Annotated in this window: 48 protein-coding genes and 1 other RNA gene (1 of these 49 only partly in view); 23 read left to right on the top strand and 26 right to left on the bottom strand. The window is 60.2% G+C overall.

What is annotated here, in order from left to right; genetic code table 11:
• The 3 genes from yidC to rpmH form a co-directional block, all read right to left on the bottom strand.
• Positions 1–831, bottom strand: the start of a protein-coding gene (yidC, locus tag IE091_RS10855; RefSeq protein WP_189463645.1) for a membrane protein insertase YidC. The gene continues 852 nt to the left of window position 1, outside the view; only the first 831 of its 1,683 coding nucleotides appear in the window; its start codon is at positions 829–831; its stop codon lies beyond the left edge, outside the window.
• 115 nt (positions 832–946) lie between these two features.
• Positions 947–1,348 carry a ribonuclease P protein component gene (gene rnpA, locus IE091_RS10850; RefSeq protein ID WP_157779951.1) on the bottom strand — a complete coding sequence of 134 codons (402 nt, stop codon included), beginning with the start codon at positions 1,346–1,348 and terminating at the stop codon, positions 947–949.
• Positions 1,349–1,361: 13 nt separating this feature from the next.
• Positions 1,362–1,496, bottom strand: coding sequence for a 50S ribosomal protein L34 (rpmH, locus tag IE091_RS10845; RefSeq protein WP_009723348.1), 135 nt, complete (start codon positions 1,494–1,496; stop codon positions 1,362–1,364).
• 533 nt (positions 1,497–2,029) lie between these two features.
• Between rpmH and dnaA the strand changes: the two genes are divergently transcribed.
• From dnaA to gyrB, 4 genes are all read left to right on the top strand, one after another.
• A complete protein-coding gene (gene dnaA / locus IE091_RS10840; RefSeq protein WP_039179107.1) occupies positions 2,030–3,499 on the top strand; it encodes a chromosomal replication initiator protein DnaA in 1,470 nt (489 codons plus the stop codon).
• 55 nt (positions 3,500–3,554) lie between these two features.
• Positions 3,555–4,658, top strand: coding sequence for a DNA polymerase III subunit beta (gene dnaN / locus IE091_RS10835; protein ID WP_016915609.1), 1,104 nt, complete (start codon positions 3,555–3,557; stop codon positions 4,656–4,658).
• Positions 4,659–4,760: 102 nt separating this feature from the next.
• On the top strand, positions 4,761–5,864 hold the full coding sequence (recF, locus tag IE091_RS10830; RefSeq protein WP_189463644.1) for a DNA replication/repair protein RecF: 1,104 nt from the start codon (positions 4,761–4,763) through the stop codon (positions 5,862–5,864).
• Between the two features lie 39 nt (positions 5,865–5,903).
• The gene (gyrB, locus tag IE091_RS10825) at positions 5,904–8,324 is read left to right on the top strand and encodes a DNA topoisomerase (ATP-hydrolyzing) subunit B (protein WP_039179113.1); all 2,421 of its coding nucleotides are present in this window, start codon (positions 5,904–5,906) and stop codon (positions 8,322–8,324) included.
• Positions 8,325–8,481: 157 nt separating this feature from the next.
• Here the strand turns inward: gyrB and gmhB are convergent, their stop codons facing one another.
• The 4 genes from gmhB to glyQ form a co-directional block, all read right to left on the bottom strand.
• Positions 8,482–9,075, bottom strand: a complete 594-nt coding sequence (gene gmhB, locus IE091_RS10820; RefSeq protein ID WP_039179117.1) for a D-glycero-beta-D-manno-heptose 1,7-bisphosphate 7-phosphatase — start codon at positions 9,073–9,075, stop codon at positions 8,482–8,484.
• A 7-nt stretch (positions 9,076–9,082) separates the two neighbouring features.
• Complete coding sequence (locus IE091_RS10815) at positions 9,083–9,880, bottom strand: BUD32 family EKC/KEOPS complex subunit (RefSeq protein WP_039179119.1); 798 nt, start codon at positions 9,878–9,880, stop codon at positions 9,083–9,085.
• A 179-nt stretch (positions 9,881–10,059) separates the two neighbouring features.
• A complete protein-coding gene (gene glyS / locus IE091_RS10810) occupies positions 10,060–12,126 on the bottom strand; it encodes a glycine--tRNA ligase subunit beta (protein ID WP_189463643.1) in 2,067 nt (688 codons plus the stop codon).
• Positions 12,126–13,085, bottom strand: a complete 960-nt coding sequence (gene glyQ / locus IE091_RS10805) for a glycine--tRNA ligase subunit alpha (RefSeq protein WP_026001915.1) — start codon at positions 13,083–13,085, stop codon at positions 12,126–12,128. The genes glyS and glyQ overlap by 1 nt, the downstream gene beginning before the upstream one ends.
• A 109-nt stretch (positions 13,086–13,194) precedes the next feature.
• Between glyQ and rfaD the strand changes: the two genes are divergently transcribed.
• Both rfaD and waaF read left to right on the top strand, forming a co-directional pair.
• Complete coding sequence (gene rfaD, locus IE091_RS10800; protein ID WP_016915616.1) at positions 13,195–14,151, top strand: ADP-glyceromanno-heptose 6-epimerase; 957 nt, start codon at positions 13,195–13,197, stop codon at positions 14,149–14,151.
• The gene (gene waaF / locus IE091_RS10795) at positions 14,144–15,163 is read left to right on the top strand and encodes a lipopolysaccharide heptosyltransferase II (RefSeq protein WP_039179124.1); all 1,020 of its coding nucleotides are present in this window, start codon (positions 14,144–14,146) and stop codon (positions 15,161–15,163) included. The genes rfaD and waaF overlap by 8 nt, the downstream gene beginning before the upstream one ends.
• Positions 15,164–15,182: 19 nt before the next feature.
• On the opposite strand, the gene IE091_RS10790 is transcribed toward waaF, so the two are convergent.
• Positions 15,183–16,835: a sulfatase-like hydrolase/transferase gene (locus tag IE091_RS10790; protein WP_189463642.1), complete on the bottom strand. Its 1,653-nt coding sequence runs from the start codon at positions 16,833–16,835 to the stop codon at positions 15,183–15,185.
• Positions 16,836–17,002: 167 nt separating this feature from the next.
• Here IE091_RS10790 and IE091_RS10785 point away from each other — a divergent pair, with 167 nt between their 5' ends.
• On the top strand, positions 17,003–17,764 hold the full coding sequence (locus tag IE091_RS10785; protein WP_039179131.1) for a glycosyltransferase family 2 protein: 762 nt from the start codon (positions 17,003–17,005) through the stop codon (positions 17,762–17,764).
• On the opposite strand, the gene IE091_RS10780 is transcribed toward IE091_RS10785, so the two are convergent.
• Positions 17,726–18,787, bottom strand: coding sequence for a glycosyltransferase family 9 protein (locus IE091_RS10780; protein ID WP_189463641.1), 1,062 nt, complete (start codon positions 18,785–18,787; stop codon positions 17,726–17,728). The genes IE091_RS10785 and IE091_RS10780 overlap by 39 nt on opposite strands.
• Positions 18,788–18,871: 84 nt before the next feature.
• Between IE091_RS10780 and IE091_RS10775 the strand changes: the two genes are divergently transcribed.
• Positions 18,872–19,945 carry a glycosyltransferase family 4 protein gene (locus tag IE091_RS10775; protein WP_189463640.1) on the top strand — a complete coding sequence of 358 codons (1,074 nt, stop codon included), beginning with the start codon at positions 18,872–18,874 and terminating at the stop codon, positions 19,943–19,945.
• Here IE091_RS10775 and IE091_RS10770 read toward each other — a convergent pair.
• On the bottom strand, positions 19,930–20,676 hold the full coding sequence (locus tag IE091_RS10770; RefSeq protein WP_039179139.1) for a 3-deoxy-D-manno-octulosonic acid kinase: 747 nt from the start codon (positions 20,674–20,676) through the stop codon (positions 19,930–19,932). The two genes, IE091_RS10775 and IE091_RS10770, sit on opposite strands and share 16 nt — an antisense overlap.
• Here IE091_RS10770 and IE091_RS10765 point away from each other — a divergent pair.
• Genes IE091_RS10765 through waaA form a run of 3 tightly spaced genes read left to right on the top strand, consistent with a single transcriptional unit; the run spans position 20,675 to position 24,490 of the window.
• Entirely contained in the window at positions 20,675–21,772 is a 1,098-nt protein-coding gene (locus IE091_RS10765; protein WP_039179142.1) for a glycosyltransferase family 9 protein, read from the top strand. The genes IE091_RS10770 and IE091_RS10765 overlap by 2 nt on opposite strands.
• Positions 21,762–23,192 (top strand): bifunctional D-glycero-beta-D-manno-heptose-7-phosphate kinase/D-glycero-beta-D-manno-heptose 1-phosphate adenylyltransferase HldE, encoded by a 1,431-nt coding sequence (hldE, locus tag IE091_RS10760; protein ID WP_039179146.1) that lies wholly within the window; start codon positions 21,762–21,764, stop codon positions 23,190–23,192. The genes IE091_RS10765 and hldE overlap by 11 nt, the downstream gene beginning before the upstream one ends.
• Positions 23,192–24,490, top strand: a complete 1,299-nt coding sequence (waaA, locus tag IE091_RS10755; protein ID WP_189463639.1) for a lipid IV(A) 3-deoxy-D-manno-octulosonic acid transferase — start codon at positions 23,192–23,194, stop codon at positions 24,488–24,490. The genes hldE and waaA overlap by 1 nt, the downstream gene beginning before the upstream one ends.
• Before the next feature lie 34 nt (positions 24,491–24,524).
• On the opposite strand, the gene pelG is transcribed toward waaA, so the two are convergent.
• From pelG to rpiA, 9 genes are all read right to left on the bottom strand, one after another.
• The gene (gene pelG, locus IE091_RS10750; protein WP_189463638.1) at positions 24,525–25,907 is read right to left on the bottom strand and encodes an exopolysaccharide Pel transporter PelG; all 1,383 of its coding nucleotides are present in this window, start codon (positions 25,905–25,907) and stop codon (positions 24,525–24,527) included.
• Between the two features lie 17 nt (positions 25,908–25,924).
• Positions 25,925–27,502 carry a GT4 family glycosyltransferase PelF gene (gene pelF, locus IE091_RS10745; RefSeq protein WP_189463637.1) on the bottom strand — a complete coding sequence of 526 codons (1,578 nt, stop codon included), beginning with the start codon at positions 27,500–27,502 and terminating at the stop codon, positions 25,925–25,927.
• Positions 27,499–28,554, bottom strand: a complete 1,056-nt coding sequence (locus tag IE091_RS10740; protein WP_189463636.1) for a HEAT repeat domain-containing protein — start codon at positions 28,552–28,554, stop codon at positions 27,499–27,501. The genes pelF and IE091_RS10740 overlap by 4 nt, the downstream gene beginning before the upstream one ends.
• Positions 28,541–29,902, bottom strand: a complete 1,362-nt coding sequence (locus IE091_RS10735) for a PelD GGDEF domain-containing protein (protein WP_189463635.1) — start codon at positions 29,900–29,902, stop codon at positions 28,541–28,543. The genes IE091_RS10740 and IE091_RS10735 overlap by 14 nt, the downstream gene beginning before the upstream one ends.
• A gap of 11 nt (positions 29,903–29,913) precedes the next feature.
• The gene (locus IE091_RS10730) at positions 29,914–30,444 is read right to left on the bottom strand and encodes a hypothetical protein (RefSeq protein ID WP_189463634.1); all 531 of its coding nucleotides are present in this window, start codon (positions 30,442–30,444) and stop codon (positions 29,914–29,916) included.
• An 82-nt stretch (positions 30,445–30,526) separates the two neighbouring features.
• Positions 30,527–34,216, bottom strand: a complete 3,690-nt coding sequence (locus IE091_RS10725) for a tetratricopeptide repeat protein (protein WP_189463633.1) — start codon at positions 34,214–34,216, stop codon at positions 30,527–30,529.
• Complete coding sequence (locus IE091_RS10720; RefSeq protein ID WP_229800816.1) at positions 34,203–37,013, bottom strand: bifunctional glycoside hydrolase/polysaccharide deacetylase family protein; 2,811 nt, start codon at positions 37,011–37,013, stop codon at positions 34,203–34,205. Before IE091_RS10720 ends, IE091_RS10725 begins: the two co-directional genes overlap by 14 nt.
• 39 nt (positions 37,014–37,052) lie before the next feature.
• On the bottom strand, positions 37,053–38,024 hold the full coding sequence (locus IE091_RS10715) for an NAD-dependent epimerase/dehydratase family protein (RefSeq protein ID WP_189463632.1): 972 nt from the start codon (positions 38,022–38,024) through the stop codon (positions 37,053–37,055).
• Positions 38,025–38,247: 223 nt separating this feature from the next.
• Positions 38,248–38,922 carry a ribose-5-phosphate isomerase RpiA gene (gene rpiA, locus IE091_RS10710; protein ID WP_189463631.1) on the bottom strand — a complete coding sequence of 225 codons (675 nt, stop codon included), beginning with the start codon at positions 38,920–38,922 and terminating at the stop codon, positions 38,248–38,250.
• 157 nt (positions 38,923–39,079) lie between these two features.
• Between rpiA and ilvA the strand changes: the two genes are divergently transcribed.
• On the top strand, positions 39,080–40,594 hold the full coding sequence (gene ilvA, locus IE091_RS10705; protein WP_039179180.1) for a threonine ammonia-lyase, biosynthetic: 1,515 nt from the start codon (positions 39,080–39,082) through the stop codon (positions 40,592–40,594).
• A 399-nt stretch (positions 40,595–40,993) separates the two neighbouring features.
• Here ilvA and IE091_RS10700 read toward each other — a convergent pair whose 3' ends face one another.
• From IE091_RS10700 to IE091_RS10690, 3 genes are all read right to left on the bottom strand, one after another.
• The gene (locus IE091_RS10700; protein ID WP_189463630.1) at positions 40,994–41,614 is read right to left on the bottom strand and encodes a 5-formyltetrahydrofolate cyclo-ligase; all 621 of its coding nucleotides are present in this window, start codon (positions 41,612–41,614) and stop codon (positions 40,994–40,996) included.
• Between the two features lie 20 nt (positions 41,615–41,634).
• A non-coding RNA gene (gene ssrS / locus IE091_RS10695) (6S RNA) lies at positions 41,635–41,816 on the bottom strand.
• Positions 41,817–41,875: 59 nt separating this feature from the next.
• The gene (locus tag IE091_RS10690) at positions 41,876–42,184 is read right to left on the bottom strand and encodes a cell division protein ZapA (protein WP_039179187.1); all 309 of its coding nucleotides are present in this window, start codon (positions 42,182–42,184) and stop codon (positions 41,876–41,878) included.
• Positions 42,185–42,352: 168 nt separating this feature from the next.
• On the opposite strand from IE091_RS10690, the gene IE091_RS10685 reads away from it, so the two are divergent.
• The 4 genes from IE091_RS10685 (at position 42,353) to IE091_RS10670 (ending at position 46,948) form a co-directional block, all read left to right on the top strand.
• Complete coding sequence (locus IE091_RS10685; RefSeq protein ID WP_081193777.1) at positions 42,353–42,931, top strand: UPF0149 family protein; 579 nt, start codon at positions 42,353–42,355, stop codon at positions 42,929–42,931.
• Between the two features lie 36 nt (positions 42,932–42,967).
• The gene (gene pepP / locus IE091_RS10680) at positions 42,968–44,305 is read left to right on the top strand and encodes a Xaa-Pro aminopeptidase (RefSeq protein WP_189463629.1); all 1,338 of its coding nucleotides are present in this window, start codon (positions 42,968–42,970) and stop codon (positions 44,303–44,305) included.
• Positions 44,306–44,399: 94 nt separating this feature from the next.
• Positions 44,400–45,644 (top strand): 2-octaprenyl-6-methoxyphenyl hydroxylase, encoded by a 1,245-nt coding sequence (ubiH, locus tag IE091_RS10675; protein WP_189463628.1) that lies wholly within the window; start codon positions 44,400–44,402, stop codon positions 45,642–45,644.
• A 50-nt stretch (positions 45,645–45,694) separates the two neighbouring features.
• Positions 45,695–46,948 (top strand): UbiH/UbiF/VisC/COQ6 family ubiquinone biosynthesis hydroxylase, encoded by a 1,254-nt coding sequence (locus tag IE091_RS10670; RefSeq protein ID WP_144983922.1) that lies wholly within the window; start codon positions 45,695–45,697, stop codon positions 46,946–46,948.
• Here the strand turns inward: IE091_RS10670 and IE091_RS10665 are convergent.
• From IE091_RS10665 to gpmI, 3 genes are all read right to left on the bottom strand, one after another.
• Positions 46,945–48,240, bottom strand: a complete 1,296-nt coding sequence (locus IE091_RS10665; RefSeq protein WP_039179205.1) for a S41 family peptidase — start codon at positions 48,238–48,240, stop codon at positions 46,945–46,947. The two genes, IE091_RS10670 and IE091_RS10665, sit on opposite strands and share 4 nt — an antisense overlap.
• Before the next feature lie 100 nt (positions 48,241–48,340).
• Positions 48,341–49,477 (bottom strand): murein hydrolase activator EnvC family protein, encoded by a 1,137-nt coding sequence (locus IE091_RS10660; RefSeq protein WP_189463627.1) that lies wholly within the window; start codon positions 49,475–49,477, stop codon positions 48,341–48,343.
• Positions 49,477–51,039, bottom strand: coding sequence for a 2,3-bisphosphoglycerate-independent phosphoglycerate mutase (gene gpmI, locus IE091_RS10655; RefSeq protein ID WP_189463626.1), 1,563 nt, complete (start codon positions 51,037–51,039; stop codon positions 49,477–49,479). The genes IE091_RS10660 and gpmI overlap by 1 nt, the downstream gene beginning before the upstream one ends.
• 252 nt (positions 51,040–51,291) lie before the next feature.
• Here gpmI and IE091_RS10650 point away from each other — a divergent pair, with 252 nt between their 5' ends.
• The 7 genes from IE091_RS10650 (at position 51,292) to ruvX (ending at position 56,006) form a co-directional block, all read left to right on the top strand.
• A complete protein-coding gene (locus IE091_RS10650; RefSeq protein WP_189463625.1) occupies positions 51,292–51,714 on the top strand; it encodes a rhodanese-like domain-containing protein in 423 nt (140 codons plus the stop codon).
• A 61-nt stretch (positions 51,715–51,775) separates the two neighbouring features.
• Positions 51,776–52,285 carry a protein-export chaperone SecB gene (secB, locus tag IE091_RS10645; RefSeq protein ID WP_016915640.1) on the top strand — a complete coding sequence of 170 codons (510 nt, stop codon included), beginning with the start codon at positions 51,776–51,778 and terminating at the stop codon, positions 52,283–52,285.
• A 3-nt stretch (positions 52,286–52,288) separates the two neighbouring features.
• Positions 52,289–53,056 (top strand): 16S rRNA (uracil(1498)-N(3))-methyltransferase, encoded by a 768-nt coding sequence (locus IE091_RS10640; RefSeq protein WP_189463624.1) that lies wholly within the window; start codon positions 52,289–52,291, stop codon positions 53,054–53,056.
• Positions 53,057–53,194: 138 nt separating this feature from the next.
• A complete protein-coding gene (locus tag IE091_RS10635) occupies positions 53,195–53,899 on the top strand; it encodes a CvfB family protein (RefSeq protein WP_039179221.1) in 705 nt (234 codons plus the stop codon).
• Positions 53,900–53,968: 69 nt separating this feature from the next.
• Positions 53,969–54,934, top strand: coding sequence for a glutathione synthase (gshB, locus tag IE091_RS10630; RefSeq protein ID WP_189463623.1), 966 nt, complete (start codon positions 53,969–53,971; stop codon positions 54,932–54,934).
• 40 nt (positions 54,935–54,974) lie between these two features.
• Positions 54,975–55,532 carry a YqgE/AlgH family protein gene (locus IE091_RS10625; protein WP_039179223.1) on the top strand — a complete coding sequence of 186 codons (558 nt, stop codon included), beginning with the start codon at positions 54,975–54,977 and terminating at the stop codon, positions 55,530–55,532.
• Between the two features lie 18 nt (positions 55,533–55,550).
• Positions 55,551–56,006 (top strand): Holliday junction resolvase RuvX, encoded by a 456-nt coding sequence (gene ruvX / locus IE091_RS10620; protein ID WP_016915645.1) that lies wholly within the window; start codon positions 55,551–55,553, stop codon positions 56,004–56,006.
• A 27-nt stretch (positions 56,007–56,033) separates the two neighbouring features.
• On the opposite strand, the gene IE091_RS10615 is transcribed toward ruvX, so the two are convergent.
• Positions 56,034–57,059: an aspartate carbamoyltransferase gene (locus IE091_RS10615; protein WP_016915646.1), complete on the bottom strand. Its 1,026-nt coding sequence runs from the start codon at positions 57,057–57,059 to the stop codon at positions 56,034–56,036.
• Positions 57,060–57,306 lie beyond the last annotated feature (247 nt).

The raw sequence follows: 57,306 nt of genomic DNA, 5'->3' as shown, positions 1-57,306 counted from the left end.
CCAGGCAGAGACGAAATAGTGCTGAATGATGGCTACCCAGCCACCTTGGGCCTCACGGTTCTCGAACCGACCGCGCTGGATATCATCGAAATCGACTTTTTCGTAGCGGGTATCGGGTGACGAGTAGGCTGCGCCCAGATAAGAGCTCATGCCCATGGCGACGCCACTGGAGGGGTCCGGGCTGTTATCGCGAGCCAGTTGGCCAATGAAACGGGCACTGACAGGTTCATCAGTGTTGTTGGCCAGGTAATAGCTGACATTGACCGCATAGCTGCCGCGCTCGAAGGTCAGGCGCTTGATCACGTCAACGCCGTTGACTTCTGCCGTCAGGTCGACGGTGAGCTCTTGCTCGTCGTTACCCAGACGGTATTCGGTGTTTTCAGGCGTAAACGTGATGCGACTTGCCTGGCCATCCAGCTGCAGGCCAGAGCGTGCTACGTAGCTGCGCGTGGCGTTATCCGACAGCAACACGTAGTTGCGTTCAGAGTCCAGCGTCAGCTTGTGCTGTGGCAGAGCGGCATACACGATATCCCCACCAAAGGGGTCGATGCGTACGTCCAGCACATCGGTAGTGACGGCGATGAAGTCACGACTGGCGGTCGAACTTGGCGAGTCGCTCATGCCTTCATCGATGGCGGCCTGAGGTGCGGAAGTACTGGGAACGGAAAGATCGTCGCTGCCGCCTTCACTCGCAGGTGCCCCATTGCTTGTCTGGGTCATTTCGGGAGTGGAGTCGTAGCTGGTCTGCCCGTAATCCTGATTCCACTGTACAACCAGTAGGTAGGCAAGCACTGCCAGTGGAATCAGTAATAAAAGTCGTTTTACGTCCATGAGGGTTCTGCCCGATGGGTGGTGAACATGCTAATGGCGCAGTGTCATTTGCTCGGCCCATGACACACGAAAGCCTGCCAAGCGGCAGGCCGAGGTCGAGCGGCGAGGTGTGTCGTCAAGTGTCACGTGTCAGGCCATGTGATGGCGGAGATGTCGATACCGCCGGAGCCTCGCGCTGGAGTCGTTTCCACATGCCATGCAATTGGCGAGTCAGCGTCTCGTTGTCGATCTCCTGAACGCCTCGCTTGGCCATGATCACGATATCCACAGCGGGCAAGCGATCCTGACGAAGGCGAACGGATTCTCTAACCAGGCGCTTGAAGCGGTTACGTTCCACAGCAAGCTTCACATTTTTCTTGCTGACTATCAGGCCAATGCGGGGGTGCCCCAGAGTATTCAAGCGCGCTAGCGCCATCATGCCCTTGCCATGGACTTTCAAGTCGGCTTGTTCGAACACGTGACTGAAATCCCCAGCGTTCAGCAATCGCAAGCACCGGGGAAAGCCTTGAGGCGACACACGCAATCCGAGATCAGGCGCTCAGACGCTTGCGGCCTTTGGCACGGCGGCGTGCGATGACGGCACGGCCGTTCTTGGTTGCCATACGAGCACGGAAGCCATGCGCGCGCTTGCGCTTGAGAACGCTGGGTTGAAAAGTGCGTTTCATAACTCGTTATTCCCACGTGGTTTAGGACGGAAATTGAATTCCAGATGACCCGGTCCAGTGAGGAACCAGCCGGGGAGTTTCAATTCAAGACCGGAAATTGTAGAGACTTCCTGGCCTCGGTGCAATTTTTCCTTGCATGAAAAGCGTGAAAAGGGCAATGGCGGCCCACGATGCCCTGTCAGTCTGACGAACGTCGATGACACTACTATTACTAATGGGTTTACTTAAACCTGTTGTTATTAATAGTGGGGATACTAATTGTGGATAACTCATTTATCCCTATTTTTATCAAAACCTTAAAATGATAAAAAATCTGTGGGTAACTGACTGTGAAGCAGCGTAAAAGCTGTGATTTATGTGTGATTAACGCAGCACAACTCAGCAATTTGCGGTTTTTTACCCATGCCGTCCGCTGTTTTTCCTAAGCTCTCATGGTCATTTGTCCACAGGCGGAAAAGAGCCCCGAGTGCGTGTGGATAACCGTTTCGTTGGGCGCTACAATGGTCGGCCGTTTTCAACCGATGGTGAGATGAGTGTCACTCGCGCTTTGGCAACAGTGCCTGGACTACCTGCAGGACGAACTGAATTCGCAACAGTTCAATACCTGGATACGTCCACTGCAGGCAGAAGAAGGAGAGTCCAACGAGCTTCGCTTGTTGGCGCCGAACCGCTTTGTGCGCGATTGGGTGAGCGATAAATACGCGAAGCGAATCAGTGAACTGATGCGCGAGCTTGCTCCTTCCAAACCTCCCAAGGTCAGCTTGACCGTGGGTAGTCGTCGCACCTCGGCACCTGCGCCACAGCCTAGAGAGCTGGGTAATCCCGTCTCCGCATCGCCTGCTCAGGCGCCTGCTCCCGCCGTCCATACTCCGCCCCGCGGTGAAGTGGGCGATGAGCGTGAAATCGAGCAGTTGCGCGAAGAGTCGGGCGCCGGCCGACGCGGCAACGAGCGCCAGGTACAGGTAGAAGGTAGCCTGAAGCACAGCAGCGGCCTGAATCCCAACTTCACCTTTGATACCTTCGTGGAAGGTAAATCGAACCAGTTGGCGCGTGCGGCCTCTCGGCAGGTATCCGAAAATCCGGGTGGGGCCTATAACCCGCTGTTCCTCTACGGCGGGGTAGGCCTGGGTAAAACCCACTTGATGCATGCCGTGGGCAATGCCCTGGCAGGTAGGCGGGAAAACGCCCGAGTGGTGTATCTGCACTCCGAGCGCTTCGTGGCGGATATGGTGAAGGCGCTTCAGCTCAACGCCATCAATGACTTCAAGCGTTTTTATCGCAGTGTCGACGCCTTGTTGATCGATGATATTCAATTCTTTGCTGGCAAGGAGCGCTCCCAGGAGGAGTTTTTCCATACCTTCAACGCCCTGTTGGAAGGTGGCCAGCAGATGATCCTGACCTCGGATCGCTACCCCAAAGAGATCAGTGGCGTCGAAGAACGTTTGAAGTCGCGGTTCGGTTGGGGCTTGACGGTAGCCATCGAGCCGCCTGAGCTGGAGACGCGGGTCGCGATCCTGATGAAGAAAGCCGACCAGGCCAAGGTCGAGTTACCGCATGATGCAGCCTTCTTCATCGCTCAGAAAATACGTTCCAACGTGCGGGAGCTGGAAGGTGCGCTCAAAAAGGTCATTGCCGACTCCCACTTCATGGGTAAGCCGATCACCCAGGACTTCATCCGTGAGTCGTTGAAAGACCTGTTGGCCCTTCAAGACAAGCAGGTGGGGGTGGATAATATTCAGCGCACGGTGGCTGAGTATTACAAGATCAAGGTGGCGGACCTGCTCTCCAAGCGACGCTCTCGTTCGGTGGCGCGCCCTCGGCAGGTGGCCATGGCGCTGGCCAAGGAGTTGACCAATCACAGCCTGCCGGAAATTGGTGATGCCTTTGGTGGGCGAGACCATACGACGGTATTGCACGCTTGTCGTAAAGTGAAGGCGTTGCAGGAAGAGAGCGCAGATATTCGCGAGGACTACAAGAACCTCCTGCGCCTGCTGACCAGTTAACCCATTATGTCGGCCTGCTGCGGTGGGCCTTTCAGGATAGAAAACCGGAGTTTCGATGAAATTTACCATTTCCCGAGAGGCGCTGCTTCGCCCGCTGACTCTGGTGGCGGGGGTCGTAGAACGGCGCCAAACGCTGCCTGTGCTGTCGAACGTCTTGATCCAGGTCGAAGGTGATCAGGTAGCGCTGACCGGTACCGACCTGGAAGTCGAATTGGTGGGGCGCACGGTGGCCAGCCAGGTGGACCAGCCAGGCGCAGCAACGGTACCTGCGCGCAAGCTGATGGATATCTGCAAGTCATTGCCGGATCAGTCGGATATTCAACTGGCTGTTGAGGACGGGCGCGCTGTATTACGTAGTGGTCGTTCGCGCTTTACACTTTCTACACTTCCGGTTGCCGAGTTTCCCAACATCGAAGATGCGGATGGTAGCCAGGAGCTGAGCGTACCGCGCGGTACGTTGAAGCACTTGATCGAGTCGACATCCTTCGCCATGGCCCAGCAGGACGTGCGCTACTACCTGAATGGCATGCTGCTGGAGATTCAGAGCAACCTGCTGCGCACGGTGGCCACCGATGGGCATCGGCTGGCCATGTGCTCACGTCCGGTAGAAGTGGCCGTCAGCCAGGCGCAGAAACTGATCGTGCCGCGCAAGGGTATTCTGGAGCTGTCTCGCTTGCTTGACGACAGTGACGAGCCCGTAAGCCTGACGCTGGGTGCGACCCATGTGCGTGCTCACACGGGCGACTTTACGTTCACGTCCAAGCTGATTGACGGCAAATTCCCGGACTACGAGCGTGTCGTGCCGCGCAATGGCGACAAGGTGCTGATTGCCGAGCGCGCGGAGTTGCGTCAGGTGCTGTCGCGGACCGCCATCCTCTCCAACGAGAAGTACCGTGGCGTACGTCTCTATCTGGAAGAGGGCAACCTCAAGGTCATGGCCAACAACCCGGAACAGGAAGAAGCCGAGGAGAACGTCGCTGTCGAATACAATGGCAGTGCCATGGAAGTCGGCTTCAACGTTGGCTATCTGGTAGACGTGCTTTCCGTGTTGGATGAAGACCGCGTTCAAATGACGTTGGCCGACCCCAACAGCAGTGCGCTGTTGGAAGAGCCAGGTGGCGGTGATGCGCTGTACGTCGTCATGCCCATGCGTCTATAAACGGCAGCAGGACGTTATCTATGACGGCGCTTCTGGCTTCAGAAGCGCCGTTTTCACGTGTGCTGGACGGCAATCAATGGTCTTGAAGAGTGACATCGACGCATGAGCATCAAGGAGCTTACTTTCCACGGCCTGCGTAACCTGGCCCCCACCACCTTGCAGCCATCGCCGCGCATCAATGTGCTGCACGGCGATAATGGCAGTGGCAAGACCAGCGTTCTGGAAGGTATTTATGTGCTGGGTATGGGGCGCTCCTTTCGAACCCGTCAGCTCAAGCATGCCATACAGACGGAAGCCCCATATATGACCCTGTATGGTCGTTTGGCGGGTGACCCTGAGGTTACCCTGGGGGTCAGGCGGTTACGCACTCAGCGCGAGCTGGAGCTGCGTTTGAGGGGGGAGAAGGGGGTGCGCTTGGCCGAGCTCGTGGAGGCGATGCCCCTGCAGCTCATCAATCCCGATGCCTTCAGGTTGCTGGAGGGCTCTCCTGCCGGGCGTAGAGAGTTTCTCGACTGGGGTGTGTTTCACGTGAAACATCATTTCCTGGATGCCTGGCGAAGAACGCGCCGAGCAGTGAAACATCGGAATGCCCTTCTCAGGCGTGGTAGAATGGTGGCCAGTGAGCTGGTTGTTTGGGAGCAAGAGCTTGCACAGTGGGGCGAAGAGATGGATCGGCTTCGCCTTGAGTGGTTTAGCCAGTTCTTGCCCATGTTCGAAGAAACGCTGCATAAATTGCTGCCGCTACCTGGCCTGACGCTGCGCTATGCCCGAGGGTGGGATAAGCAGCGCTCTCTGGCAGAAGTGCTGAGGGATAGCCGAGAGACGGATCAGCAGATGGGGTTTACCCAGCAGGGCCCTCAGAGAGCAGATTTACGTATTCGATTGAACAAGCAGCCAGCCGTCGAGGTGCTTTCCAGAGGCCAGCAGAAATTGGTCGTCAGTGCGCTGAAGCTGGCTCAGGGGCGGCTTCTGGAAAGTACCACGCAGCGGCACTGTATCTATCTGATTGATGATTTACCTGCGGAGCTGGATGACAGGCACCGCCATCAATTTTGCCATTTACTGGAAGAAATGCAGTGTCAGGCTTTTATTACCAGCGTTGAAGCCACGGCTCTAAGGAATAGTTGGCAAGCCAGTACGGACATAAAAATGTTTCACGTGAAACATTCCCCGGCTGGATGGAGTCAATTGGAGACGGATGGCTAAACGACACGGAACGAGACAGACTTCACGACGGAGTGGTCAATGAGCGAGCAGGCTTACGATTCATCAAGCATCAAGGTGCTCAAAGGACTGGACGCAGTACGCAAGCGTCCGGGCATGTACATCGGTGATACCGACGATGGCACCGGGCTGCACCACATGGTTTTCGAGCTGGTGGATAACTCCATCGATGAAGCTCTGGCAGGCCACTGCAGTGAAATTCGCGTCGTCATCCACCCGGATGAATCGATTACCGTGAGTGATAACGGCCGCGGTATTCCGACTGAACTGCATGAAGGCGAAGGCGTTTCGGCAGCTGAGGTCATCATGACCGTGCTGCACGCAGGCGGCAAGTTCGATGACAACTCCTACAAGGTGTCTGGCGGGCTGCACGGGGTAGGTGTCTCGGTGGTTAACGCGCTTTCAGAAGAGCTGCGTCTCACCATCTGGCGGCAAGGCGAAGTATTCGAGCAGATCTATCACCACGGCGTACCGCAGGCTCCCCTTGGGGTCGTGGGCAAAACTGAAAAAAGCGGTACACGTGTACATTTTCGTCCGTCTCCTGCCACGTTCGCCAATATCGAGTTTCACTACGATATTCTGGCCAAGCGGCTACGTGAACTCTCCTTCCTGAACTCCGGCGTTGCAATTCGCCTGATGGATGAGCGTAGTGGCAAGGAGGAGCTTTTCCATTACGAGGGCGGCTTGAAAGCCTTTGTTGATCACCTCAACAAGAACAAGACCGTTCTCAACCCGGTTTTCCACTTCAATGCGGAGCGTGAAGACGGAGTGGAAGTCGAAGTGGCCATGCAGTGGAGCGATGCGTTTACAGAAAACATCTTCTGCTACACCAACAACATTCCCCAGCGGGATGGTGGTACTCACTTGGCAGGGTTTCGGGCAGCGCTCACGCGGACATTGAACCATTACATCGAAGCCGAAAATCTGCTCAAGAAATCGAAGGTCAATACCTCCGGTGATGATGCTCGTGAAGGTTTGACGGCCATCATTTCGGTGAAGGTACCGGATCCCAAGTTCTCCTCGCAGACCAAGGACAAGCTGGTTTCTTCCGAAGTGAAAACGGCGGTAGAGCAGGAGATGGGGCGTCTGTTCGCAGAATACCTGATCGAAAAGCCCAATGAAGCCAAGTCGATCGTCAACAAGATGATCGACGCGGCGCGAGCCCGTGAAGCCGCCCGTAAAGCGCGTGACATGACGCGTCGTAAGGGGGCTCTGGACATTGCTGGCTTGCCCGGCAAGCTGGCTGATTGTCAGGAGAAAGACCCCAGCCAGTCAGAACTTTACCTGGTGGAGGGTGACTCGGCTGGCGGCAGTGCCAAGCAGGGTCGTGACCGTCGTACCCAGGCCATCCTGCCATTGAAGGGCAAGATTCTAAACGTCGAGAAGGCACGCTTCGACAAGATGCTCTCTTCCGCCGAGGTAGGCACGCTGATCACGGCATTGGGATGTGGTATCGGCCGCGAAGAGTTCAACCCCGACAAGCTGCGCTATCACTCGGTCATCATCATGACGGATGCCGATGTGGATGGTTCGCATATCCGTACGCTGCTGCTGACGTTCTTCTTCCGCCAGATGCCCGAGCTGATCGAGCGGGGCCATATCTTTATCGCGCAGCCACCGTTGTACAAGATCAAGCGTGGCAAGCAGGAGCTCTACCTGAAAGACGAGCAGGCCATGGTGGACTACCTGACCACGACGGCACTGGATGGTGCAGGGCTCCATGTGAATGCCGATGCACCGGGCATCGCAGGCTCGCAGCTCGAGGCCCTGGTGAATCAGTACCGCAATGTCATGAAGCGGATTGATCGCCTGGCACGTGTTTACCCCATTGAGGTATTGAAGCAGGCAGTACATGCCACTGCACTGCAAGGGGAAGCCAGCCTCAAAGATCGCGGTACCATGCAGAACTGGATTGCCGAGCTTCAGAAAGCCATGGATGACAAAGTGGCGTATGAGGGCGGCCCGCGTTATCAGTTCCATCTTCAGGAAGACACCGAGCGTGGTCTGCACCTTCCCGCAGTGTCACTGATTGCTCATGGCGTGACGACCGATTATGTGTGGGGTCTGGATTTCTTCGAGAGTGCCGACTACCGTGCGATTGCAGGGCTTGGGCAAACACTTAACGGCCTGTTGGAAGAGGGCGCCTACATTGCCCGTGGCGAGCGTCAGAAGCCGGTCAGCCACTTCTCTGATGTGTTGGCCTGGTTGATGCAGGAAGGCCAACGTGGCTTGTCAGTACAACGCTATAAAGGGCTAGGGGAGATGAACCCTGACCAGCTCTGGGAAACCACCATGGACCCCGATAGTCGCCGCATGCTGCGCGTGACCATTGAAGATGCCGTTGCTGCTGACATGATGTTCAACACGCTGATGGGCGACGAAGTGGAGCCTCGCCGAGACTTTATCGAAACCAACGCTCTGGTGGCCAACCTCGACGTATAAGGCTGACCTTCACCAGCTATTGGCCATTGATGAAAAATGTTTCACGTGAAACATTGAATCAAAAAGCCGCAGTGGGCATATGCGCCACTGCGGCTTTTTTATGGGAATTTATGTGAAGAACTGTCCCGCGTGATCAGGCTTGGCGCTTTACAACCGTTTAGCGATTTCGCTCGCGCGAATCTAGTGTTCCGGCTAACAACTGTTCAACGAATTCGGCAAGGTCACTGACGACCAGAGTGTTCTCCAAGCCCACACCTTTGGCTAGCGTTCTCGCACCTTTGCCTGTCTTTACCAGCACGCTTTGGCAACCTGCCGCCTCTCCGGCCTGCAGATCTCGCAGGCTGTCACCTACCATCCAGCTGCCCTCCAGGTGATCCAGGCCAAGTGCCTGCTGTATTTGCGTCAGTAGGCCGGGCAACGGTTTTCGGCAGGGGCAGTCATCTTGCGGGCCATGGGGGCAATATGCGATGTGCGCAATATGGCCACCTTCGGCTTCTACCAGGCTGCTCATGCGATGATGCATGGCTGCCAGGGTGGCTTCATCGTAATAGCCCCGTGCAATACCTGATTGGTTGGTGGCCACGGCTACCGTAAAACCAGCCTGTGAAAGCCGCGCGATGGCCGTGATGGAAGCAGGGTAGGGCACCCACTCCGCCAGGGACTTGATGTAGTCATCCGAGTCATGATTGATGACGCCATCTCGGTCAAGTATCACGAGCCGTTCTGGCATCAGAGAAGTCGTCGAGGGCATGAAAGTCCTATTTGCTGCGTAGGTGCTGATTCAGTAGCGCCAAGGCGTGCAGGGTATGGGCAATCTTTTTGCCATCGCTGCCAAAGCGCTGGAAAGGAATTTTCTGGAGGCGTTGCAGGCGCGGCAAGGTCGCCAGAAAGCGTTCGCGTACATCGTCGCGGGTGGCCTGCAGGCCGTCCATCAGGGCTGCGGTCAGGCGTTCACGATGAAGAGGTCGTTTGCTCAGCTTGCCATAGAGAGAAAAGATGAAACAGTGCCAATCGCGCACCATGCAGTCGGTGAGTTCATGTACCTGGCCTGGGTCCGTTTCGAAATCGATGAAAACGACTCCATCTTTGTTGACCAGGATGTTGCGTGCAAAGGCCTCGCTAAGATAGCAGCTGCGTTCATGAACATCATTGAGCGCTGAAATCCCAAGGTTTAACAGTTGGTCGATTTCATCTGGTGTTTGCGCCTGGGTCAATTTCTCCAGCAGCGTGGCTGCGGGTTCCTCCGCGCTGCCTGCATCGGCCAGCAATAGGGCGTCAGGGGTTTCTGCCAGAATGGTCGGTACGGCGATACCCGCGGCAGACAATGCTTTGATACGACTGGCTTCCAGCGCCACGCTCTCTTGGCCGCCCAGATTGGGCACCGGCTTGAGCGCTTCGATGTTCAGCCACCGCGCCATCAAGGTCAGTGGCAGGTAAGCCAGCCGTGAGTTACGTTTGGCGGCTTTTTTCAGCCAGACCTTGCGTCCTGCCATCTGGTAAGACGCCATGTTGGACTGCTGCTGAGGCAAGGTGTCGAAAAGAAACATATCGTACATGGCCAACTCCCTTGGCGACGTGAGTGCATAGCCGCCAGGTATGTCAGACGCAGCGGCAATTGAAATGTTTCATTAATTTTACCTTGATGTTTCACGTGAAACAAAAGCTTCGTCAAGCACGAAGAAATAAAAAGCCCGGCCACCTGGGCCGGGCTGCAAGCGTTTCTGACGTGAGGCGCTTACTGGGGTAGCTGAGAAATATCCGCGACTTCCAGGAAAAGTGCCTGCAGGCTGGCGAGCAGAGCAAGGCGGTTGCGACGCACGGCCTCGTCATCGGCCATGACCATGACCTGATCGAAGAACGTATCGACCGGCTCACGCAGCGTTGCCAAGGTGTCCAGAGCTTGCTGGTACTCACCGGCGGCAAATAGCGGAGCTACCTGCTGCTGGCAGTGGATGACGGCCTCCGCCAGTGTCTGCTCGGCGCTCTCTTGAAGCAGAGAGGTATCGACTTGCGTGCTGCCATCGTGCGCCTGCTTGCTCAGGATATTGGAGACACGCTTGTTGGCAGCCGCCAGAGCGGTGGCTTCCTCACGCTGGGCAAAGGCTTTGACGGCACGTAACCGACGCGCAAAATCCAGCGGCTTGCTGACGGGACGAGCACGCACGGCCAGGTACATCTCGGCGGTAATGCCTTCGTCCTGCCCCCAAGCGCGGAAGCGGTCGAGCATGTAGGTCAGCACTTCCTCTACCAGTCCTTCGGCTTTGGGCAGTTGCTGGTGCTGGTCAACGGCGACCTGCAGCAGTTCACGCAAGTCGAGGTTCAGCTCGCCTTTTACCAGGATATTCAGCACACCAATGGACGCGCGGCGCAGGGCAAAGGGGTCCTTGGCGCCCGTGGGGCGCTGGCCGATGCCGAAGATGCCCACCAGCGTATCAAGGCGGTCTGCCAGGGCCAGTGCTTGGCCAGTCAGACTGGCGGGGATGGCGTCGCTGGCAAAGCGCGGAAGGTACTGTTCTTCCAGTGCCTGGGCTACTTCGGCAGGCTCGCCATCCTGCTCGGCGTAGTAGCGGCCCATGATGCCTTGCAGCTCGGGGAACTCGAGTACCATCTCAGTGACCAGGTCGCATTTGGCCAGTGCCACGGCACGCTGAGCGTGGGCAACATCACCCTGGATGCGCTCGGCGATGAAGGTAGCAATGGCCGTGCTGCGGCGTGCCTTGTCTGCCAGCGTGCCGAGCTGCTGCTGAAACACGACGCTTTCCAGCTGAGGAATGCGCGATGCCAGCGTTTTTTTGCGGTCGGTATCGTAGAAGAACGCAGCATCCGCGAGGCGAGGTCGGATGACCTTCTCATTGCCGGCAATGACCTGGTCAGGGTCCTGGCTTTCGATGTTGGAAATGGTAATGAACAGCGGCTTGAGCTTGCCGTGGTCATCCAGCAAGTGGAAGTATTTCTGGTTGGCCTTCATGGAGGAGATCAGGCACTCGGCGGGCACGTCCAAAAAGCGCTCATCGAAGCTGCCGGTCAATGCCACGGGCCACTCGACCAAACCGCTGACCTCGACCAGCAGGTCTTCATCGATGACCGCATTGGCTTCCTGAACTTCTGCCTCGGCCAGCACCTGCTCACGAATACGCTCGCGGCGCTGCTGACGGTCGGCCAGCACGTAGGCGTTTTCCAGTACTGCCAGATAATCGTCGGCGTGTTCGAGCTGGATCGCATCCGGGGCGTGGAAGCGATGACCGTAGGTGGTGCGGCTGGCCTGCAGGCCTAGTGCTTCTGCGGCAATCTCTTCCTTGCCATAAAGGGCGACCAGCCAGTGTACCGGGCGGGAGAACTCCACACGAGACGCGCCCCAGCGCATGTTCTTGGGCACCGGCAGCGACTGAAGCGTCTTGCGAATCATGTCTGGCAGTAGTGCTTGGACACTCTCGCCTTGCTGCTGCTCCTGGAAGCCCAGCCAGGTGCCTTTGTCGGTTTCCAGATGAATCAGCTCATCCACGCTGACGCCACAGGAGCGCGCAAAGCCTTCGGCGGCCTTGGTGGGCACGCCATCCTTGAATGCGGCGGCCAGCGCGGGACCACGGCGCTCCACTTCACGATCCGGCTGCTTGTCGGCCAATCCCGATACCTGGACGGCCAAACGACGCGGTGTTGCATAGGCAGTGACGGACTGAAACGGAACCTCTGCTTCCTGCAGACCTTTTTCAATACCCGCAGCAAACGCATCAGAGAGCGCGTCCAGGGCGGTAGGCGGCAGCTCCTCGGCACCCAGTTCCAGTAAAAGCGTATCAACGGCCATCATGCGTCTCCTTGGTCGGCTAGCAGTTCGCGGCGCAGGGCCTCGGGCGCCATGGGGAACCCTGCTGCTTTGCGTGATTCGAAGTAGGCGGTCGCCACGTCACGGGCCATGGTGCGCACACGCAGGATGAAGCGTTGACGTTCGGTGACCGAGATGGCGTGGCGCGCATCCAGCAGGTTGAAAGTGTGCGACGCCTTGAGCACTTGCTCGTAGGCGGGTAGCGGCAGGCTGGCGGCCAGCAGTTTGCTGCACTCTTTTTCCTGATGGTCGAAGGCAGCAAAGAGCTGGTCGACGTCGGCGTGCTCGAAGTTGTAGGCTGACTGCTCCCGCTCGTTTTGCAGGTAAACATCGCCGTAGCTGACCTTGCTGCCGTCCGGCGCAATGGCCCAGACCAGATCGTAAACGCTATCGACGTTTTGCAGGTACATGGCGATACGCTCGAGGCCGTAGGTCAGCTCGCCGGTGACGGGGTAGCACTCGATGCCGCCCGCCTGCTGGAAGTAGGTGAACTGGGTGACTTCCATGCCGTTTAGCCATACTTCCCAGCCCAGGCCCCAGGCCCCGAGCGTGGGGGATTCCCAGTTGTCTTCCACGAAGCGAACGTCGTGAACCAGCGGGTCGAGGCCCAGGCGCTTCAGTGATCCCAGGTACAGGTCCTGCAGATTGCTGGGGGAGGGCTTCATTACCACCTGAAACTGGTAGTAGTGCTGCAGGCGATTGGGATTTTCGCCGTAGCGGCCGTCGGTGGGGCGGCGGGAAGGCTGCACATAGGCAGCGTTCCAGGTTTCGGGGCCAATCGCCCGCAGGAAGGTGGCGGGGTGGAAGGTGCCCGCGCCGACTTCCATATCGAGGGGCTGGAGAATCACACAGCCCTGTTCTGCCCAGTACTGTTGCAGAGCAAGGATCAAGCCTTGAAAGGTCGACACATCGGGTGTCGATTGGTTTGTCGAGACACTCATCGCGGAAAGCACCGTTGGCCATGAATTCATAAGCCGTCAAGTATACAATTACAGGCAGATGGGTTATAGGCACGTTAGCAAAACAGCCGCTTTTGATAAGGAGAACGAGATGATCGTGGTAACAGGCGGCGCCGGGTTTATCGGCGCCAATATTGTCAAAGCGCTAAATGCTCGTGGCCGTGACGATGTGATGGTGGTCGACGACCTGCGCGATGGCACCAAATTCGTCAACCTGGCGGACTGCACGCTCGCCGACTACCTGGACAAGGATGATTTCATTGCCCGGGTGAAAGCCGCGCTGCGCGGTGAAACGGTGGACCTGCCGACCATCGATGCGATTTTCCATGAGGGTGCCTGCTCGGATACCACGGAGTGGGACGGCCACTACATGATGGAGAACAACTTCGAGTACTCCAAGGTGCTGCTCAACTACTGCGAGAAGCTGGGCATTCCGTTTCTGTACGCCTCGTCAGCGGCCACCTACGGCGGCAGCGACGTGTTCAAGGAAGCCCCTGAGCACGAGAAACCGCTCAACGTCTATGGCTACTCCAAACTGCTGTTCGATCAGCACGTGCGTTCGCGCTGGAACGAGCTGACTACCCAAGTGGTAGGTTTCCGTTATTTCAACGTCTACGGCCCTCGAGAGCAGCACAAGGGCAAGATGGCGAGCGTGGCGTACCACAACCATCTCCAGATCCGTAACGGCGAAACGCTGAAACTGTTCGGTGCCTACGGCGGCTATGAGGCGGGCATGCAGAGTCGCGATTTTGTCTACGTCGGCGATGTGGTCGACGTGAACCTCTGGTTCCTGGACAACCCCAGCGCGTCGGGCATCTTCAACCTGGGTACGGGCCGTGCCGAACCTTTCAAGGCGATTGGTGAAGCGGTGATCGATTTCTATGGTCAGGGCGAAATCGACTATATCCCGTTCCCCCAGGAGCTGAAGGGGCGCTACCAGAGCTATACCCGTGCGGACATCGGCCACCTGCGTGCAGCGGGATGTGATGTCGAGTTCAAGACGGTGGCTCAGGGGGTCAAGGCCTATCTGGAGTGGCTGAATGGCTGACTCTGCCAAGCGTCTGCTGGTGGTCGGCCCTTCCTGGGTCGGCGATATGGTCATGGCGCAAAGCCTGTTCATGACCTTGAAGGCGCGCACCCCAGGGGCCACGCTGGGCGTGGTGGCCCCGGCCTGGTCGCAGCCGATTCTCGAGCGCATGCCCGAAGTCGATGAGGTGTTGCCACTGGAGGTCGGCCATGGTGAATTTGGCCTGGCGAGTCGGCGGGAGCTGGCCGCTCGGTTGCGGGGCCGCTTCGACCGCGCCATTGTGCTGCCGCGCTCCTGGAAGGCGGCGCTGGTGCCTTTCATGGCACGGATCCCTGAGCGGGTAGGGTTCCTGGGGGAGCACCGCTACGGGCTGCTGAAAGAGCGCCGCAAGCTGGATAAACAGGTGCTGGATCAGACCGTCAAGCGCTTTGTCTCTCTGGGGCTTCCTGCCTCTGAAGCGCAAACTGGCCAGTTTGCCATTCCCAAGCCCAGGCTCACCATTGACCGTGACAATCTGGTGAATCTGCGGTTGAGCCACGCGCTCTCTTCCCGCCCCGCAATCGGCATGATGCCAGGCGCTGAGTATGGGCCGGCCAAGCAATGGCCATTGGCCTATTTTCATCAGTTGGCGGCAAAACTGGTCAAAGACGGCTTTGAGGTGCGCGTGCTGGGGGGAGCAAAAGACCGTGAGGCGGGGCAGGCGATCGTGAAGGGGCTGTCGCATGCACACAACCTGTGCGGGAAAACCCAGCTGGCCGACGCCGTCGATCTGTTGGCCGACTGCCGTCAGGTGGTCACCAATGACTCTGGCCTGATGCACGTGGCGGCAGCGGTTGGAGTGCGTATTCAGGCGCTATATGGTTCGTCGTCTCCTGCCTATACGCCGCCTCTCACCGAACAGGCGTCCATTCACTACCTGGGGCTCTCCTGCTCGCCATGCTTCGCGCGAGTGTGCCCGCTGGGGCATACCAACTGTCTCAACGATTTGCCCGTCGAGCGCGTCTATCAGTCGATCTGCGCCGACCTGCCGTGAGGGGCTGACGAAGGCGCTGTCAGTGCAGGATCTCGACTTCCTCGGCTTGATCGGCCGGGGTCTCCATGACTTGCGCCGAGGAGCTCTCCTCAGGCTCTCTGCGCTGGGGGGCGAGGCCTTCCCATAGGCGATGCTGAAGCGCTGTTTCTTCGCGCAGACGGGCATTGAGCGTATTCAGCCCGTGGTTTTCCGCCAAGGTAGGACGGCGGCCCAGCAGGGAGGTGCCAAGGCCTGCTCGGCCTTCGTGTAGCGGTAATCCCATGGCGTCCAGTATGGTGGGAAACACATCCAGCATGGTGGCTTCGCGGCGTATCCGCTGGGGAGTCACCCTGTCGCCCAGCATGATCATGGTATTGTCGCGATCCAGCACCGTCAGTTGGTCCCATACCGACACGCGCATGGTCAGGTGGTCGCTGAGCACCACCACCAGCGTATTCTCCAGCAGGTTTTCTGCTTCCAGCCGTTCGATCAGATCGCGGGCCAGCCAGGCCGAACACTCCACTGAGTAAAGAATGTCCTGGCCATCGAAGGCCCCTTGACGGTCAATGCAACGCTGGGCGGGAAAGCCGCTGGGGGCATGGCCCGCGATGCTCAGGTTGACCACTGCCCAGGGGCCATCGTCTTCACGGTTCAAGCGGCGTATTTCGTCGACGGTGAAGTCGTAGAGGGTATCGTCATAGAGGCCCCAGCTATTGAGATACTCGGGGTTCTCCATGTCCGTGATGAAATCCTCCTTGCCCTTGACCGTGTCGAACTGATGCCCTCGGTAAAAGAGACCTTTCCCCGCAAACTGCGTGCTGGCGCCACCCAGATAGCTGAGCCGATAACCTTGACCTGCCAGAATGTCACCCAGGCAGTCTACGCCAGGCACGACCTGGGAAAGGGGTTCGAACTGGCTGTCATGCAACAGGCCAGCAGGCATCAGGGGAACGCCGCACTGGCTGGCGATCATCCCGGCCATGGTCCAGCCGGTGTTGTCCATTTGCTGCACACCTTCGAAGACGATGCCACGCTCACCCAGCACATCCAGGTCATCGTAGGCGTTGCCGAATATGTCGTGACGATAGGTACGCTCGAGGCTTTCCAGGTAGAGGAGCAGCAAGTTAGGTGCATTGGGCTGGTCTTCCAGCGGTGGCTGAACGTAGCGCCGATCCAGCCAGGCCCCGTCATCGGTCACGATGGCGGCACTGCGTTGCCCCAGCCCATACAGCAGCGGGTTCCCGGCTAACAAGGCAATGGCAAAAAAGCGTTCGGTCAGACGCCAACGCTGGTCGTGGCGTGCGATAGAGATGACGGAGATCAGCATGGCGAGCACGACCAGCGTATACACCACTGCCATGACCATTTTGCCGCCACCGCCATGGTCGGCCATGCCCGCTTGCAGATGGAAAAATACCGCGCCCAGGTCCACACTGCCAAAGCTGTCGACCAGGTAGACGTAAATGCCAAACAGGCTCAGCGGTAGCAGCGACCATGGCCAGACGGGGCGGTAGCGGGCATTCAAGGGAGCACCCCAGCGCAGCTTGAGGCCTACCAGCATCCACACGGTGGCGGTGATGAAAAGCGTCCACCAGGGCAAGCGCGTCAAGACAGTAACGGCATAGCCCAGGCTCGCGCCAATCACGACCAGCGGTAGCCAGGGAGTCAGGGGGGGTGACTTGGAAGCGAGCATGCCATGTCCCTTTTCGTCGCTTGCTGAATGAGCCTGTTAGCTTACCAAATCTCGACGTTCATGGTCGTGGTAGCATGCAACGAAACTGGTCATGAAGCATGAGCGAATGGATCGCTCATCTCGTTGTTATAGATTCGTTGATATAAATTCGCTGGGATAGGTGAACTGTGACTATTGCTGCTGTGTTGATCGTCAAAAACGAAGCCCACCATTTGCGTGAATGCCTGGAAACGCTCACTTGGGCCGATGAAATCGTCGTGCTGGATGCGGGCAGCCAGGATGCTACCTGCGAGATTGCCCGCGCGTTCACGGATAAGGTCCATGTGAATGCCGACTGGCAGGGGTTTGGCATTCAGCGCCAGCGAGCAGAAGCCCTGGTAAGCAGTGACTGGATTTTGATGGTCGACGCCGATGAGCGCGTGACCCCTGAATTGCGTGACAGCATTCAGGCCGCCGTTCAGCAGCCGCCTGCTGCCTATAGCGTGAGTCGGCTCTCCTGGTGTTTTGGCCGTTTCATTCGCCACTCGGGCTGGTACCCAGACCGAGTGCTGCGTCTCTACCCGAAAGGTCAGGCAGGGTATAACGCCGCGTTGGTGCACGAGAAGCTGGTCGTCGACGCAGGCCTTGCCGAAAAGCCGTTATCCGGCGACCTGCTTCACTACACCTACCGCGATCTGCGCCACTATCTGGAGAAATCCGCCCACTATGCCCAGGCCTGGGCAGAGCAGCGGGCTGCGCAGGGCAAAACGGCCACGCTATGGCAAGGCATTCGCCATGGTCTGGCCTGCTTTCTCAAGATGTACGTGCTCAAAGCCGGGTTCAAGGATGGCAAGCAGGGGCTGCTGCTGGCTCTGCTCTCTGCGCATTCCACGTTCGCCAAGTACGCTGATCTATGGGTGCGTACCCAAACCGCCGAGAAGCAGCGCTGAGATCTGGTGGGCTGCCGCGTCGAGATCGATGGCAGTCATGTCCTGTGTGTCAGCGCCTGAAGGCGGGCTAAACGCCAGACGCTTTTCCGCCCGGTTGCAAGTTTGCCAGCGCAGCGGCGTGGCTGAGCGCTTGGCCGGATAAAAGCCCGCCGTGGCGATGTCCAGGCAGCCTGCAATATGCAGCGGGCCGGTCGAGCCAGCAATCAGCATCTCCGCTCCGCCAAGCTGCAGGGCAAAGTCATCGACACCTGCGGTGTCGGGGAAGTGGTCTGCTTCAACACCCTGTTTGGCTAGCTGCTCCCTCAACTCTTGTGCCTGAGGCTGCTCACTAGGGCCAGCGCTGATCAGCCAGCGTAGTGGCAAGTGCTGGCACTGCTGGTGAACGTGAGTGATCAACTCGGCGTACTGCGTCACCGATAGATTCACCGCCGAGCCGCCACTGCCAGGATGAACTACCACCACGCGCTCTGACGTATCGTTTATCAACGCTTGGCGTTGTGCATGACGCTGTGCGTCATCCAGCGGCCAGAAGGGTGGTGAAGGCAGGGTAGAGAGTTTCAGCGAAAGGCGTGCCAGCAGCTCACAGGCCAGATCGACGTTGTACTGGTACTCCGGCTTTGCTGACTGCGAGCGGCGTTGGCGTACCCGCACGTTATAGAACACCTGCGCCCACTTGGTCGCGGGGGCAACACGCAGTGCAATGCCTGCTCTCATGCCAAGCCAACCAATGCGTGGCGTCGAGAACAGCGTTAGCAGGGCATCGAATTTCGATTGTTTCACGTGAAACAATAGCGCTTGCTGCGCCGCTTTATCGGCCTGGCTACCGGGGTCGATAATGACCTCATCGACCCATGGGCACGCGTTGGCTAACGGGGCCGTATAAGCGGGCACCAGCACCGTAACGTGGGGCGCAGGCGATGCCTGTTTCAAGCAGGCCAGGGCGGGCCAGGCCAGCATGAAATCTCCAATCTTGTCGTTGCGGACCACTAAAATGCGAGGTTGCGCAGTCTGGGGATGATTCATGAAGGCTCCTGGGGTGATAATGGTCAACCGTGTCAACGTCATGGCAGAGAGGTATCAGTGGCTCACCATATTATGCAGGTCTGTATGTCGAAAGGGTGGGGCGGACTGGAGATGTACCCGTCGCGCATTATGCCTGAATTGCAGCGCCTGGGGGTGGTGAACCATGGCCTTGCCATCGCCGGGTCGCGTGTCGCCAGCAGTATGGAGGGCGCAGGAGCAAGCGTGTTCACGGTGCCGAGTACCGCTCGAGCACTCCTTTCGCTACCTGCGTTGCTGGGTTATATAGACCGGCATCGTATCGATATCGTGCACTGCCATAAGTCGAGTGACCTGCGTGTTGCGGCACTGCTCAGTCTCTTTCGTCCTCGCTTGAAGCTGTTTTTTACCGAGCATATGGGAGTGACGCGCCCCAAGAAAGGTGTGTATCACCGTTTGGCCTATTCGCGGGTAACAAAAGTCTTTTCGATCAGTCAGGCGACCTATCGACGCAACAAGCAGGCATTGCCCGTCTCGGAGGCGCGCCTTCACTGCCTTGGGCTGGGCGTGAACGTGGATGCCTACCAAGGGGCGGTGCACGCCAAATCAGCGCTCGGCCTTCCTGAGGGCGGGTGTTTGATTGCACTGCCAGGACGGCTGACGCCCGGCAAAGGGCATGAGGTGTGGCTGGAGGCATTGGCATCGTTGGATCGCCAAGCGTTGTGGTATGGCTTGATCATTGGCGGTGTCACTGCCGATGAAGGGGCTGACGAATCATTTGTAGCGGCGATCAAGCAAAAGGTCGCAGCGCTTGGTTTGCAAGAGCGCGTCCACTTTCTCGGATTTCGCCAGGACTTACCCGCGCTGCTCCAGGCCATCGATATCGCGTGTATCCCTTCGCGTAATGAAGCCTTTGGGCTGACCGTCATCGAGGCCATGGCTGCCCAATGTGCTGTCGTGGGGGCCAATAGCGGTGCTATCCCCGAATTGATAGACCAGCAAAGAGGTCGCCTGGCCGACCCGCTATCGGCTGAAGAGTGGTCCATTGCCCTGAAAGAACTGATCGATGCGCCGGAGACCAGACGGGTGCTGGGTGAAGAGGCGCGTCGATGGGTGGTCGCGCATATGGCGCTCGACGTGCACGCGAAAAAACTGCTGCGCGAATATCAACTGCCCGAGTGAGAGCCCGCCAGATAGCCCGCCACGATGTGAGTGTGCGGGCGTGCACTGGCAAACTTCACCACAGACCGTTCCAGCCGCTGCAAGTTGCCCGCTTGCCATTTGCCCGGCGGGCGCAGTCGGCAGCGGTCGAGATCGATGAGCCAGGGCTTGCCTGCCTCATCCACCAGAATATTGCGGGCGTTGAGATCCACATGATCAAGCCCTGCCTGGTGAAACCGCTTGATCATGGCGCCTACGCGCATCAACAGCGCCTCGTCTGCCTCTTCGGCGCTCAGTAAGGAGGCGAGCGCTCGGGCGCCCGGGATGCGTACGGTCAGCAGAGCCGCCTCATAGGTCAAACCGAACCGAGTGACGCAGCAGGCCACTGGGCGAGGCACGGGAAGCCCTTGCTCATACAGCGAGGCGGTCAAGCGCACTTCACGAAACGCTCGTGTGCGCTCTGCCCCCAGCCAGACATAGCGCTGCTTGTTGACCTTGGCGATGAGCCCGCCGCGCTGGTAAGGGCGCAGCACCCACTGCTCATGGTCGCATGCTTGCAGGAACAGGCTGCTGCCACGGCCGGGTGCTTCGCCGACTACCAGGCCTCGCGATTGCCAGTAATCTGCCTCGAACAGCGCCGTGCTCAGTGGGTGAGTCGGGGAGGACAGTTGGTGTGATGCGCAGGCGTCACTTAAACTGTCTGCATCATGTAAAATCAGCCCATTTTTCTGCTGGAGTGCCGCTAAGCGCATGAAGCCCTCTCTGCCTGCTCAACCAAACCATATTGCCATTTTGCGCCTCTCCGCGTTGGGAGACGTGTGCAATCTCGTGCCCACGGTGCGAGCGTTGCAGCGCCAGTGGCCGCATGCGCGCATTACCTGGATTATCGGCAAGGGGGAGCACAGTTTACTGGCCGGGCTTTCCGGGGTCGAGTTCGTCGTGTACGACAAAGCGACCGGGCTTGCCGGCATGCGGGCCATCTGGCGTGAGCTGGCCGATACCCGCTTCGACGTGCTGCTGCATATGCAGCAGGCCATTCGTGCCAGTGTGCTCTCGCTCGGTCTCAAAGCCAGCGTCCGGGTAGGGTATGACAAGGCCCGTGCCAAGGACGCCCAGCACTGGTTCACCCAGCACCAGCTAGCCCCCCACGAGAACGCCCATGTGCTGGAGTCGTTCATGGATTTTGCGCGTCTGCTGGGCGTCGAAGACGAGCGTCTGGAGTGGAATCTCGCGGTGCCTGCCGTTGCCTACGAGGAAGCCCGGGCAATCAGTGGCGACACGCCTTATTTGGTGATCAACCCCTGTAGCAATGCGCGCTTGCGCAATTTTCGCAACTGGTCCGTGGAAGGGTATGCCAGCGTGATTGAACACGCCTGGGTACAGCATGGTCTCAAGAGCGTGCTCACGGGGGGCGGTAGCCCCCTGGAGCGTGAAATGGGCGACCATATCGAGGCGCTCTGCCAGCCGGGGAGCGTCATCAATGCCATCGGCGGCACCTCGCTGAAGGGCGTGCTGGCGCTGATCGATAACGCTCGCGCGGTGATTGCCCCGGATACGGGTCCTGCGCATATGGGCAATGCCATGGGTACGCCGACGCTTGGCCTCTATGCCACCACCAACCCCCAGCGGGCTGCGCCCTATCTGTGGCGCGATTTTGCCGTCAATGCGTATCCCGATGCGGTACGCACCTATCTGCATAAATCGGTGGACGAAGTGAGCTGGGGGCAGCGGGTGCGGCATGCCGATGCCATGGACCTGATCAAGGCGGACGACGTCATTGCCAAGTTAGACGCGCTGCTGGCGCATAGCGCAGCGCACACCACAACAGGACTCTCGGATGAAAGTTGATCTAACCGCCCTGGAACATGCCCGCGTACTGGTGGTCGGGGATGTCATGCTCGACCGCTACTGGCATGGCGGCACCTCGCGTATCTCACCGGAAGCGCCGGTGCCCGTGGTACGCGTGGAAGATGCCGATGACCGCCCCGGCGGCGCGGCCAATGTGGCGCTCAACGTGGCGTCATTGGGTGGGCACGCCGCGCTGGCGGGCCTGGTGGGAGAGGATGACAATGCCGAGCTGCTCACGAAGCGCCTGGCGGCAGCCAATGTAAGCACTTACTTCCAGCGCAGCCCTGATGTCCCAACGATTACCAAGCTGCGTGTGATGAGCCGTAACCAGCAGCTGCTGCGCCTGGATTTCGAGCAGCGCCTCGATAGCGTGGACACCAGCGCCCTGCTGGCACAAGTGGAACAGGCGCTGCCCGAATGCGACGTGGTGATCCTGTCGGATTACGGCAAGGGCACGTTGAATCAGGTCGAGCGGCTGATCGAGATGGCTCGCCAGCACGGCAAGCGGGTACTGATCGACCCCAAGGGTCAGGATTTCACCAAGTACCGGGGAGCCAGCCTGATCACTCCTAACCTGGCCGAGTTCGAGGCCGTGGCGGGCCCCTGCGCCACCGACGCTATCCTGGCCGAGCGTGGCGAAGCGCTGCGTGCCGAGCTGGCACTGGAAGCGCTGCTGATTACCCGCAGCGAGAAGGGCATGACGCTGATCCGTGAAGGCCACGCACCGCTGCACCTGCCCACCCGTGCCCAGGAAGTGTTCGATGTCACGGGGGCTGGCGATACCGTGATTGGCCTGATGGGCCTGGCCCTGGCCGCTAACCATGCGCTGCCGGAAGCCATGATGCTGGCCAACTTGGGCGCGGGCCTGGTGGTGGCCAAGCCGGGTACCGCCACGCTCTCCATTGCCGAGCTTTACACCGCGCTGCATGGCGACAAGCTGGCCGAGTTCGGCGTGATCGAGCCAGCGCCTCTGGTCGATGCCGTTCGCGCTGCGCAGCTGCGCGGTGAGCGGGTGGTGATGACCAATGGCTGCTTCGATATTCTCCACGCAGGCCATGTGGCCTACCTGGAACAGGCCAAGCGCCTGGGTGACCGGCTGGTCGTGGCGGTGAACGATGATGCGTCCATTGGCCGGTTGAAAGGGCCGAAGCGCCCCATCAACCCGTTGAACCGACGGATGCAGGTGCTGGCGGGGCTCGGCGCGGTGGATTGGGTGGTGCCGTTCAGTGACGACACGCCTGCCGCCCTGATCGAGCAAGTACTGCCGGATATTCTGGTCAAAGGCGGCGACTACCGCCCCGAAGACATTGCTGGCGGCAGCGCCGTGATTGCCAACGGTGGCGAAGTCAAGGTGCTGGGCTTCGAGGATGGTGTTTCCACCACGGCAATGATCAGCTCGATTCTGGATCGCGAAAGTTGATGACTGCCCCCCGCTGGCCACGGCTGGCCTATTCGGCTGTGCTGTATGGGCTGGCGCCCTTGATTGGCTGGCGCATCTGGCGTGAGCAAGTCCCCACTTGCTCACGACTCCAGCGGCTGGGACTGCGTCTTGAACCTCTGCCGCCCGCGCCGCGCCTTTGGCTGCACTGCGCTTCCGTGGGGGAAGTGCGCGCCGCACGCCCGCTGATCGAAGGGCTGCTGGCGCGCTTTCCTCACCACAGCCTGCTGCTGACCACCATGACGGCTACCGGCGCCAGACAGGCACAGGCGTTGATAGCAGAACAGGAGACTGCCGACCAGACGCGCCTTGCCCACCGTTTTTTGCCGTTGGATTTTCCCGGCGCGGCCAGGCGTTTTGTGGCTCGCGTACAGCCGGACCTTGCCATCCTGTTTGAAACCGAGCTGTGGCCGAACCTGCTTCACGCCTGCCATCGGCAGGCGGTGCCCGTTGCCGTAGTGAACGGCCGACTATCGCCCCGCGCGTTTGGCCGCTACCAGCGTTTGCGCCCGCTGATGCAGGGGGCCTTGGCCAACGTGACGTGGCTGGCTGCCAAGTCGCCAGAGGACGCCGAGCGTTTTCACGCGCTGGGCTGTGCGGCTGAATCCACCACCGTGGTGGGGTCACTGAAGTTCGAACAAGCCTTTCCTGAAAGGCTATTGGAAGAGAGTGAGTACTTACTTAATGTGTGGGGTCAGCGTCCCGTGTGGGTCGCGGGCTCTACCCGAGACGGGGAAGAAGCGCTGCTGCTGGCTGCCCATCGCCAATTGCTTTCGCGCTTCCCCGCGGCGCTGTTAGTGCTGGTGCCCAGGCATCCACAGCGGTTTGATGAAGTGGCGGCCCAGTGTGAGCGTGAAGGGTTCAAGGTCAGTCGTCGAAGCCAGCAACAGCCCGTCACGCCCGCCACCCAGGTCTACCTGGGGGATACGCTGGGCGAGCTGGCGACGCTGTATGCTGCGGGCAGCGTCGCCTATGTGGGGGGGAGTCTGGTGCCACTGGGCGGGCACAACGTGTTGGAACCTGCTGCGCTGGGTAAGCCCGTGCTGTGTGGTCCGTCGCTGGAGAACTTCAGCGATGTTGCCGAGCCGCTCTTGGCGGCCAAGGCACTGACGGTGGTCGCTTCCCACGATGCGCTCGCCAGTGCGCTGGTAGATGCCTTTGCCCACCCGGCCCGTGCCCAACAGGCGGGCCAAGCGGGCAAGGCGGTCATTCAAGCCCAGCGCGGGGCGCTCGCACGTACCTTGACGGGCATCGAGCAGCTGATCCCGAGGCCTTCCTGATAGTGGGCACTCACTCTCTTTATGCTCTGGCTGCTTACCGATGGGGCTGAAGCATGAAGGTCTGGAAGGTGAGTTGCTCAAACTCATGATCGAGTACCGCGAGCCCCACCAGCGACGTAAACAGCAGCGACAGCGCATAGCCATAGCCGTAAAACACTGGGCCCAGCATCTGGCTGAGCAGAGTGAGTAGCACGTTGGCGATGAAGAACAGCAGGCACAGCCAAAGCGCAGGCTTCAGGCGGTCGAGATAAAACAGCACGTTCAAGATGGCCATCAGCAGCACTTGTATGGCGACCGCCACGATGTCGATGTTGAATAGCGGCAGGTACCAGTGGGAGAAGCCGAGCCAGGTAAACAGGGTTGGCCCACTGAGTAGCAGGGCCATGACCGTCATGCCCTGCACCTTGAAGATGTCGTAAATGCCATGCCGAACACTGGCCACCATCTCGCCGCGCAGATCTTCAATGTGCAGCAGCGTATCGCCTTGGCGTATGGCGTCGTAGTAGGTCTGGCAGCGCTCTGCAAAATCCGTTTCCATACGCATGATGAACACGGCCATGCCCGGTACGATGGAGAGGTAAGCCAGAAAAATGGGCAAGTCGTAAATGGGTGAGGCGCGCAGCGGGCCAATAATGGTTTCCGAGGTGCCAGGATGAAACCAGAAGACGAGCTTATCTGCCCAGATACCGAGCTGATAAAACAAGCCAATCGCCATCAGCGCCCGATGACACTGTCCAGCCCGGTGCAGGTCAAAGGCCCATAGCCGATCGCTGGGATAGTGGCGAATCACCATCGCCAGCAGCGTAAAGAGCAGCAGGCTCTGACCCAGCACAAAGCCTCCTAATAGCCCGACCAACCCGTAACTGCTCAGCAGCATGCCGCCCACAAAGGTGGCGCCGTAGCCAAACGCAAAGGCCCACAAGACCTGGCGATACGCTTTTACGCCGGCAACGAACACCGTGACGCACCAGATCATGCTCAGCACGATGAAGCTGATCAGCATTTCAAGCTGATAGAGCCATGGCGTGCCTTGAAAGGTGAACCATAGAAGGCTTGCCCCGACGCTGGCCGCAACGAGCACCACCAGCGTGAGCAGGCCAAACAGATTGGGCAGAATCGCGCTGTCGCGTTTTTCAAACAGTCGGTCGGCCACAAAGCGGGTAAACAGCAGCTGCACCAGTGACGTCAGCAGCAGTGAGCTGGCCACGAGCCAAGTGACCGAGACCAAAAACTCCGTCACATGGGCACTGCCGCCAGGGCTTGCCGCCGTCGACAATACCCCTAGTGCCATCACTGCCAGTATCGACAGCACCCAAGGGCCAGAGCTGATCAAGCCTGCGTAGCCATACGCACGCAGCAGGCTGACGTAACTGTCCTGGCGCAGTAACCGCCGAAGTTCGAAACCAATGCCCGCCATGACCCCTCCTCCAATAGCTATTGGCGCCTGCCCAGCGCGGTGAACAAGCGAGCCGCTGCCGACATCGGAATGGCGGTGGGCGTCATGACCTCGTCATACAGCTGCTGATAGCGCGTCATCATCAAGGCGTCTGTGTAGTCGGCCTCTACGCGGGCTATGCCCGCCGCGCGAGCGTCCAGCCATCTAGCGGGCTGCGTCAGCAGTTGCTCCATGGCATGGGCAGTGGCCATGGGATTGGCGATGGGCACGATCTGCCCCGCCGCCTGTTGGCGTGTCGCGTCGCCGGTCACCAGCTCGCGGCAGGCACCGACATCGCTGCACACCACCGGTATGCCCGCCGCCATGGCTTCCAATACCACCAGCGGCTGGGCTTCGCTGATGGAGGTCAGCACCACCAAGCGCACCTGGGCCAGTATCTCCTCGGTACGTTGGAAGCCGAGAAACCGCACCTGCTTCTCTACCCCTAGTTGCTGGACCAAATCGCGGCACTCCTGGGCATAGGCAGGATCTTCACTGTCGGGCCCGACAATCCAGCCTTGGGTATCAGGGACTTGGCTGATGAGCTGGCGCATCGCGCGAATGAAGGTCTTGATATCCTTGATAGGCGTCACGCGCCCCAGTAGCGCCACAATCGGTTGCTGATTGTTGGCGGTCGCGCTGCGTAGCGGGGCGAAGCGCTCTATTTGAATACCGTTGGGAATAATTCGCGTGCGCGCCTTCTCGGCACCGTCCTGTATCTGCCGTAGGCGGTTGCCTTCGTGTAGCGTGGTAATGTGCGAGGCGCTGGCATAGCTCATGCGGCCAAGGCCCTGGAAAAAGCGAATCCACATCTGGCGAAGGTAGCCCGTATCGATCTGAAAACCGTGTGAAAGCGCGTCGGTGGAGGTTTTGATCCACTTCGCTTCCAGTAGATCGATTTGTCGCTCCTTGGTGTAAATGCCATGTTCGGTAATCGCGAAGGGGAGGTGATGAATATGGTGCGCCAGTGCACCGAGAAACCCCGCGTAACCGGTGGATATGGCATGTAGGCAGCGCCCTTTAGGCAGCCCTTGCGCAATGCTGGCCAGCAAAAACAGTGGCGCATGGATATTGCGCACTGACCAGAAGTAGTCGATGAAGGAGGGCTCGGTGACGTGGGTGAGGTAGTGGTCAACGATTTGCTGCCAAGCCGCCTGGCTATGCAGAAAATCCTCCCGGCTCAAGCCGCCCCGCTGGCCAATCATTTGCGCTACATCACACAGGGCGCGTAGCGGGTCCTGCTGCTCGGGGTTGCGCAGGTTGTCGTGCAGTTCACGCACGGTGTTGAACGTACTGGCTTTGCCTTGACGCGCTTTGATGACCGATAACGAAGGCAGGTCGTCCATCAAATAGTGGCACTCCAGATGCACGACGTTTGCGGGCCGCTCAAACAAAATGCCTTGGTAGTGATCAGGGCGACCACCCAAGAAGACCAAGGCAAAGCGCAGGTGGGGCAGCCCTCGAATCAGCTGATCCACCCAGGCACTGACGCCGCCCCGCACCATGGGGTACGTGCCCTCGAGCAGTAAAATGACATCTGCCGGTATATCGCGTTTACCCAACGTGGGCCATGTCATCGCCAATACTCCATCAAGGGGTGCAGCACAGGGTGTTGGGCGGCGCCAGGGCTCAGCCGGGCAAGCTGCGCCTGCATGTCGTGATAACGCCGTGTCTGGAAGGCCAGCTCAGCGCGGTAAGAGGCCAGGTCATCCTCCTCCATGCCTAGCAATGCGCACTGCGTAAACGCGGCTTCTGCGCTGTCGAACGCTTTCAGTGCCAAGCACAAGCGACCGCGTAACAGCTGGCGATGGGCGGAGTTGGCAAGCCGAATGGCGCTGTCGATCTCACTCAGTGCCTGGGTCAAATAGAAATGTGCCGTGCTGCCCTGGGCGAGATGCAGGTAGTCGTACTCCCAGTTCAGCATGGCGAGCGCTTCGGCATGATGGCCATGTGGGTCACCGTGCTGGTCACGGGTGGCTGTCAGCTGCTGAATACGCTCGTCTAAATCACGCTCGATGCCGCTCAGCATGGAGTAGGCCAGCAAGCGCACATCATCGGTCGGGTCTGCCAGCCCTAAACGCAGTAGGCCAATGGCCTGCCTTGGCGGCAAATGGCGGCAGGCCAAAATCGCTTCTTGTCGAGCTACCGGGCTATCAGTGAAGTTAAGGATGCTGGTGAGCCCCTCGCGCATGGCCATCGAATCCGCGCTGGGGGGCGTCAGGGGCCGATAGGGTAGCGGCGGCAAGTCCAGCGTTTGCCAAGCGCGGTCACGTTCCGGTGCCGCGAAGTAGAGCGCTGGCAATACGGCCAGCAGTAGCCCTACCAAGGCAATGCCTGGCAACAGGAACAGCAGCAAGAACAGCAGCAAAAGGCTGCCCAATACGGGCTGCTGATAGTGGAGCGGTAGCGCCCGCCGAAGGCCTTCGGCCAGCAAGATGCTTCCTGCCGCGTGTCCGGCCAGGAGCGTCAGCGAGGGTGCCCCAAGGCTGGCGCTCCCTCTATCCACGACCCAGCTATCCACCACCCAGCGGTTGGCTACCCACCCCTCCATGCCCAAGCCCGCTACCAGCCAGCACAGGCTTATCAACACGCGCCAACTGGCATGGGGGGGCGCATCAGGACGGCGCATGGGACACCTCTGGGAGATTGCGAAGCGAGAGGAGTTTTTTGGCCGATAGCCGCCCATCAATCACTTGGTAGCCGAGGCGAATGGCCTGACAGGCTTCGCCAAGGCCAGGCTCCGAGGCAAAGAGTTCCTGCAGCCGCTCTGCGTAGATGGCAAAGGCGCGTGGCTGGGTCAAGGGGAGGAGTACATGAAGGCGCGGGGGTAGGTTTGCCTGATGCACCACCCAACTACGGTCCAGGCCGCGCTGTTGGCGTACCACGCTGTCGATGATTCTTTGAATCTGCAAGTCGTTCAGCGGCTGTGCAAAAGCGATGGTCACAAGCAGCGAGGTGAGCTGATGCTCTCGTGCATGGCGTACCCACTGAGCGACCACGGCATGCTGGTCGCCACTGTTTCCTTGGCCAGGGTGCTGAGTATGGTGAAGCATATCTCCAAGCTGTGCCCCAAGCACCGCCAGCAGGTGTAGATGCCCGCGATGAAAATCGATGAAGGGCATCGAGGTCACTGCCACCACCGCGTGAATATGCTCTTCGACATCGATCAGCGGAACCACGGCGAGCAGGGGGGCGTTATCCACATTGAACCCTTGGGTCATGGCGCTTTTCAGGCAGATCATGCGGCGTTGTTCCAGGCAGGCCGCCAGCATCGAGTCATGCCAATCCAGGGACTTTTCGCCCCCAAACCAGATCGCTGCGTGAGGTAACAGCCGCCGCTGTTGATTCACCGGCAGCAGGACGGTTTGCTGGATGCGTGTGTGCAGCGCCAAGAAGTTCAGCAGCTCGCCACCATGCTGCGCCAAGGGATCCTGATGCGAGGAGAGCGACAGGAATTTCTCTTCCAGTGCCCGTAGCGCATCTCGCAAGGTAAACGGATTGGCGGCCAGACGTTCGGCTAGCTGATCGTGGGAGACCCGCAGCAGCTGATAGTGGCGCACGAACTCCTCCAGGCGAGTCGATTGGGCACGGTGCAGAATGGCCATTTGCTGCAATCGCCGCCGCCATACGTCCGCCATTTCACCCGCCACCATGCCTACCAGAATGAGCGCAACGGCAATGGGTAGCCGCTGAGCACGCTCTGCCAGTACATCCCCGTGGTACCAGAACCCTTCCAATCCCATGATGGCAACGCTGAGCAACGCACTGCCAAAGCCCATGGCAAAGCCATAGCGCATCCCCACCAGTAGGGGGGCAATGGCCAGCAGCCAGGTCAATCCGCTACCCAGCAGCAGCGGGTCGTTTGGGTTAATGATCCAGCCAATCACGGGCAGCGCCAGGGTGATGACGAGGGCTTCCAGATAGCGCAGCCAGCGAGGTGCAAGCGCGGGTTGCAGTTCGTCGATGTGCGTGGCCATGGCAGACCTCTCTATTGCAAAGGCAGCGTATCGACGAGATCCGCCATGAGTTTTTGCGCGACGCCGCTGGTACTGCTGAATCCCCAGCCAGTGCGCGCCCCGCTGGCGCTCCACACGATCTCGCCGCTATTCACATCCACCACTCGCAGGCTGATGCCAATCGCCGGTTCGCCATCCAGCCCCGACTTGTATTGCCACTCATCCACCGAGCCGGTCACGCCGTAGCGCACGCCTTGCTGCTGGGCCCAGGCAAGGGCCGCCTGGTAGTCCTGGTCGCTGGGTAGGCTGAGCAAATCCAGGGCGCTTGATCGCGGCGCTTGGCGGAGCGATTGAATGCCACGTTGCTGTAGCAGTGTGACCAGACTGGCTTCCGCCTTATGCCCGGCGAGCGGTGTTTCAGAGTGATTGGCGAGGGGCAGCAGGGCCCAGCTGGCTTGTCGGCTGATGGGGTCGCTGCGATGCACGTCAGTGACAGCGCAGCCGCTCAACAGCAGGCCAAGCAGCGCCAGCCAGATCAGGGGGCGTGATAGATAGATTTGCATGGCAGTATCTCCGAGGGCGCTTGAGCGGCGCCGCAAGCAGTGGGGGAGCAACGGCATGGCCGTTGAGTGACCTGTGGCATGGCTAGTGTCCCAGGAAGTAGTGATAGGTCAGCGATACACCCAGGTTGGTATCGCCTTCGCTACCAGCCCCTTGATCCGCTTCCAACTGCAGGCTGAGCGCATCGTTGCCAAACACGCGGCTGCCTATGGCCAAGCGAGCGTTCAGCCCAATATCGTTATCGGGCAGCCGATAGCCTGCTTCCAGCCCGACTTCCAGCATGGGAGAAGCCAGCTGTGGCGAAGTGGCGTACGGGTCGCCGCGCCGCAGTGTGATGCCCACACCCATAAAGCTGCTGCTATCGGTGAGTAAATCGGGGGCTTGGGTGTCCGCGGTGAGCCGCCGCTGAATATCGTCAGGCAAAGGGTCGTCGATACGGTAGTCGGCGTGATTGGCGAGCAGGCTGATCTCCAACTGCCGCGTTGCCCCTTTGATCAGCGCATGGCGCCAGGCGGCATCTACCCGGTAGCCACTCCCGAGGCTTGCACGGGTTTCTCGGCTGCGCAGGTCGATATGGCTGGCGTTGAGGGTCAGGGTGTCGCGGGCAGTGGGCGTCCACTCCAGCTGGGCTCCCAGGCGATCTTCGATGGCCAGTAACCTCAGGCGCTCATTGATCTCCGAGGTCTGACTGATCTCCCCATACAGCGTACCGGCAAGGCGCGACGTGGCCTGCCAGCGCTGCGCCGCGCTGCCATGAGTGCGGTTGACCCGGTCTGTTTGCAGCTGGCCTACGTGGAGCGTGGTATCGAGCCTGGGGCCATTCCAGCCCAGGGTTAATTCGGCTCCACGCTCATCGTTGATACCGCTGCTATCAACGTCATTAGCAGGCACATCCAACTGGCGCTGTACCAGCGTTAGCTGGCCCCAAAAGCGCTCGCCGCCGAGTTGGTAAACGGCGTCTTGCTCGGCAATCTCCAGCTCGCCCAGGCGTTGATAGGAAGCGCTGCTGGATAGCCGATGGGGCATTTCCTGGGCGAGCTCTACGAGGTCCTGGCGATGGTCTTCCCCTGTATGGGTAAGCGTTTCGGCAAGCGCTCGGGCGTCCTGGCGACGGTCAAGCTGGCGCATAATGGCCAGCCGGTCGGTGGCGGAAAGCGTGCGGCCCAGGTCACTCTCCAGCAGCTGTTCTAGCGTATCGCGATCATTTTTTTCCATGGCGACGGCGAGCACTTGCCATGGCGGGCTGGGATAGCCCAGGGCCTGGGCGCGCAGCAGCAGATAACGGGCATGAAGCGGACGCTGCAGGGCGATGTTGGCGTCGAATAACCACTCGCTATCACTGGCTTGCACGGGCGTTGTGGCAAACGCGTCAGCGACGATATGGTGATACCAGCCACGCACGCTGTCTGGGCCCTGGCGCTGGCCGACCAGTGCCATGACTTGGGTCTGTTCACGGCGCTGCTCACTGCTCAGCGGTGTGTCGAGGTCTTTCAGCAGCCCTGGTGAGAGCTGGCTCAGTGCCGCGATACGGCGGGTAAAGGCAACGTTATGCTGGCCGCTTTGATCCAGCGCATCGGCGTAATACAGCTGCTGCCAGTCATCCAGCACGCGGGCCTCGCTGGCCAAGGCGTACCACATCAGGGCTTGGTCTAAATTGCCTAAATAGCGATGGCCCTCTGCCATCGCGCTCATCATGGCGGGCGTATTGGAAGCCGTGGGCTGCCACACTGCAAGGCGCTGGCGCAGCACGTCCGCCTCACCTGCCGCAGCCAGGGCGTAAAGCATGCCTGCTTGCAGGCTTGGGTCGTCAGGCGATAATTCCAGGGCGCGTTGATAGGCCGCCATGGCCTCGTCTGGGGCACGCTGGAGCAATGCTTGCTGTGCGACAGCTCCCCAGTAATCGGGAGACCGCGCAAACTGCTCGGGCGCTTGGTCGGCCATGGCCAGTAACATTTGTGTCAGCGCTGGCTGGCGCTCACGCTGGGCGAGGTACAGCATTTGAATCAAGGCATCGCCATCTCTCGCTTGTGTCCACCGCTGCTCCGACACCCGCATCGCCAGGTCTAACCGTTGCTGATCGGCGGCGGTTTGGATAAGGCGAGAGGTGCCGTCTGCATCGAGTGCCCCCTGTTCAAACAGGGCGGTATAGGCTTCCAGGCTTGCCGCGCTGTCACCTAGCTGCCACGCCAAGGCAGCCCGCTGTTGCCAGTATCCGGTAGCTGTGCCGTGGGCAGCGGGTTGGGCGTTGGCAAGGACATCGAGTGCGCTATCCAGCTGCCAGGTTTGTGCCAGTATGTTGCTTTGTGCCTGAACAAACGCAGGCTGAGCACCGTACTGGGCATTGATGGCAGCCCAGGCCTCGCCTGCTTCCTCCAGGCGTCCGGTTTGCTCAAGCCATGTGGCGGCGCGAATGGCCAGCGACTGGTCGCGGATACCCGCCGCTTGCCAGGATTGAATGCGGGCGATGGCAGCATCCGGGTCGCCCAGCTGTTCCAGCAGATCTGCCCAGAGCTGACGATCTTCCAGGGTAATCGAACCATTGTTCTCTAATCGGGTAAGTGCCTGTAAGGCCACGCCACGGTCACGCACGCTAAGCGCCAGCGCTACCACCCATCGGTCATGGCGCTCTTCGCCGGTCAGCCTCGCTAGCGCTTGCGCACTTCGCATGGCCCCTGCTGCATCGCCCGACCACTGCTGCGTTTGCGCTAACTGCTCCAGATAGCGCGGCTGCTCTGGATGGCGTTGGCGGAGAAGGGCCAGCGCGTCCAAGGCGCTGGCGAGTTCGTTGAGCCCCAGCGCGATGGTGACATGACGCTCTAGCGTTGCAGTGTCGGGCTGTACGTCGATAAGTTGCTGTGACCACGCTAGCGCCTGTTGGGGCTGGCCGTGGGCAAGCGCTAACCGAATGCCGAGATCCAGCAGCTCAGGGTCTCTTGGAAACACGCTGAGGTATTCGCGGGCGTAACCGACGCCGTCGTCGTCCTGGCTTTGCTGTGCAGAGCGCAGCGCTTCTAGCGCGGCAGCCCGACGGGGAGACTCTGGCGATGCCTCGTCAGCTTGGGCGTAAGCAGGGCTCACCAGCCAGCCTAGCCAGCCCAGTGTCACCACGGGTGTTTCCGCCACTTGGTAAGCGCGATGCCAAGCCGCAGCGGAACGGTCTGGGTGCCCGGCTCTTAGCCACCAATGGCCTGCCAGAGAGAGCCAGTGATATTGACGCTCCACATCTTGCTCCCCTAACCGCTCGTACAAGGCCGCTGCATTGGCCGGGTGCTCCGTGGCCAGCCAGTAAGTGGCCATGGTTTCCAGATACGCAGAGGGCAGGAGAGCATGATGTTGAAACGCCAGCAGCAAGCGCTGAAAGCTCTGAACCGCGTCTAGCCGCTCTGCATGGTCAGAGGCAATGGCAGCCAACAACTGCCATTCGATGCTGAGTCTCAGCCACTGCACTGTGATATCACGGCTGTCATGCAGCGGTTCCAGGGTCGCTTTGGCGAGCGCAAACTCGCCCACCTGAAACAGCTTGTTGGCGAGGCTGATACGCAGCTCGACATTGCCGGGGTTGGCATTCAGCAGTGCCTGGGAGTACAGAATGGATATCCGGCTGGGCATGCTGTCGCTGTTTTCCAGCATGAGCAGGTGATGTGCGGGAAAGAGCAGCACCAGCATCAAGGCCACGACGGCTGCAATGAGACGTAGCGTGAGTGGCCGAATGAGCCGCCGGGCAGGCAGCGCCACCGCTTTACGAACCGTGGGGGCGGGCTTATCGGTTAGCACAGCGCACCTCGATACGCTCACCGCGAGCGCTGCCATAGTGTAGGAAGGTACTGGTGGCGCGTTGCTCCAGGCGTGCATTCGGGGCCGAGACCTGGCAGCCCTGGGTGGCGGCAAGCTCCACCTGCAAAGGCACGTGCTCCGCCGCGATAGATAGCGTGATCTGCCCCGGCGACGTTTGTTGCCACGTTTCAATGCGCCCGTTGGCGTAGCGCAAATGAGGTGTCTGGGGGGCGTGAGGCGAGAGATAGAGCTGGGCACCCGTGGCCCCCGAGAGCGCCACATAGCGGCCTGATGCAATCTCGCGAACACCCGCCACATTCGTCGAGCGCTCTAGATCGGGCCAGCCAAGCGATGTCGGCAGGCGCAGCGTACGCATATGGTGGGTTCCCTGAATCACCCAGCCGCCGTCCAGGTGGCGTGCCACCCCTGTGTGGTACCACTGGGTGGCCACATCGCTCCAGGTGCTGGTGTATACCGGCAGTGTCTCTTGGGTGAGCACATACTCGTACACCTGATGCAGTGCCCGTAACGCCCCGGGGCTGGCGGCCGAATAGAAGTGGTAATAGATATCGATGGGCTTCAAACGGCGAGGCTGGTCGGTAATCTGGTAGGTTTCAATGGCGCGACGATAGCCCCAGAGTGGGCCCAACATGTTGTTGGTGTAGACGTTTTCATTGATCTGCGGTGCGTAGACCTGCAGATAGCGACCCACCGGCCGTAGCATGGGATACACCCGGGTCATGGTGGGATTGCTGTGCGTCACGCTGGTGTTGCCGCCATTGATATTGCGAAGACCGAGCTCGTCGGCAATGGCCAGGGCTTCTTCCGGCGGCAGCGCGTTGCCTGTCCAGAGTACGACGCTGACGGGCTTTCCGGCAGGCGCCAGCGTACGGTTGATATAGTTGGCAGACCCCTCGATTTCTCGACGTAATGAAAACCGATAGTTAGGGATCGGCATGTTGTAGTTGAAGCCTGCCGTGGTTTTCCCTTGGCCGGCCAAATCGTTTTCGTTGAGGCTTTCCCACTCGAAGGGATGGCTGAAGGTATGGGTCGCCACCTCTACCCAAGGCAGGGCAAAGATGCGTCGAGCCAAGGGTTCGAGTACCGAACGATACTGCGGGTAGAGACCGTCTGGGCCTATTTCACCCTCGATGATCGATACCGTCGTAGGCACTTGGTAGCGCATCAGAATATCGGACAGCATCAATTCGCCGGTAAAGGGCGTGCCCGGCAGGTCGGCTCGACTGACAAAGGCGTCGCCATCGATCTGGGTCATCCAGTACCGGGCGCCGTTCTCTGTGGTGGCATCGGGCACGGGAATATCGGGCAGGGCCAGGGCGCGCTGTAAAAATTTGAATGGGTCGAGGTTCCAGCGTTTTTGGTACTCGTTCGCCTCTTCGACTACCCATGGGTAGCTGGCCAGGCCTCCCCAGTCACCGGTAACGATGGGCGCAAAGTGACGGCCAGCGTTATCACGAATAGTGAGATGAGCGGTGAGGCCACTGCCCACCATTTCGTAACTGGTTTGTGGCACGGGGGGCGGCAATGGCATGCCTTCAAAATTGGCCACGTCATCATGATTCACCACGCTCAGGCCCTGAGCAGCAATGCCATGGACTTCACGCAATCCCATCAAGCGGCCCAGCGTACCGGCAATCGGCACCCCCGGTACGCCCACTATCGCGGCCCGTAAGCCGTGCTCCATTTGATGTTGTAACCAAGCGCCGTAGTGGGGAGCGTTGGTGATTGGCTCGTTGAACCATGTCACGACACCGGCGTAACGGCCATGTAGTAGATCGCTGGGCAATGGCCCATTGACGTCCAGATACTCTGCGCCGTAACCCAGGTATTCCAGTGGCATCGCCAGGTAGCGGTGAGCATTGGTGTACGCCAGCTCTCCGGCTTCCGTTTTAGACTTGTCGAACAAGACCAGCACTCTGCGTGGTATGGGTTCAACAAGTCCCACACCCATTTGATTGAGCTGCGGCACGCTGACCCAGGGAATGAAGCCTTCGGCATGGATACGCTGTGCGGTGGTTCTGGCCAGTTCACGTTGAGCGGCCGGCACGTAATCGATGGCGATGGCGGGTAAGCGGTAGTGGTCACGAACACGGGCGAGCTGCTGGTAAAGCCAAGCCTGGTCGTTGTCGGGGACTGCCCCGTATACCTGGGTCGTCGGGTTCCATCCCCGGTAGAGTGACTCTGCGGCCACGCCAACAATCTCTCCATGCACTTGCTCCAGGACTTCAAAACCGCGGTTGAGCAGCAGCTGCATCTCAGGAAACTGCTGCTTGATGGCATGAATAATGTCCACCAGTGCGGCCTGCTGACGCTCGGCGGCTGGTCCATCGGGTGCAAATAAGCGATAGCTGTCTAGCGTATCCAGAAACAGTCCGCGATAACCTGCTTGCCACAGCGGCCGGATGTGCTCTTCAAGAAGGTATGTGCGCCATGCTGGGTGTGTCAGATCCGCCACCTGGCTATTCCAGGCAGCGTTGGAAGCGACGAGCGCAGCAGCGGGCAGCGAGGTAGTGGCACCCCGCCACGCGTCGAGCTCACCGATGCTGACATAGGCAAACGGCTGGCCTCCATGCTGCGCCAGCAGGCGCTGCTCGGCGCTGTCGACATTGGCGGCCTCCACCACGATCCAGTCAAACTGAGAGAGCAGTTCAACCGGGGGCTCATTGCCATAATAGAACGCGACGCTAGGCTGCCGGGCGGGGGAGTCTGCGTAGACGAAGGCGCTGACAAGCCCCAGCAGCCAGCACAGCAACGTGCACATGAAGAGCCTACTCATCGATGCCACCTGTCGTGTCGGAAATTGAAAAGCGGCCTGCTAGGCGTTCAAACGTGTGGGCTCGTCCATGTAGCCCCGTGTTGCGCTGACATGGTGAATCAGCTCGCTTAGTCCTTCTTGCAACGTCCACTTTGGCTCGATGGTCAACCAGTCGTGCAAGCGCTGATTGTTGCCGCACGAGTCGCGAATATCTTCAGCCTTGGCAGGCAAATGCTGGGGAGACAGATGGCAGTGAGTCAGTTGTTGCAATAGGTCGATAAGCCCCAGCAAATCAATTTGCTGGCCTGTCGCCACATTGCATACGCCACATTGTGTACTGATCAGGGCTGCGACGTTGGCGCGGGCGATATCGCCGACATAAATGAAGTCGCGTGATTGCAGTCCATCACCAAAGACGAGAGGAGCTTGATGGTTGAGTAAGCGGTCGAGAAAACGTGCGATGACACCGGCATACGGAGAGTTAGGGTCCTGGCGTGGGCCATAAACGTTAAAGTAACGCAGCCCCAGGCTGGGCAGGCCATGCAAGCTACCCAGCAAAGCGGCATAACGCTCATCCACCCACTTTTCCAGGCCATACGGAGAGAGTGGCTGCAGCGCCGCCTCCTCCAGCAGGGGCAGCTGTGCAGGAATGCCATAGACCGCTGCGGAAGAGGCATAAACGAGTTTGGTGACCTTTGCCGTGGCAGCGGCATGCATGACGTTCAGCGCACCCAGAATATTATGGGTTGCCGACCCGAGCGGGTCCTCGACAGAGCTTGCCACAGACACCTGCGCGGCTAAATGCAGGCAGTGAGTAATGCCTTTCATCGCTGCTTGCACGTCGTCTACACAGCGGATATCGCCAATGACGACGTCTAATAACGGGTGAGTGGGAAGGTTGCCCAAATGGCCGCTAGATAGATTATCCAGCACCCGGACGCGGAAGTTTTCCTGGAGCAGCAGCTCGACGGTGTGAGAGCCGATGAAACCGGCTCCGCCAGTGACGAGTACGTAATGCGGATACGTTAGCATGGACGTTCTCCCGAGGGGCTCAAAGCAGCCATAAGACCCGTGAAACTCGCTTTGAAACTTTGTGTATCTTTATGTTTAATTCAATTACATTTGGATACAAGAATCGGGAGACTGATATTTCTCACACTGCAGGCAGGCTTCTTCTAAGGAGGGGGAGTGCAGCACATCGCGCCGAGAAAAGAGGGCCAGTCATACTGACCCTCAGAAGGATGTCATGGGCAAATTAGCGTAAGGCCGTGCGCTCTACGCCATCCGCTTTACCCAGCAGCAATACATCGGCACCGCGTGCAGCAAACAGGCCGTTGGTGACTACGCCGACGATGCCATTGATACGCGCTTCCATGGCTACCGGGTCGTCGATCATGAAGTTGAAGCAGTCGATGATCTGGTTGCCGTTGTCGGTGATGACGCCCTGACGGTAAACGGGTTCGGCACCGAGTTTGACCAGCTCGCGGGCCACATAAGAGCGCGCCATGGGAATCACTTCTACCGGCAGGGGAAAGTTGCCGAGCTGGGCGACGTATTTCGAGCCATCGGCAATACAGATGAAGCGCTCGGCGCAGGCGGCGACGATCTTTTCACGCGTCAGTGCGGCACCCCCACCTTTGATCATATGCAAGTGAGCATTCACTTCGTCGGCACCGTCGATGTAAAAGGGGACGTTGCCAACGTGATTGAGTTCGAAGACCTCGATACCCTGTGCTTTCAAGCGCTCTGCGCTGGCCTCTGAGCTGGCCACGGCCCCTTTGAAGCGGTCGCGTAACGCGCCCAAACGATCAATGAACAGGTTGGCGGTGGAGCCGGTGCCAATGCCCAGCACGGTGCTTTTTTCGAGATATGGCTCGATTTCATCGAGCGCGGCATCGGCGACAGCGGCTTTTAGTTCGTTTTGTGTCATGATGGAGTCCAATCAGGGTGGGCAGTCGTCCTTAGTATAACGGCCTGAACGCCCGCTGCCGATGGCAACGCCGCTAGACGTTGGCGGCTGTCATCTGCTACCAATAGAGGTTTTGTTCGCACCCGCCAGGGTCACGCCATTTTTCCGGGATATCAGCATGCTCGAAGCAACCGTCAAAAAGATTCTCCAGGCCCGTGTCTACGAAGCGGCCTGCGAGACGCCTATTTCCCCCGCTCCCTTTTTGTCGCGTCGTTTCAACAACCAGATTTTGATCAAGCGCGAAGACTTGCAGCCGGTGTTTTCGTTCAAGATCCGCGGGGCCTACAACAAGATGGCCCAGCTCACGGAAGAACAGAAAGCCAAAGGGGTGATTGCTGCCTCGGCGGGCAACCATGCACAGGGCTTGGCCATGGCGGCCAAATTGATGGGCGTGAAGGCCGTCATCGTGATGCCTCGCATCACGCCGGATATCAAAGTGCAGGCGGTACGTGCGCGGGGTGCAAAAGTGGTGCTGAAGGGCGACGCCTTTGCCGCCGCAGCCGAGCATGCGCAGGAGCTGATCAAGGAGCATGGCTACACCTATATTCCGCCGTTTGACGATATCGACGTCGTGGCGGGCCAGGGCACCATCGGGGTCGAGATCCTGCGCCAGCACAGCGGGCGGCTGGATGCGATTTTCATCCCGGTAGGCGGTGGTGGGCTGATTGCCGGGGTGGCGGCCTACGTGAAATACCTGCGTCCTGATATCAAGATCATTGGCGTCGAGGCCGAGGATAGTGCTTGCTTGAAAGCGGCTCTGGAGGCCGGAGAGCGCGTCGTGCTGGAGCAGGTGGGCGTGTTTGCAGAAGGCGTGGCCGTGGCGCAAATTGGCGACGTGCCGTTCTCACTGGTGCGTGACCTGATCGACGATGTCATTACCGTGAACACCGACGAGATGTGCGCGGCGGTCAAGGACATTTTTGAAGATACCCGTGCCGTGGCGGAAACGTCTGGAGCGCTGTCGTTGGCCGGCCTGAAGAAATACGTGCAGCAGACCGGTGCCGAGGGAGAAACCCTGTTATGCATCAATTCGGGAGCCAACACCAACTTTGACCGCTTGCAGCATATTGCCGAGCGGACGGAGCTGGGTGAGCAACGTGAAGCCATTCTGGCCGTCACCATTGCTGAAAAGCCTGGCAGCTTCAAGAAGTTCTGCCGAACGCTGGGCAAACGTATGGTGACCGAATTCAGCTACCGTTATGCCGATGACAGCGAGGCCCATATCTTTGTTGGCGTGCAGGTAAAACCAGGTGGCGAAGACCGCCTGGCGGTGATCGAAAAGCTGCGCGAAGGCGGGTATCAGGTCGAGGACTTGACCGATAACGAATTGGCAAAGCTGCATATTCGCCATCTCAGTGGTGGTCGTCCCAGCGAGCACTTCGAGGAAGAGCTTTATCGTTTCGAGTTTCCGGAACGCCCAGGGGCTTTGATGAACTTCCTCACCCAACTGCCCCATGACTGGAATATTTCATTGTTCCACTACCGTAATCATGGCGCCGCTTACGGCCGTGTGCTGGTGGGCATGCAGGTGCCCAGTGAGGACCGAACCCACGTGACCGAGTACCTGGATGCCATTGGTTACCGCTATTGGCAGGAGAGCGACAATCCCGCCTATCGGCTTTTCATGGCGTAAATGAATGTAAGTGTTTGCTAACTTCGCAGACAAGGACTGCCCGCCAGGTTCACAAGACTAAAACGTTTAATTAAGGGGTGAAAATAGTGCCAATAGCGGTTGTCACTACCCCCCTTATAGCCCTATAGTCGTCGGCGAAAATAATGAGGTGTGTCATCTTTCCAAAGGCAACCCCTTGGTGACGCACCCAGGGCTACCGGCATTTGGAAAGACGTTGGAGATTAGGCATGCGGCGAAGAAAACCTGATATGGTCATGGCGCTAACCGTGGTGTTTCTACTGGGGGTTTTGGCGACTGGCTATGCCCAGGCAATATCGGGAAGTTGATCGATGGTAGCAGGGTAGAGCGGTATCGACGTCGCGAGCCTGCAAAAGGTCAAACAAGAGGGCTGATCATGGATCAGCCCTTTTTTATGGGGCGTACCGTGGCTTGATCGCTGACCACGGCCGTGAGCGGAATATCCCAGGGCTCCAACGGCAGCTGGTCGACCTGTTGGCAAGCGTGTGCCACCCCAATCAAGGCGGGAGCCGGGCCAGGTCTGCGCATGAAGGCCAGGCTGCGGTCGTAAAACCCTCCCCCCATGCCCATGCGGTTGGCCTGCTGGTCGAACCCGACCAGCGGTACGATCAGCGTATCCAGTGCCCAGGCGGGTAGCCGATGGCCACGGTGGGCAGCAAACCGTGGGCAGGGCTCGGCAATGCCGAAACGATTCTTGACCATGGGGGTATGCTGGTCGTAACGCACGAACCATAGGCTGTTGGCGCTGAAAGGGCGTAGCACAGGAAGGTAGATCGTGGTGTGTCGCTGGCGAAGCCATGCGATCAGGGGCGTCGGGTCGATTTCGCCATGGATCGGCAGGTAGAGACTGATGCGTTTGGCGCGTCTGATTTCGGGCTGACGCCTCAGGCGCTGGCAGAGTGAGCGAGCCGCCTGCCGTTGCTGTTTGGCGGTCAGCGCCTTGCGTCTACGTTTGAGTTCTCGGCGCAGGGCCTGCTTCTCATCGGGCGTCGTATGCGTCATCGCTATCAGGCCATGTTGAAGTGTTCCCCAGAATGCCGCTGTCGTTCTGGCCCTGAACCTATTGGTTCAGGTGGGTGGCCGCAGCCAGACCGTCAGGCTTTCCGACGCACGGACATGCACACGGGTCTGGCTAGCATTTGGCCCCCTGGTACTGCGTATAGGCTCGAGGGACTATAACGACTGGCGCACATTCCAGAGAACGTCCCTATCCTAACAGAGGCGCTGCCAATGCCAAAGCATCCATGCCCCGAACGGCTCTCTTTACGCGTCCGTTGGCTTGCGAGTACCTGCCAACGCTCGTTCGAGGCGCTCATTCAAGCGGCTCAGGTTGGCCTCACCCGCGCGGTGCTCGTCCAGCGCTTCCAGCAATTCATGGGTAATGTTCAAGGCGGCCATGATGGCAATGCGCTCGTTGCCCAACACGCTGCTCTGCGCGTGAATACCGTGCATGGCTCTGTCCAGGTAGCGAGCTGCGCGCTCCAGCTGCACCTCCTGACCGCTATCGCAGGCAATGACATAGCTGCGCCCCAATAGGGTGATCTCTTTCGTTGGCCGCTTGGCGGTACTCATCATTGACTCCAGCACGGGCCAGTCAGGGCCCCAATGCGTTAACATCACATAAATAGGATGGATAGACGATATTCACTATAAGAGAGCCGCTCGTACGGGGTCAACGCACGTACCGGCCGCGCTCTGCGCAGAATCTTACTCTGACTTTTGCTAAAGCGAGCACAAAACATGTCATTGATTGACGAGCGCCAGGATTTTTCTGACGTGGCGGATGTATTTTTATTGCACGGGAGCATGCAGTCTCCCGCTTTTCTGGATGGGCGCCTGTGTGGCCTGCTGGCGCTGCGTGACGTGAGCGCCGAAGGGTGGCTGGAAGAGGTCTGCCTGGGGCTTGGTGTCGAGCAACCCCGAGATCAGGCAAGCGCAGAGCGACTGTTGGGCTGGCGACGCCAGACGCTGGAAGCCTTGAGCGCCAGCGATATGAACTACGCGCCGCTGCTGCCGGATGAGCTGTTTTCGCTTGCCGAACAGGCCCAAGGGCTCAAGGAGTGGACGTTGGGCTTCATGGAAGTCGTCGAAGAAGTGGCCGATGACACGCTGCGAGAGCGCTGGTCGCAGACCCTGCGTGAGGCCATCGAAGATCTGGCGGGGCTGAGTCAGATCGAAACCGATATCGACGATAGCCCGGACAACGAGAACGATCTGTTTGCCCTGACCGAGCACGCACGGATGGCGGCCATGCTGCTGTATACCGAGCAGCACCCGGGCCAGCCCCAGGTCGAGCAGGTCGACGCCCCCGTCCACTGATATCTGACTGTTCTTCAGGATATGCAAGGAGCCACTATGTTGCCTGAGCTATTGCCGCGCCCCGCGCCCATTGGGCCCGACGAGTACCGCCAGCGGCGTGAGGCGCTGATGGCCCAGCTGCCGCCGAACGCGGCCATGCTGATCCCCGGTGCGTCGCTGGTGACGCGCTCCCACGACAGCGAATACCGCTTCCGACAGCAGAGCGACTTTTACTACCTCACGGGCCTGCAAGAGCCCGACGGCCTGCTGGTGCTGCTGCCTGGGCGTGCCGAAGGCAGCAGCGTGGTGTTCTGCCAGGACCGGGACCCCACGCTGGAGGCCTGGACGGGCCGTCGGTTGGGTGCAGGCGGGGTGGAACAGCAGTTGGGGATCGACCAGGCCTTCGAGAACGCCCAGCGCGATGTGCAACTGGCAGCGCTGCTCGATGGCCGCGCACTGCTCTACGCGCCGCTGGACAATCCCGAAGCGACCAGCCTGCTGGAAGAGGCGCTGGCCCAGGCTCAGGCGGGCGTGCGCCGAGGCAAGCCTGCCTTGAAAGGCTGGCTGGATTGCCGTCCACTCATCCATGAGATGCGGCTGTTCAAGAGTCCGGCCGAAATCGCCCTGCTGCGCCACGCGGCGGCCATTTCTGCTCAGGCCCATGTGCGTGCCATGCACACCTGCCGGGCAGGGCTGCATGAGTATCAGCTTCAGGCCGAGCTGGAGCATGCGTTCATGTGGCAAGGGGCCAGTGGTCCCGCTTATAGCACCATCGTGGGCGGCGGCGCCAACGCCTGTGTGCTGCACTATATTGAAAACAGCGATGCGCTGGAGGCAGGGGCGCTGGTGCTGATCGATGCGGGCGCCGAGTTCGATCTCTACGCTGGCGACATCACCCGCACTTTCCCGGTCTCCGGTCGCTTCAGCGATGCCCAGCGAGCGCTCTACCAGGTGGTGCTTGAGGCTCAGGAGCGCGCTGTGAACGCCGTCGCTCCAGGCGCTACCCTGGCCGATATTCATCAAGGGGTCGTGCACGATTTGACCAAGGGCCTTATCGACCTGGGGCTTTTGGAAGGCGAGGTGCAGGCACGTATCGATGACGAGAGCTATCGACGCTTTTATCTGCACTCCACGTCGCACTGGCTGGGTCTGGACGTCCACGATGTGGGGACCTATCGACTCGATGAAAACACGCCCAGGCCGCTGGCGCCGGGCATGGTACTGACCATTGAGCCGGGCCTGTATATCCCTTGTGATGACGATATTCCTACGGCTTACCGTGGGATCGGTATTCGTATCGAAGACAACGTGGTGGTCACTGCCCTTGGGGGAGAGGTGATCACCGGCGGAGTTCCCAAGCAGGTCGAGGCCATTGAGCAATTGATGGCTAAATAGTGACCAGTCGACAAAGTCGATGAGGTCGTTATGTAAATTACGTTATGGGTTACGATGATTCGCGTGGGCTGAACAGCCAAGCCAGGAGAGGTGAATGCAGGTGTCCGCAGCGGTAACAGAAGCTTCCAGTGAGCGGCCTGCCACTCACGATATCGTGATCGTGGGGGGGGGCCTGGTAGGCGCCAGCCTGGGGTGCGCCCTCGCACCTCTGATAGAGCGTTTTGGGTGGCGCGTGGCCATCATCGAGGCCAAGGCACTGCCCGACACGAGCGACCAGGCCACTTGGCAGCCCAGCTTCGATGCGCGTGCCAGCGCCATTGCCGAGGGTTCCGCCCAGCGCTTTCGCCAACTGGGCGTGTGGCAGGAGATGCAGGCCGAGGCCTCGCCCATCCAGCGCATTCATATCAGCGAGCGCGGACGTTTGGGGGCGACGCGCCTGAGCGCGGAAGAGCTGGGCGTCGAGGCGCTGGGGCATGTGATTCCCAACGCTTGGATGGGGCAGGTGCTGCACCGTCGATTGCAGCAACTCCCCATCGAGTGGCACTGCCCCGCCTCGGTCACGTCGCTGACCCCGCAGGCAGGGGGGCAGCATCATCTTCGCCTGTCGAATGGCAGTGAACTGACTGCCACGCTGACGTTACTGGCCGACGGAGGCCGCTCGGGCTTGAAAGAGCAGTTGGGCATTCAGAGCCGTCGTCACTCTTATGAACAAACCGCCGTGATTGCCCATGTGGGGGTCAGTCAGCCGCACCACGGGGTCGCCTACGAGCGCTTCACCGCAGACGGCCCCATTGCGCTGTTGCCCTTGCCCGGTCAGGCCATGGAGCTGGTCTGGACACACCCCAGCGGGGGTGAGCAGGCGCGCATGGCGCTGTCTGAGCAGGCGTTCTTGAGCCAGCTGCAGCAAGCGTTCGGCGACCGGGTAGGCCGCTTCAATCGGCTGGGGCAGCGTTATTGCTATCCGCTTTCGCTGGTGACTGCCGAAGAGCCGGTAAGGCCGGGGCTAGCGGTGCTTGGCAATGCTGCGCACGCGCTGCACCCCGTGGCTGGGCAGGGCTTCAATCTTGCACTGCGCTCCGTGATGGATCTGGTCGAGGCGCTGGCCCAGGCTGCCCAACACCAGCAGCCCTTGGGCAGTCTGGCAATCCTGGCGGCTTTCGAGCGCCGTCGTGCCCATGACCGTGCCAACGTCATCCGTTTCAGCGATGGCCTAGTGCGGCTGTTCGGTGCTTCGCTGCCACTGCTGCCCCATGCCCGTGGTGCCGGATTGATCGGCCTGAACCTGGTGGGGCCGCTGCGCCGGGGGTTGGCACGGCGAGCCATGGGGCTAGAACGATAGCGCTGGGACGATAGCGCGCACCACTGGCGCTGACACATTAAGGATTGGCTATGACGATTCAAGCAGAACAGGGAACCACGGTCACGCGTTTCGATGCGGTGGTGGTGGGGGCCGGCATGGTCGGGGCCAGCGTGGCAGGGTTGCTGGCCAAGGCTGGTATGCAGGTCGCGCTGGTCGAGGCCCGTGAGAAGCCTCTGCAGTTGGAAGGGGTGGCCCAGGCGCTACCGGCGCCCCGTGTCAGCGCCCTGACGCCGGTGTCACAGCGGCTGTTGAACCATCTGGGCGCCTGGCCTGCCATGGCGGCGAGGCGTATCACTCCTTACCGTTACATGCAGGTATGGGACGCCGAGGGCAGTGGCAACATCCACTTTTCGGCGGACGAGGCGGGCACCGCCGTGCTGGGGCATATCGTCGAGAACGACGTGACCCTGGCCGCACTCAATGCACAGCTGGCCAACCTGCCGACGTTGACCCGGCTGAATGGCGTGCGCGTCTCCGCGCTGCAGACCAGTTCCAAAGGGCGCTGGCTGGTATTGGAGGATGGCCGCCAGCTGGAAACCCCGCTGCTAGTGGCGGCCGATGGTGCGCGCTCTGTGCTGCGCGAACTGGCGGGCATCGAGGTGGCAGAGGAGTCCATGGGCCAGGAAGCGGTGGTCACCACCGTGCGCTGTGAGCACGCCCATGGAGCGACGGCCCGTCAGGCCTTCGTAAGCGGCAGCCCGCTGGCTTTCCTGCCGTTGACCGTGGACGGCGATGATCGGCTGTGCTCGATTGTGTGGTCCGTGCCACCCGAGCAGGCGGCCCGGCTTGAGTCGCTGGCACCGCAAGCGCTGGGAGAGGACTTGGGTCGCGCCTTCGATCACCGTCTGGGGGCTGTCACGGTGCTCGATCGAGCCTATCGCTTTGCGCTGGTACAACGCCACGCCCGCCGCTATGTGCAGGAGCACTTTGCCCTGGTGGGGGATGCGGCGCACAGCATTCACCCCTTGGCGGGGCAAGGGGTGAACCTTGGGCTGATGGATGCGGCGGTGTTGGCGGAAGAAGTGGTTGCTGCCTGGCGGCGTGGCTCGCCCTGGGGCAGCCTGACCATCCTGTCGCGCTACGAACGCCGCCGTCGTCCCGACAATACGGCCATGCTGGCCCTGATGAAGGGCTTCAAGGGGCTGTTTGGCAGTCAGCAGCCGGGCCTGACCCTGCTGCGTAATGTCGGCATGAGAGGCATGAACCAGTGGGTGCCACTCAAGCGGCTCATCATGCGGCAGGCCACCGGTGAAAGAGGTCGCCTGCCGAGCACGTGCCGTTAGCGGCGCCGGTCGACAACATTGAGCGCTTTCAACAGGTTGAGCGCTTCGCTGAGCTGATAGTCGTCGCGCAACCGCTGCGACATGGCAGCGCGCTCGCGAGGCTGGTTCTGACTGCCCAGATGCCCTTCCAGGTCGGCTTCGCGCAGTTCACGGCGGCTTTCGGCCACTTCCAGGCGGCCACGCACCACTTCCACGTCCGGCTCGATGCCCTGGGCCTGGATGGAGCGGCCATTGGGCGTGTAGTACAGCGCCGTGGTCAGCTTCAGCCCTTCGCCATTGCCTAGCGGCATGATCTGCTGCACCGACCCTTTGCCAAAGCTTTCGGTGCCCATGATGACTCCACGGCGCTGGTCCTGAAGCGCACCCGCCACGATCTCTGCGGCGGAGGCGCTGCCGCTGTTGATCAGCACCACGAGCGGTACATCACGCGCAGGCGTATCGGGCGATGCCGAAAAGGACATCTCGGTATCCGACAGGCGACCTTCGGTATACACGATCAGCCCGCTATCCAGGAAGAGATCGGCCACGCCCACCGCCGCCTGCAGTACCCCGCCAGGGTTGTTACGTAAATCCAGAATCAGGCCTTCGAGCGGCTGTTCGCGTGCCATGCGCTCGAGGGCGCGGCGTGCCTGCTCCGGCGTGCGTGATTGGAACTGGCTGATACGTAAATAGCCGTAGCCAGGCTCCAGGGTTTCATGGCGCACGCTTTCGCTACGGATGATTTCACGGGTCAGCGTAAGGTCTCGTGGGGTATCTTCGCCCGCGCGCAGAATGGACAGCCGCAGCTGGCTGCCCGGCTCGCCCCGCATCAGGTTGACGGCTTCCTGCAAGGAGAGGTTATCGGTGGGTGTGCCATCGATGGCGATGATGATGTCCCGCGACAGCAGGCCCGCGCGGGAGGCCGGTGTATCGTCGATGGGAGTGATCACCATGAGTTGACCATTCTCGGTGCCGACTTCGATGCCGATGCCGCCGAACTCGCCCTGGGTGGACTCGCGAAGGCTCTGGTACTCGTTGGCATCCAGGTAGGCCGAGTGAGGGTCCAGCTCGCTGAGCATGCCACGCATGGCATTGCGCAGCAGCGTGCGATCATCCACTTCCTCGACATAGGCCCGTTTGATGCGTTCGAACACCTCGGCGAAGGTCTGGATCTCTTCCAGCGGAAGGTCGTCGGCGACGCTATTGGCCGTTTGAGCCGCCAAGGGTAAGGGAGCTGCCAGCAGCGCGAGCGGAAGCAGGGTCGCCAAGAAACGCTTGGCAGGGGCCGATACCTCGGTTACAGATAGCGTCATGCGTACTCCGCAAGGCGAAAGGCAGCGCCGCAGGGCGCCGCAGGGGTTGAGACGATTGGCGCGACACCTTCATGGATGCCGCTACTATCAGCTTATCCCGTCAACGTCGTGCAATCCAACGTTGCGGGTTAATTGGTGCGCCCCCTCGCCGCACTTCGAAATAGAGCGCGGACGAAGGCTGCCCTCCGCTGTTGCCCACTCGGCCGATGCGGTCGCCTCGGTTCACTTGCTGGCCCGGGCGGGCATCGAACTGCTGAAGGTGGGCATACAGGGTCATGATCTGATCACCATGATCGATGATCATCAGGTTGCCGAACCCCCGCATCCAGTCCGCAAAGACCACCCGCCCAGAGTGGACGGCCGTGACCGCCGTGCCGGCGCCCGCTTGAATCACGATACCGTTGTAATGCACGCCCTGACGGCGTTGGAAGCTGGCCGTGATGGCGCCCTGTACTGGCCAGGGCAGGTCGCCCTGGGTGCGGGTGATGTTGGTGGAGGGCGTCGGTTCGGCCAGTCGGGCAAGCTCGGCCTGGATGGCGCGTAGCTGCTGTTCGGCCTGCTCGCGGCTCTGGCTGAGATCGGCCAGACGGTCGGCTTCGCTCTCGTAACGGTCATCCAGCGTGGTCACGACGCTGCGCCGCTCCTCCGTGCGGCGGGCCAGCAGCGCACTCTGCGCTTCCAGCTCGTCCGCCAGGGTATCCAGCCGGGTCTGGCGCTCGGCCAGCGCCTGCTCGGTATCCACCAGCGCGGTATCCAGGCGGGCAATGTCGCCCAGGCGACGTTGCCGCGCCTGCGTCAAGCGGTTCAAGTAGGCCTGCATGCGGTCCAGCTCGGCGGGGTTGCTCTGGTTCAACAGCAGCTTGAGCTGAGGGGTGGGCCCCAGCCGGTAGAGGGCCGCCAGCTGCTGGCCCAGCGCTGCGTATTGCGCCGCTCTTTCCTGCTCGAGCCGCTCACGGTGCTGGCGCAGTTGCTCGCTCTCTTCGTTCAGTTGGCGGCGTTCCCCCTGCAGCTGGTCCAGACGCTGGTGCGTTTGGGCCAGCTCCGTCTCGACGGCACGCAGAGCCTGTTGGGCGCTGTCACGGGCCTGGTCCGTCACGCCCAACTGCTGGGTCATGGCATCGATTTGCTGGCCCAGCGCATCCAGCTGCTGCTGGGCGGCACGCTCATCCTGCGCGACGGCAGCGGGCGTGCCCAGCATCAGCAGCGCCAGCAAGGGCAGCCGTTGCCACGATGGCATTAGGCGAAGCGCAGCAGTGACTGGCCCGTCATCGCGTCTGGCTGTGGCTGATGCATCATCGCCAGCAGCGTGGGTGCCAAATCGCACAGACGGCCGTCCGACAGCTGAGCCTCGCGCTCACCGACGTAGATCAGCGGTACCACGAAGGTGGTGTGAGCGGTTTGCGGCTCGCCGGTCACCGGGTGCACCATCTGTTCGGCATTGCCGTGGTCGGCGGTGATCAGGCAGGCGCCACCGGCCCGCTCGATGGCCTCCACGACCCGCCCAACGCAGGTGTCGACGGTTTCAATGGCCTTGACGGCGGCGGCAAAATCCCCCGTGTGACCGACCATGTCGCCGTTGGCGTAGTTGCACACCATCAGGTCGAAGCGGCCGCTGTCGATGGCGTCCACCAGCTTGTCGGTGATGTCGAACGCGCTCATTTCCGGCTTTTCGTCGTAGGTTTTCACATCACGAGGCGACGGCACCAGGATACGTTCTTCGCCGTCATACTCGGCTTCGTTACCCCCCGAGAAAAAGAACGTCACATGAGGGTACTTCTCGGTTTCGGCGATGCGCAGCTGGGTCAGGCCGCGCTTGGACACCACTTCGCCCAGCGTATCGGTGAGGTCGGTGGGGGGGAACGCCGCCGGAGCGGCAATGTCGGCGGCGTACTGGGTCATCATCACCAGGCCGTCACCCGCCAGGGCAGGCCGGGTCTGGCGCTGGAAACCGGTAAAATCTGCATCGGTGAAGGCGCGGGTCAGTTCGCGGGCCCGGTCAGAGCGGAAGTTCAGAAAAATCGCCGCGTCGCCATCTTGTAACGTCATGGCGCTACCGTTGACGGGAATGCTGGTGGCCGCCACGAACTCGTCGGTTTCACCACGCGCGTAGGCATCCCGCAGGCCGCTTTCAGCGCTGGTGGCGGTATGCTCGGCGTGCCCTTCAGTGAGCAGGCGGTAGGCCTGCTCGACCCGCTCCCAGCGGTTGTCTCTGTCCATGGCGAAGAAGCGGCCAATGATGGAGGCCACGAAGCCGTTGTCGGCACCGACCAGTTCGGCAAGCCGGGCATTGGCGCGCTCGATGGAGGCCAGCGCGCTTTGCGGGGGCATATCGCGGCCATCCAGGAAGGCGTGCACGTAGATTCGCTGAGCGCCGCGCCGTGCTGCCAGTTCCGCTACGGCAATGAAGTGGTCTTCATGGCTGTGTACGCCTCCAGGGGAGAGCAGGCCCAGCAAATGTACCGCTTTGCCGTTGGCCACGGCGTCGTCGATAGGTTTGGTCAGCACGCCATTGGTATCCAGGTCGCCATCCTCGATGGCCTTGGTGATCCGCGTGAAGTCCTGGTACACGATGCGCCCAGCTCCCAGGTTCATGTGGCCCACTTCCGAGTTGCCCATCTGCCCATCGGGCAGCCCCACATGGCGGCCATCGGTGTGTACGAAGGCGTGGGGGCGTTTGGCCCACAGAGCATCCATGTTCGGGGTATGGGCGGCAGCCACGGCGTTATGTGCGCTATCGGGGTTGTGGCCATAGCCGTCCAGGATGATCAGGGCGACGGGGCGGGGTGCAGATGATGCCATGAGAAACCTCGTTATATGGGTCAGCCAAGCAACGAAAAGTGCTGTTTGAAACGCTGGCAATGGCCATTCAGCCAGTTTTCAGACAGTACCTGAGAAACAGGGTCGCGGCGGGCGCGTGCTTGGGGCATCATAACGCAGGCAGCCGCTGGGCGTCATGGCCTGCGCGGTATGCCCTGTGACGTGTATACTTGTCGCGTTTCTGATGGCGGCCAGGCCGCTTTTTTCTGCATAGACCAAGAGATTGTGTTCGCGATGATCGATCAGCTGTTCGAATTCGTAATGAACCACCCCCTGTTGGTGGGGGCATTTTTGCTGGTGCTCACGGCGTGGATTGTCTACGAAACGCGTAGCGCTGCCTCGAATGCCGTGTCCTCTAGCCAGGCCACCCAGCTCATCAACCGCGAAGATGCGGTGGTGGTGGACATTCGTGAAAGCAAAGACTTCAAGGCGGGGCATATCGCCGGTGCACGCAACATTCCGCAGAGCAGCCTCGATAGCCGCATGAACGAGCTGGAGAAAGTCAAAAGCCAGCCGATCATCGTGGTGTGCAAGCATGGCCAAAGCTCGGGTGCCGCACAAGCCAAGCTGTTCAAGGCGGGCTTCGAGCGGGCCACGAAGTTGCGTGGTGGCATGATGCAGTGGCAGGCCGATGGCCTTCCCGTAGTGAAGAAGTAAACGACGAAAGCGGCCTCTGGGCCGCACGCTTTTTTATTGAATGAATAACGAGGAGTCTCCCATGGCGGAAGATAACAACACCCCGCAGGCCGGTGCCGCTGAAGGCGAAAAGCCGCAGCTGAAATTCTCTTTGCAGCGTATTTACGTGAAAGACATTTCCTTCGAAGCGCCGAACTCTCCTTCCGTGTTCAAGCAGGCGTTCAAGCCCAAGGTCAATCTGGATCTGAACACTACCAGCCAGAAAGTGGCTGACGACCAGTACGAAGTCGTGGTCAAGGTCACCGCCCAGGTGAATGACAGCGAGTCCGGCACCACGTCGTTCCTGGCCGAAGTCGAGCAGGCTGGCCTGTTCCGTATTTCCGGCATCGAAGGTGCGCAGCTGGAGCAGACGTTAGGCGCCTTCTGTCCTAACCTGCTGTTTCCTTACGCCCGTGAGTGTATCGACAACCTGGTCAACCGTGGCGGCTTCCCTGCGCTGATGCTGGCGCCGGTCAACTTCGAAGCCATGTACGCCCAGCGCAAGCAGCGTGAAGCGCAGCAGGCAAGCCAGGCTGCCGAGAACACCCACTAAGCCATGCTCGAAGCGCATTCGGCAGCACACTGGCTCGCCACGCACGGCAAGATGCCGCGCCTTCATGTGCCCACCGAGCTGCGTGTCGGGGCAACCGTCACGCTGCCGGAAGGCCCTGCCAAGCACGTTACCCGCGTGCTGCGCATGGGGGAGGGCGCGGCACTGATCCTGTTCGACGGGGCGGGCCAGGAGGCAGGCGTTCGGCTGGCGGAGGTGGGGCGAAAACAGACCACCGCAACCGTCGAGTCGGTATGGCCAGGCAGCGCGGAGTCTCCGCTAGCGGTGCATCTGGGCCAGGCGATTTCCAAGGGAGATCGCATGGACTATGCCATTCAGAAAGCCGTGGAGCTGGGCGTCGCTGCCATCACCCCACTCTATACCGAGCGGGGGGATGTTCGCCTGAAAGGCGACCGAGAAGAGAAGAAGCTGGCCCATTGGCAGGCGGTGGCTGCCAGCGCCTGTGAGCAAAGTGGGCGTGCAGTGGTGCCTCCCGTGTACCCGCCGCAGGGGCTGGAGGAGTGGCTGGCCGAACGGCAAGAGCCGCTGCGCCTGATGCTTCATCTGGCCACGGGCAATGGCTTTGCACAGTCGTCTCGGCCCGCTTCGGCAGCGTTGCTGATTGGCCCCGAAGGAGGGCTCAGCGAGACCGATATCGCTGCGGCCACCGCCAGCGACTTTACGCCGCTGACATTAGGGCCCCGTGTACTGCGTACGGAAACCGCACCAGTCGTCGCGCTGACCCTCCTGCAGCATCATTTCGGCGATTTGTAAGCGCTTACTGTCAGCCGCTGCCGCATTTTCTGTGGCAGCGGCTTTTGTATAGCAGGCTGTCAGGCCGAATACGGCCTCGCTTTGGCTAGCGTTAGCAAGGTACGCTACCGATTCTCAACCCTTCGCAAGGACACCTCCATGGCCCGTGAGTCCCATGCCTCTCCCCGTTCTGCCAGCGATGCGACTGCCCAGCTGGGAGAAGTCGCTTACTTGACCGTGACGGCAGTGAACAGTACGGGCGCCTTTCTGCGTTGGGGCCAGCCCAAGGACGTGCTGCTGCCCTATAGCGAACAGCGTTTTCGCCCGGATCCCGGCAAGCGCGTACTGGTCATGCTGTATAGCGATGACCAGGGGCGTCCCGTGGCATCCATGCGATTGGACCGCTTCCTGAGCGACGACGCCTGGGCGCTGTCGCAGGGTGATGAGGTCACGGTAGTGGTGGCCGATCGCACGGACCTGGGCATGAAAGTGGTGGTCGAGCACCGTTACTGGGGATTGATCTATCAGGACGACATGACCCAGCCGCTGCGCCGAGGGCAGACGCTGAAAGGCTATGTAAAACAGCGTCGCGAGGATGGCCGAGTCGATATCTCGCTGCTGCCGCCGGGGGCGGCACGCCTCGATGTGGTGGGTGACAAGATACTGCAAGCGCTGCGCGAAAGCGGCGGCTACTTGCCGCTGGGCGATAAAAGCGATGCCCACGCCATCAAGGCGCGCCTGGGGGTGAGCAAGAGCGCCTACAAACAAGCGATCGGGCGGCTTTACAAGCAACAGCTGATCACCCTGGCCCCCGATGCCATTCGCCTGGTGCCTGGCGCGCTCTCCGAAACCGCAGACAAATAGCCGCGGTTGGAGCCGTGCCTGCAGTACGGCATACTGAATAATGATTGTTCCTGCATGGACGGTATTTCGATGAGCCACTCAACGTTGCATCTCGGTGTCGTGATGGACCCGATCAGTGACATCGCCTACAAGAAAGACACCACCCTGGCGATGCTGTGGGCTGCCCAGGAGCGCGGCTATACCTTGCACTACATGGAGCAGGAAGATCTGTTCTTGAACGCAGGGCAGGCCTACGCACGCATGCGTCCATTGACCGTGCATCGTGATCCTGCGCATTGGTACGACCTTGGCGAAGCAGTTCAGCGGCCACTGGCAGAATTGGACGCCGTGCTGATGCGCAAGGACCCGCCGGTAGATGCCGAGTTCATCAATGCGGTGCACCTGCTGGGCTTTGCCGAACGCGAGGGAGTGCTGGTGGTGAACCCCACCGCCGCCTTGCTGCAGTGTAACGAGAAGCTCTTTGCCCAGCAGTTTCCGCAATGCTGCGCGCCAACGGTCGTGGCCAGCCGTGATGACGTGCTGCGTGCCTTCCACGCCGAGCATGGCGACGTGATCTTCAAGCCGCTCGACGGCATGGGTGGCACGGGCATTTTTCATATCGGCCCTGATGGCCGCAACATTGGCGCCGTCATCGAGCAGCTGACGCTGCGCGGTCAGCGTCAGATCATGGCGCAGCGCTACTTGCCGGAAATCAAACACGGCGATACCCGTATTCTGCTGGTCGATGGCGAGCCTGTGCCCTTCGGGCTGGCGCGCATCCCCTCGGCGGGAGAGACCCGCGGCAACCTGGCCGCCGGTGGGCGTGGCGTGAGTCGCGAGCTGACCGAGCGTGATCACTGGCTGATCCAGCAGGTACAGCCGCTGATCCGTGAGAAAGGGCTGATGTTCGTGGGTCTGGATGTCATCGGTGACTACATCACCGAGATCAACGTGACCAGTCCCACCTGCGTGCGGGAAATCGACGATCAGCGCGGCACCGACATCGCCGGCATGCTGCTGGACGCCATCGAGCGTCGCCTTGCTTCCGCCCAATAACGCCCGACTTGCTGATTCAGCGGCAAGCCATAGGAGACGCATGCAAAGCTTAAAACACCATTTTTTAATGGCCATGCCGCATCTGGACGACCCCAACTTTGCGGGCAGCCTGGTGTACTTGTGTGACCATGACCACAATGGTTGCATGGGGGTGATTACCAACCGCCCCTTGGAGATCACGCTGGATGCGCTGTTCGAACAGCTCTCCCTGGGGGGCGATGAGAGCCCGCACCGCAATGCGCCTGTCTATTACGGTGGCCCCACCCATAAAGACCGTGGCTTTATCCTGCACGAAGGGGATAGCCAGGCGTGGGATTCCAGCGTCCAGGTAGAAGATGGCATTGCCCTCACCACGTCCATGGATATTCTTCAGGCGCTGGCGGATGGCACGGGGCCAGAGCACTTCCTCGTGTGCCTGGGGTGCGCGGGCTGGGAAGTAGGACAGCTGGAGGATGAGCTCAAGGACAACGCCTGGTTGACGGTGGAGGGCCAGCCAAGCGTGCTGTTCGACACCCCTCCCGCCGAGCGCTTGGCCGCTGCCGCTGGCCTGCTGGGCGTCGATCTCAACCTGATGACCCGTGACGCCGGTCACGCATGACGAAGGGGCAGTAACGCGATGGCCGACAGTGGGGAGCGCCTGATCCTGGCATTCGATTATGGAACGCGGCGCATCGGTGTGGCGGTAGGCAATGAGCTGCTCAACAGCGCCCGCGAGCTGACGCCTCTCCCTGCACGGGATGGCATTCCTGACTGGAACGTGGTGTCTCGTCTGGTTCAGGAGTGGCAGCCCGACTTGTTCGTGGTCGGGCTACCGTTGAATATGGATGGTAGCGAATCGCCCATGAGTACCCGTGCGCGCAAGTTTGGCAACCGCCTGCATGGGCGTTATGGCAAGCCGTGCGAAATGGTCGATGAGCGTGGCTCTACCCGTGAAGCCAAGCAGATCGCCCACGCATCGGGACATCGCGGCAACTATCGTCAGCAGAGCGTGGACGGCATCGCTGCCGTGCTGATTCTGGAAGGCTGGTTCGCCCACCGGGAAGGCCTTCCCGGTGGGCGAACCGCGCACTGAGCGTTTAGCTGCTCAGCCGTCTGCTCCTCAGCGGTCCAGCGTGCCAATTTGCGGCGGTACGAACCAGCGTACTGGCCGCATGTCCTGCTCGATCAGCTCGTCCACTTTCAAGAGCGTGGCAAAAATGGCCATCCGCATGGGGATGCCGTTATCTGTCTGGCGGAAGATCGCCAGGCGCGGATCGCCATTCAAATCGACGTTCAAATCATTGGCGCCTGGACGGCTATCGCGCGGTAGCGGGTGCATCACGATCGTGCTTTGGCTGCAGCGGTGATCCAGAAAATCGCGATTGACCATGAAGTCATCGGAAAGCCCCTGGAAGCTCTCGTTCATTTCATCCGTGAAGCGCTCCTTCTGGATGCGTGTCGTATAGACGACGTCCAGATCCGAGAAGTCGCTGGCCAGGGAGTCGCGCTGCTCGATGCGATGGCCCCGCGATGCCACCAGATCCACCAGATAAGACGGCATTTCCAGGCCGGGTGGGGAGACCAGCGTTATCCGCAGCGGATCATAAAGCGATAGCAGCTTGATCAGCGAATGCACCGTGCGCCCGTATTTCAAATCCCCGGTCAGTAGAATGTGGGCACCACTCAGGCGCTTGCCCAACCGCTGGAACTCCTTGTCGATGGTATAAAGATCCAGCAGCGCCTGGCTTGGGTGCTCGCCTGGACCATCACCACCGTTGATGACCGGCACATGCGTTGCGGCGGCAAACTCGGCAACCGACCCTTGATCCGGGTGGCGCATGACGATGGCATCACAGTAGCCGCTCATTACCCTGCTGGTGTCGTACAAGGATTCGCCCTTGGCCATGGACGAGAAGGTAAAGCCCGTGGTGTCACAGACACTGCCTCCCAGACGGCAGAAAGCCGCATTGAAACTCACCCGCGTCCGCGTACTGGCTTCGAAGAACAGGTTGCCCAGTACCGCACCTTCCAGCACTCGCGTGACCTGACGGCGACTGGCAATCGGCTCCATGCGTGCGGCCACCCGTAACAGGTGATCAACGCTTTCGCGATTTAATGAATCGACGGTTAACAAGTGCTGGCTCATCGAAGACCTCATATCCGTAGGTGCAATAGATGTGGCGAATGTTGCGGAGTGCCAAGTGTAACCGCCAAACAGTAAGCGCCGAAGTGCTTTCCACGGGTTGTGTGATCGCGTGGGCGACTTTTTTTGACTATTTGGTAAATACCCCTTGCCAACCCGGCAGCGAATCCGTAAAGTACGCATCCGCTGCCGGGGACGCCAAGCGTTACCAGCGGTGAAGAAGGTTGAAAAACCTTCGGTTTGTCAGGAA

This window comes from Vreelandella hamiltonii (assembly GCF_014651775.1).
Classification (GTDB): Bacteria; Pseudomonadota; Gammaproteobacteria; order Pseudomonadales; family Halomonadaceae; genus Vreelandella; species Vreelandella hamiltonii.
Note: the sequence above shows the minus strand (reverse complement) of the source record. Positions and strands in the feature narration are given on the sequence as shown.

Excerpts from the sequence above, each read along its gene's own strand:
- rpmH (WP_009723348.1), bottom strand. The coding sequence starts at position 1,496 with ATGAAACGCACTTTTCAACCCAGCGTTCTCAAGCGCAAGCGCGCGCAT.
- dnaN (WP_016915609.1), top strand. The coding sequence starts at position 3,555 with ATGAAATTTACCATTTCCCGAGAGGCGCTGCTTCGCCCGCTGACTCTG.
- recF (WP_189463644.1), top strand. The coding sequence starts at position 4,761 with ATGAGCATCAAGGAGCTTACTTTCCACGGCCTGCGTAACCTGGCCCCC.
- gyrB (WP_039179113.1), top strand. The coding sequence starts at position 5,904 with ATGAGCGAGCAGGCTTACGATTCATCAAGCATCAAGGTGCTCAAAGGA.
- gmhB (WP_039179117.1), bottom strand. The coding sequence starts at position 9,075 with ATGCCCTCGACGACTTCTCTGATGCCAGAACGGCTCGTGATACTTGAC.
- IE091_RS10815 (WP_039179119.1), bottom strand. The coding sequence starts at position 9,880 with ATGTACGATATGTTTCTTTTCGACACCTTGCCTCAGCAGCAGTCCAAC.
- glyS (WP_189463643.1), bottom strand. The coding sequence starts at position 12,126 with ATGGCCGTTGATACGCTTTTACTGGAACTGGGTGCCGAGGAGCTGCCG.
- glyQ (WP_026001915.1), bottom strand. The coding sequence starts at position 13,085 with ATGAGTGTCTCGACAAACCAATCGACACCCGATGTGTCGACCTTTCAA.
- rfaD (WP_016915616.1), top strand. The coding sequence starts at position 13,195 with ATGATCGTGGTAACAGGCGGCGCCGGGTTTATCGGCGCCAATATTGTC.
- waaF (WP_039179124.1), top strand. The coding sequence starts at position 14,144 with ATGGCTGACTCTGCCAAGCGTCTGCTGGTGGTCGGCCCTTCCTGGGTC.
- IE091_RS10790 (WP_189463642.1), bottom strand. The coding sequence starts at position 16,835 with ATGCTCGCTTCCAAGTCACCCCCCCTGACTCCCTGGCTACCGCTGGTC.
- IE091_RS10780 (WP_189463641.1), bottom strand. The coding sequence starts at position 18,787 with ATGAATCATCCCCAGACTGCGCAACCTCGCATTTTAGTGGTCCGCAAC.
- IE091_RS10775 (WP_189463640.1), top strand. The coding sequence starts at position 18,872 with ATGTCGAAAGGGTGGGGCGGACTGGAGATGTACCCGTCGCGCATTATG.
- IE091_RS10765 (WP_039179142.1), top strand. The coding sequence starts at position 20,675 with ATGAAGCCCTCTCTGCCTGCTCAACCAAACCATATTGCCATTTTGCGC.
- IE091_RS10770 (WP_039179139.1), bottom strand. The coding sequence starts at position 20,676 with ATGCGCTTAGCGGCACTCCAGCAGAAAAATGGGCTGATTTTACATGAT.
- hldE (WP_039179146.1), top strand. The coding sequence starts at position 21,762 with ATGAAAGTTGATCTAACCGCCCTGGAACATGCCCGCGTACTGGTGGTC.
- waaA (WP_189463639.1), top strand. The coding sequence starts at position 23,192 with ATGACTGCCCCCCGCTGGCCACGGCTGGCCTATTCGGCTGTGCTGTAT.
- pelG (WP_189463638.1), bottom strand. The coding sequence starts at position 25,907 with ATGGCGGGCATTGGTTTCGAACTTCGGCGGTTACTGCGCCAGGACAGT.
- pelF (WP_189463637.1), bottom strand. The coding sequence starts at position 27,502 with ATGACATGGCCCACGTTGGGTAAACGCGATATACCGGCAGATGTCATT.
- IE091_RS10740 (WP_189463636.1), bottom strand. The coding sequence starts at position 28,554 with ATGCGCCGTCCTGATGCGCCCCCCCATGCCAGTTGGCGCGTGTTGATA.
- IE091_RS10735 (WP_189463635.1), bottom strand. The coding sequence starts at position 29,902 with ATGGCCACGCACATCGACGAACTGCAACCCGCGCTTGCACCTCGCTGG.
- IE091_RS10730 (WP_189463634.1), bottom strand. The coding sequence starts at position 30,444 with ATGCAAATCTATCTATCACGCCCCCTGATCTGGCTGGCGCTGCTTGGC.
- IE091_RS10720 (WP_229800816.1), bottom strand. The coding sequence starts at position 37,013 with ATGAGTAGGCTCTTCATGTGCACGTTGCTGTGCTGGCTGCTGGGGCTT.
- IE091_RS10715 (WP_189463632.1), bottom strand. The coding sequence starts at position 38,024 with ATGCTAACGTATCCGCATTACGTACTCGTCACTGGCGGAGCCGGTTTC.
- rpiA (WP_189463631.1), bottom strand. The coding sequence starts at position 38,922 with ATGACACAAAACGAACTAAAAGCCGCTGTCGCCGATGCCGCGCTCGAT.
- ilvA (WP_039179180.1), top strand. The coding sequence starts at position 39,080 with ATGCTCGAAGCAACCGTCAAAAAGATTCTCCAGGCCCGTGTCTACGAA.
- IE091_RS10700 (WP_189463630.1), bottom strand. The coding sequence starts at position 41,614 with ATGACGCATACGACGCCCGATGAGAAGCAGGCCCTGCGCCGAGAACTC.
- IE091_RS10690 (WP_039179187.1), bottom strand. The coding sequence starts at position 42,184 with ATGAGTACCGCCAAGCGGCCAACGAAAGAGATCACCCTATTGGGGCGC.
- IE091_RS10685 (WP_081193777.1), top strand. The coding sequence starts at position 42,353 with ATGTCATTGATTGACGAGCGCCAGGATTTTTCTGACGTGGCGGATGTA.
- pepP (WP_189463629.1), top strand. The coding sequence starts at position 42,968 with ATGTTGCCTGAGCTATTGCCGCGCCCCGCGCCCATTGGGCCCGACGAG.
- ubiH (WP_189463628.1), top strand. The coding sequence starts at position 44,400 with ATGCAGGTGTCCGCAGCGGTAACAGAAGCTTCCAGTGAGCGGCCTGCC.
- IE091_RS10670 (WP_144983922.1), top strand. The coding sequence starts at position 45,695 with ATGACGATTCAAGCAGAACAGGGAACCACGGTCACGCGTTTCGATGCG.
- IE091_RS10665 (WP_039179205.1), bottom strand. The coding sequence starts at position 48,240 with ATGACGCTATCTGTAACCGAGGTATCGGCCCCTGCCAAGCGTTTCTTG.
- IE091_RS10660 (WP_189463627.1), bottom strand. The coding sequence starts at position 49,477 with ATGCCATCGTGGCAACGGCTGCCCTTGCTGGCGCTGCTGATGCTGGGC.
- gpmI (WP_189463626.1), bottom strand. The coding sequence starts at position 51,039 with ATGGCATCATCTGCACCCCGCCCCGTCGCCCTGATCATCCTGGACGGC.
- IE091_RS10650 (WP_189463625.1), top strand. The coding sequence starts at position 51,292 with ATGATCGATCAGCTGTTCGAATTCGTAATGAACCACCCCCTGTTGGTG.
- secB (WP_016915640.1), top strand. The coding sequence starts at position 51,776 with ATGGCGGAAGATAACAACACCCCGCAGGCCGGTGCCGCTGAAGGCGAA.
- IE091_RS10640 (WP_189463624.1), top strand. The coding sequence starts at position 52,289 with ATGCTCGAAGCGCATTCGGCAGCACACTGGCTCGCCACGCACGGCAAG.
- IE091_RS10635 (WP_039179221.1), top strand. The coding sequence starts at position 53,195 with ATGGCCCGTGAGTCCCATGCCTCTCCCCGTTCTGCCAGCGATGCGACT.
- gshB (WP_189463623.1), top strand. The coding sequence starts at position 53,969 with ATGAGCCACTCAACGTTGCATCTCGGTGTCGTGATGGACCCGATCAGT.
- IE091_RS10625 (WP_039179223.1), top strand. The coding sequence starts at position 54,975 with ATGCAAAGCTTAAAACACCATTTTTTAATGGCCATGCCGCATCTGGAC.
- ruvX (WP_016915645.1), top strand. The coding sequence starts at position 55,551 with ATGGCCGACAGTGGGGAGCGCCTGATCCTGGCATTCGATTATGGAACG.
- IE091_RS10615 (WP_016915646.1), bottom strand. The coding sequence starts at position 57,059 with ATGAGCCAGCACTTGTTAACCGTCGATTCATTAAATCGCGAAAGCGTT.